Origin of the sequence: Atlantibacter subterraneus (assembly GCF_007570865.1) — a bacterium.
GTDB classification, from domain to species: domain Bacteria; phylum Pseudomonadota; class Gammaproteobacteria; order Enterobacterales; family Enterobacteriaceae; genus Atlantibacter; species Atlantibacter subterraneus.
In genome coordinates, this window is record NZ_VLPS01000002.1 from 1 (window position 1) to 57671 (window position 57671).

The following is a 57671-nucleotide window of genomic DNA, read 5'->3' on the forward strand; positions in this document are numbered from 1 at the left end:
ACCGGGGCAATAAACCGGTGGTTGTGGAAAAATTCGGTGGAGCGGTAGTTCAGTCGGTTAGAATACCTGCCTGTCACGCAGGGGGTCGCGGGTTCGAGTCCCGTCCGTTCCGCCACTTAATTAAACCCTGAGTCTCTGACTCAGGGTTTTTTTTCGTCTTTATTTCCTCTAAAGCTCAAGATCGCTGAGCGGCATGCGCTGGGATTTGCTCGCTAAGAAAATCAATAAACGCCCGAATACGTGTGCTGACGGCACGATCGCTGTAATAGACCGCGCTAAAAGGCATGGCGACGGGTAAACGAATATCGGTCATGATCTCTACCAGAGTACCGTTCTCAATCTCTTTATTAATCATATAGTCAGATAAGCAAGCGATGCCGTTGCCAGCGAGGCAGAGATGTTTTAGCGTCTCACCACTGTTTGATGATAATCCTGGGCTCGCTTCATAAAGCTGTCCATCTGACTGTGCGACAGGCCAGATATTTAATGACGCAGGCTCGGTGAAACCCAGGCATAGATGTTTTGCCAGATCGTCTACCGATTGCGGCATTCCGTGTTTTTCAAGATAGTCCGGCGCGGCGATGATTTTACGGTAGCTGCTGAATAACGCTCGCGCTCGCAAGCTGGAATCGCTTAACGTTCCAACGCGAATCGCCACGTCCACTTTGCGCTCAATAAGATTGATAAAAGTCTCTGAAGAAACGAGAGAAAGTGTGATTTCAGGATACTTTTCCCGAAAGGGCTTTATCAGTGGCATCAGATAATGAAGGATCACTGGCGTTGCGGCATCGATTCTCAGTAAGCCCCGCGGCATCTGCTTTGTTTCCATAATCTCATTTTCTGCTGCGGCGATGTCCTGCAATATCTGTTGCACGCGACGAAAATAACGCTCCCCTTCCTCGGTCAGGCTCAACTGGCGAGTGGTGCGATTAAGCAGGCTTACGCCCAGCTTCATTTCCAGCTTCTTCACGGCCCGGCTTACCGCCGAGTTTGCCAGGGAGAGCTGTTCCGCCGCCCGGCTAAAACTACCGCTCTCCACTACAGCAACAAATATCATTAACTCTTCTGATGTCGCCTTCATTATTGCTCCATACGCAATACCAGTACGCGATTAGCGTCGTTTTTGTTATTTAACCACCTCTCAGCAGCGGCGTCATGCTTATGCATCAGATAACATTGGATTGGATTAACGAAGCGCAGATAACTCGCCAGACTGGTCCTGAAATAGCGGATACGCTTGTTTCTGGCCCTGCACGTTGAAAGTGTGAGCTAAAATCCCTATAACAGATAAGCCGCTTCTGTTTTTGCGGGCATACCTATGAGAGGAATGAAGTCGAAAGTGCGTAAATCTACCTATGCAATGCGATATGTCGCCGGACAGCCTGCAGAGCGCATCCTGGCGCCAGGCTCGTTTGCGACCATAGGTCAGGCATTACCTGCGGGAGAGCCGCTTCCGGGCCACGATCGTCTTCGGGTGCTGGTCTGGAACATCTTTAAGCAGCAGCGTGCTGAATGGCTCTCGGTTCTGAAAAACTTTGGTAAGGATGCGCATCTGGTATTGTTGCAGGAAGCACAAACTACGCCGGAGTTGGTTAACTTTGCTACCACCAATTATCTGGCAGCCGATCAGGTACCTGCGTTTGTGCTGCCCCAGCATCCCTCTGGGGTGATGACGCTGTCGGCAGCGCATCCTGTCTACTGTTGCCCATTGCGCGAGCGAGAGCCTATTCTGCGGCTGTCCAAGTCGGCGCTGGTTACCGTTTATCCTTTGCCCGATACCCGTATGCTGATGGTGATTAACATCCATGCGGTAAATTTCAGTCTCGGTGTAGACGTATATAGCAAGCAATTAGGCCCTATTGGCGATCAAATCGCCCATCACAGCGGCCCCATTATTATGGCCGGGGATTTTAACGCCTGGAGCCGCCCGCGTATGAATGCGCTTTACCGTTTCGCGCGCGAAATGTCGCTGCGCGAAGTGCGATTCACTGACGATCACCGCCGGCGGGCGTTTGGCCGCCCGCTTGATTTTGTTTTCTACCGTGGTTTGGCTGTTCACGAAGCCTCTGTTCTGGTGACGCGTGCCTCCGACCATAACCCGCTACTCGTTGAATTCACACCCGGCAAACCTGCTAAGCGTTAAGGTATGTCAGGTCTGCCGTAGGGCAGATCAGACGTTCTGCCCTGCATTCACTCAAAAAAGGGCAACGTAATGACAACACACTCGCACCACGACAACATCAATAAGCAGTTCGGCTCTCAGGCTTCGGCCTATCTGACCAGCCAGGTCCATGCCAGCGGACGGGATTTGGAACGCTTAAAAACGCGCCTGGCCTCTTTTCCTCATGCACAACTGCTTGATGTAGGCTGTGGAGCAGGGCACGCCAGCTTTATCGCCGCCTCCCAGGTAAAAGAAGTGATTGCCTACGATTTATCCGCCAGCATGCTGGAAACTGTAAACAGCGCCGCGCGTGAGCGGGGGTTAGATAACCTCCAGACTCGCCAGGGCTACGCGGAATCTTTGCCATTCGCTGATGAAAGCTTCGACATCGTTATCAGCCGTTATTCCGCCCATCACTGGCAGGATGTCGGCCAGGCGCTGCGGGAAATTAAGCGCGTTTTGCGTCCGGGCGGGAAGGCAATCGTGATGGATGTGATGTCGCCCGGCAATGCGGTGCTGGATATCTGGTTGCAAACCATTGAAGCGTTGCGCGACACGTCGCACGTCAGAAATTATTCCAGTGGCGAATGGGCGGCGATGTTCAGTGAAGCAGGATTATTGACCACCTCAGTGATTACCGATCGTCTGGTACTGGAGTATGCAAGCTGGATTGCCCGTATGCGCACGCCAGAGTCCTTAGCCGCGGCTATTCGCTTATATCAGAAGAGTGCGTCTGGGGCAGTACAGCGTTACTTTGAACTGAAAGAAGAAGGCTCTTTCACCAGCGATACCATTATGATCGAAGTGTATAAGCCGTAGTAAAAGAAAAAGGCACCGGGGGAATCGGTGCCTTTTTAAGTTTGTAGAGTCTTACGAGTCGCTGTTTACGCTGTTCTTAACAAACAGAGTAATTTGATCGCCCGGCTGCAAATTATCAGTACCGCTGTTCCAGCGCATCACATCTTTGATGTTCACGCCATGACGCTTAGCAATGCTGGAGAGCGAATCGCCTTTGCGAACCTTATAGGTAATGCTGTCGTCATTGCTTGCCAGCCGCGTACCGCTTTCAACTGCCCCAACGGTGAGGGTTTGCCCCACTTTGATATGCGCGCCTTTCAGGTTATTCCAGCGCTGCAAATCTTTGGTCGACACGTTTAAACGTGATGCGATGCCCGATAATGAATCGCCCGAACGCACTTTATAGGAGCGAGCAGAGCTACTGTTGTCGGCAACCAGTGTTGGCTGTACGGCAGCAATTTCACCTGCTGCCAGCGAGCTACGCAGCTGATCGGCATGCTTTTTCGGCACCAGAACATATTGCGGGCCGCTTGCGCCTAACGTCGATCCTTTCACACCGGCATTAAAGGTTTTCAGTTTATTCACTGAAATCCCGGCCATATCAGCCAGTTGCGCCACCTCAACAGGATTGTTGAGTTTGACGCGCGCCAGTGCGCGACTTTCGTCCGAGGTCGGCAACCGTACACCGTACTTTTTGCTGTTTTTGAGAATATCACTCAACGCCAGCATTTTTGGTACGTAGATTTTGGTTTCCTGTGGCAGTGAAAGCGACCAAAAATCCGTGGGTTTACCCCGTGCTTTATTCGCTTTCATTGCCTTCATTACACGACCTTCGCCGCTGTTATAGGCCGCGACAGTCAGGAGCCAGTCGCCGTCAAACATACGGTTTAAGCGCTGCATCATATCGAGTGCCGCAGTGGTGGAAGCCACTACGTCGCGACGTGCATCGTAATTCCTGGTCTGTTTAAGACCATAGTTTCGCCCCGTGCTCGGAATGATTTGCCAGATGCCTGCGGCATTAGCACCACTCGTTGCGTGAGGGTCAAAAGCGCTCTCCACTATGGGTAGTAGTACCAGTTCCATGGGCATGTTACGTTTCTTAACTTGCCCTGCTATCCAGTACATATACGGCTCTGCCCGTAAAGTTACATCGTGGAGATAGCTCTTATTGCTCAAATACTTCTGTTTTTGATCGCGAATCCGGCTGTTTTCCGGAATTCCCATCTTTAGCTCGTCGCCAATGAAAGTCCACAAGTCTTGATCTTCAGCGAAAGACGTCCCATCGTCCATCCATCGCCCTGAACTTGTAAACTTCCCTGCTTCCCCTTGACCAGCTGCAGAAAGGCTCTGTGCGTGCTGTTGGACGGTGGCGTCATGCTTTGACGCCTGGCATCCCACAAGCAGGACAGAGGCGAGTAATATCGCTTTTGCCTTCATGTGTGTGTCAATAGTTGCTTAAAAGACGAGCGATGATAACGGCGAATGTCCTCAATGACAAGCATGAATTATCAGAAGTTGTCTTTCATGGCCCTTAACCATGCAAAACGCTGCTCAGGTTGTTGCAAAGTTGTTTCTTTATTGATTGTGTCAATAATATCAATATCTTGTGTTCTTAAAAAAACATTGATTTTGCGTTCTTCCGCCAGCGTTGTGGGCAAAGTAATTTGGTTTTTTGCGCGTAACTCCTTAACTTTTCGATAGTATTCATTTAAGTCACGATCGTGGGGTAATATGCTCACCGCAAACTTTAAATTACTTAATGTATATTCATGGGCACAACAAACCAGAGTATCTTCTGGTAAGGCATTTAGTTTATTAAATGATTGATACATCTGATTTGGTGTTCCCTCAAATAAGCGCCCACAGCCGCCAGAAAACATTGTATCGCCGCAGAATAAGTAAGGATAACTAAAGTAACAGAGATGTCCTAAAGTGTGACCTGGCGTGGCAATAACCGTGAATTCATGCCCCAGTAGATTGATTTTATCGCCTTCATTGACTACACGGTTTGTGCCCTTATTTGCGGTTTCTTGCGGACCGTAAACCGCCAGAGAAGGAAATTTTTGTAGCAAAGCCGGTACGCCGCCCACGTGGTCGTTATGATGATGGGTGAGTAAAATCGCCTCAGGCTGCCAACCATACTGTTCAATGGCCAGCATAATGGGGTCGGCTTCACCGGGATCGACAATCAGGCATTTGCCATTGTTCTCACTGAGCACCCAGATGTAGTTATCCTGAAAAGCGGGAATACTGATAAGATTCATAAAACACCTCTTAATGCGTGACAGAAGGTAGCGATGAAACCGGCAAGGATACCCAAGACGTACCAGACGCCAGGGCACTGGGCTGAACTCCCCTGGGGCGAATATTATCGCGACGCGCTTGAATATCAGATGCGCCCCTGGCTTGCAAAAATGTTTGGTTTTCACTTGGTTAAGATTGGCAATCTCAGCGCGGAAATCAATACTGAAAGCTGTGCGATTTCCCACCAGGTTAACGTGGCCATCCAGGGTGAGCAACTTCAGGTAAGAGCCGATCCGCTGGCGCTCCCTTTTGCACCCCGGGCCATCGACGCCTGTTTGTTAGCACACACTATCTCATGGAGTTCCGATCCACACGGATTACTGCGCGAAGTTGACCGAGTTTTGGTTGATGACGGGTGGTTAATTATGAGCAGTTTTAACCCCTTCAGTCTGTTAGGTATAGGTAAACTGTTGCCGTTTCGCCGTCAGCGTATCCCTTATAACAGCCGGATGTTTACCTTAGCCCGACAGCTTGACTGGCTTGCCCTGCTTAATTTTGAAGTGCTCTATCAGACCAATTTCCAGGTGCTCCCCTGGAATAAACAGGGTGGTAAGTTACTAAGTACTCACTTACCTGCGTTGGGCTGTATGCAGGTTATCGTGGCGCGTAAGCGTACAATCCCTTTAACGCTGAACCCGATGAAACAGCGCAGCGCCAAAACGCAGTTACGCCCGGCGGTGGGCGCAACGCGGCAATACCGGAAACCTAACTAACCGCGTTTTCCGCCTGATACCCGACATCAACATGTTGAGGATTGTTGGCCGCCGCGCGCGCCAGTTCGTCGCAGCGTTCGTTTTCAGGATGGCCGGCGTGGCCTTTGACCCACTCCCAGTTAATTTTATGCTGGCTTAATGCCTTATCCAGCCGCTGCCACAAATCAACATTTTTGACCGGTTTCTTATCGGCAGTTTTCCAGCCGCGTTTTTTCCAGTTATGGATCCACTGGGTGATGCCTTGCCTGACGTACTGGCTATCGGTACTCAGCGTCACGTCGCAATGCTCACGCAGCGCTTCCAGCGCCACGATGGCTGCCATCAACTCCATACGATTATTGGTGGTCAGCTTATACCCTTCGCTAAAGGTTTTTTCGTGTTGCTTATAGCGTAAAATCGCACCGTAGCCGCCCGGTCCTGGATTGCCCAGACACGAACCATCGGTGAAAATTTCTACCTGTTTGCGCATCTCTGGTAGACTTCCTGTGATCAAAAAACCAAGTCTGACATAAACGAGCCCTATGAGCACAGCAATTACACGACAGATCGTCCTCGATACTGAAACCACCGGTATGAACCAGATTGGCGCCCATTACGAAGGGCATTGCATCATTGAGATTGGTGCTGTCGAGGTGATCAACCGCCGTTTAACGGGCAATGACTTTCACGTTTATATCAAACCCGACCGTCTGATCGACCCAGACGCCTTCAATGTTCACGGTATTGCGGATGAGTTTTTGCTGGATAAACCGGTGTTTGGCGACGTAGCGGATGATTTCATCGACTACATTCGCGGCGCGGAGTTGATCATCCATAACGCATCGTTCGATATCGGCTTTATGGATTATGAATTCAGCAAGCTTAAGCGCGGGATCCCGAAAACCGATACCTTTTGCAAAATAACCGATAGCCTGGCGCTGGCGCGGCGGTTGTTTCCCGGCAAGCGCAATAGCCTGGATGCGCTGTGCTCGCGTTATGAAATCGATAACAGCAAACGTACCTTGCACGGCGCGTTACTTGACTCCCAAATTCTGGCAGATGTCTGGCTGACCATGACCGGCGGGCAGACGTCGATGACGTTTGCGATGGAAGGCGAGGCTCAGAACGTGCAGGACAACACGGGCATTCAGCGTCTGGTGCGCCAGGCATCGCGTTTAAAAGTGATTACCGCTACCGATGAAGAGTGTGCCGCTCATGAATCACGTCTTGATCTGGTGCAAAAGAAGGGCGGTAACTGCCTGTGGCGCGCATAACGTCTGATAATTAGCGCGATTTGTCGTCACTCGGGCGAAATTTGCAGCAAACGATGATAATCCTGAGAAAAAGCGTTGACGCTTAGAGAGGCTCCCCGTAATATTCGCCTCGTTCCCAAGGGAACAACGCGGAGCGGTAGTTCAGTCGGTTAGAATACCTGCCTGTCACGCAGGGGGTCGCGGGTTCGAGTCCCGTCCGTTCCGCCAACATTTATACTCTGTAGCCTTAATGCTGCAAAGTTCAAAAAACCGTATCACCGCAAGGGATACGGTTTTTTTGTTTTCGCTTTAGCCCACTACCGCATAGCCAAACCGGCTCCCATCTGGCACATTGATTTTCTTCAAATTACTTTCTGCTGTGCCCGGAGCGCGTTATGCCCGATTTCGTTTTGCCCGCCCAAATCAACCCGCCTTCTCGTTTATTAATGGGGCCAGGACCGATCAACGCCGATCCGCGCGTGCTGCGCGCTATGGCGAGCCAGCTTATCGGCCAGTACGATCCGGCGATGACGGGCTATATGAACGAAACCATGGCGCTGTACCGCCAGGTGTTCGAGACCCACAACCGCTGGACGCTGTTAATCGACGGTACCTCGCGCGCGGGCATTGAGGCGATTCTGGTGTCGACGATTCGCCCGGGCGATCGGGTGCTGGTGCCGGTGTTTGGTCGCTTCGGCCATCTGCTGGGTGAAATCGCCCGCCGCTGCCGGGCAGAAGTGCATACCATCGAGGTGCCCTGGGGCGAGGTATTTACCCCGGATCGTATTGAAGAGGCGATTAAACGCGTTAAACCCCGCTTGCTATTGACGGTTCATGGCGATACTTCCACCACCCTGCTGCAACCGCTGGCGGAGCTGGGCGAGATTTGCCGTCGCCACAGCGTACTGTTTTACACCGACGCTACCGCATCTCTGGGCGGTAACACCTTAAAAACCGATGACTGGGGTATAGACGCAGTTTCGGCAGGCTTGCAGAAATGCCTCGGCGGCCCGTCAGGCAGCGCGCCGATTACCCTTAGCCCGCAGATGGAAGCGGCGATACGCGCGCGAAAATGCGTCGAAGCCGGCATACGCACTCAGGATCATCAGGACGGCGACGACGAGATGATCTACTCCAATTATTTCGATCTCGGCATGATCATGGACTACTGGGGGCCGGAACGCCTGAATCATCACACCGAAGCCACCAGCATGCTGTTCGCCGCCCGGGAATGCGCCCGCATCATGCTGGAAGAGGGGATGGATAACCGCGTTGCCCGGCACGCCTTACACGGCAAGGCGATGCTGGCGGGCATCCAGGGTATGGGGCTGGAAACCTTTGGCGATCTCCGCCACAAGATGAATAACGTGCTTGGCGTCGTTATCCCGCACGGCATCAACGGTGAAGCAGTGCGCCAGCAGCTGCTGGACGATTTCCACATCGAGATTGGCACTTCGTTTGGCCCGCTGCAGGGCAAGATCTGGCGTATCGGCACTATGGGCTATAACGCGCGCAAAGACTGCGTACTGCAAACGCTCGCGGCGCTGGAAGCGGTATTAAATCGACACGGATTGCGCACGGTACAGGGCGAAGCCATGCAGGCGGCCTGGAAGGTCTATGACTCGGTGCGATCGGCGACCGCACCGGCGAAAGGTTAACCGTTCAGCGTAAAGTCATCGGAATCGCGCCAGGCAGGGAATTTTTCCCGGTACTCCTTCAGCGCGTTTAACGACAGCTCCGCATCCAGACGCGTAGCCTGATGGGCATCGGCACTGGCGAGGATCTCCCCCTGCGGATTGATAATGCGGCTGTCGCCCCGGTAATGGTGCCCGTTGCCGTCGGTCCCGACCCGGTTGCAGCCAGCGACGTAACACTGGTTTTCAATGGCGCGCGCGGTCAGCAGCGCCTGCCAGTGCAGCGAGCGCGGCGCGGGCCAGTTCGCCACATACAGCGCCAGGTCATAATCATTGGCATTGCGCGACCACACCGGGAAGCGCAGGTCATAGCAGACCAGCGGCAGAATGCGCCAGCCGCGCCACTCGACAATCAGCCGCTGCTCGCCCGCCACATAGTGGTGGTGCTCATCGGCCATGCGAAACAGATGGCGTTTATCGTAGTAATGGACTTTGCCTTCCGGCTCGACCAGCAGAAAACGGTTCACCGGGCCGCGTTCGGTTTGCAGCGCGGCGCTGCCGCCGACCATCGCGCCCAACTGGCTGGCTTTAATTTGCATCCAGTTGATGACTTCCTCTTCAGCCATCGACTGTTGAGCGGCTTCCATCGCAAAGCCCGTCGTGAACATTTCAGGTAGCAGGATAAGGTCCCGCCCGGTTAGCTCATCCAGCAACACATCAAAGTGGCGCAGGTTGGCAGGGCCATCCATCCACACCAGCGGTTGTTGTAACAACGATACTTTTAACCCAGGCACAATCTCATTCTCCTCGTTAACGGGGGTTTTCACTCTAGCATGACCTTTTAGCAAATGGCGGAGAAGATTGCAGATCAACGTCGCAAACCCGGCGAGGCTACCATAAGCCAAAAAAAAGACCGGCTATGGCAACCGGTCTTTTGATAGTGAAGCGTTGAGGGTTAGGCCGCTTCAGGTTTTCGCAGTTTTTCCGGCATCTTTACCGGCTGAGTCGCCAGCTCCTCCGGCTCAAACTCATCCACGTTAATGCTGCGCAGACGGCTTTGTTCCGCTTTGACCAGGATATCCGCCTCTTCCTGAGTGATGTGTCCCTGCTCCAGCGCCTGTTTCGCCAGCATGTCGAGACGGGTGAAGGAAAGGTTTTTACCCAGCGCTTTACAGATGCGCTCGTGGATCGGTTCGGCGGCAATCACGTCCTGCAGCGCTTCTTCCAGCAGACCCACCGGATTGTACTCGCTCGGCGTCAGGTACTGGCCACGGCCGATGCGTGAACGGGTGGCAGACGGCGTTTGCAGGATCTTCGCTACTTTATGGTCCAGTTTGTCGGACGGCGCATCGTAACGGCGTCCCAGCGGGAAGATCACCACGCGCAGCAGCCCGGCGACCGCGCCGTTCGGGAAGTTACGCAGCAGATCGTCAATCGCCTGTTCGGCCTGGTGCAGCGCATCCTGAACGCCCCAGTGCAGCAGCGGCAGATCGGCTTCGTTACGGCCTTCGTCGTCATAGCGCTTCAGCACGGCAGACGCCAGGTAGAGCTGGCTCAGCACATCGCCCAGCCGCGCCGAGATACGCTCGCGGCGTTTCAGGCTGCCGCCCAGCACCGCCATCGACACGTCCGACAGCAGGGCCAGGTTGGCGCTCAGGCGGTTCAGGTGCTGATAGTAACGCTTAGTGGCATCGCGGGTCGGCGACCGGCTGGTTAAGCCGTTGGTCAGGCCCAGCCAGAAGCTGCGCACTTTGTTGCTGCCGACGTGGCCGATATGTTTGAACAGCAGCTTATCGAACGCATCCACATCGTTGTTCTGCGCTGCGGCCATTTCTTCCAGCACGTACGGATGGCAGCGAATCGCGCCCTGGCCGAAGATCATCATGCTGCGGGTCAGAATGTTCGCGCCTTCCACCGTAATCGCGATAGGCGCGCCCTGATAGGCACGGGCCAGGAAGTTGCTTTCGCCCAGCATGATGCCTTTACCGCCGGTGATATCCATCGCATCAATGATGGACTGCTGGCCGCGGTGGGTGCAGTGATACTTCACAATTGCCGACAGCACCGCTGGTTTCTCGCCCAGCATAATGCCGTAGGTGATCAGCGACGCCGCCGCATCCATCACGTAAGCATTACCGGCGATACGCGCCAGCGGCTCTTCGATGCCTTCCATCTTACCGATGGAGATTTTGAACTGACGGCGAATATGCGCATAGGCACCGGTTGCCAGCGCGACGGACTTCAGGCCGCCGGTGGAGTTGGACGGCAGAGTGATGCCGCGGCCCACGGAGAGGCATTCCACCAGCATACGCCAGCCCTGGCCGGCCATCGCCGGGCCGCCGATGATGTAATCAATCGGTACGAAAATATCGTTGCCACGGGTCGGGCCATTCTGGAACGGCACGTTCAGCGGGAAGTGGCGTTTGCCGATTTCCACGCCCGGGGTGTTAGTCGGGATCAGCGCACAGGTGATACCCAGTTCTTGCTCACCGCCCAGCAAACGATCCGGGTCAGAGAGTTTAAACGCCAGGCCCAGCACGGTAGCGATAGGGGCCAGGGTGATATAACGCTTGTTCCAGGTCAGGCGCATGCCCAGCACCTGCTCGCCTTTCCACTCGCCCATGCACACCACGCCGGTATCCGGGATAGCGCCCGCATCGGAACCCGCTTCCGGGCTGGTCAGTGCAAAGCAGGGGATTTCCAGGCCACGGGCCAGACGCGGCAGATAGTGGTTCTTCTGCTCATCGGTGCCGTAATGCTGCAACAGCTCGCCCGGACCTAACGAGTTCGGTACCCCGACGGTGATCGCCAGAATGCCCGACACGCCAGAGAGTTTTTGCAGTACGCGCGACTGGGCGTAAGCCGAAAACTCCAGCCCGCCGTACTCTTTCTTGATGATCATCGCGAAGAAGCGATGCTCTTTCAGATACGCCCACAGTTCCGGCGGCAGATCGGCCATTTCATGGGTGATCTGGAAGTCATTGGCCATACGGCACGCTTCTTCAACCGGACCGTCGATAAACGCCTGCTCTTCCGCCGTTAACTGCGGCTTCGGATAGTTGTGCAGCTTCTGCCAGTCAGGATTGCCCTGGAACAGTTCGCCTTCCCACCAGGTGGTCCCGGCGTCGATGGCTTCTTTTTCGGTGCGAGACATCGGCGGCATCACCTTGCGGAAACCTTTAAATACCGGCGCGGAAATCAGTGATTTACGCATCGGTACAAGGTTGAACGGCACAAGGATAATCGCGAGGGGAACCAGCACCCAGATTGACCACAGGCCAGACAGGCCTAAAGCCGCGGTCCAGGCAAGCAGGATCAGGCTGCTGACCAGCAGATTGACCCGGTGATAAAACAGCACCCCGAGCAGAATAACGGTGGCAACAATACTCAACATCATCATAGCTAAAAGCTCCCTGTCTTGTAGGAGGTCTGACCACTTGTGATGATTAGGTTGTAGTGGAAGCGCAGTTTTTTAGCAATGTATTTACAATATAATTACAACCTGGTTCACATTGTTCCTGCCGATCGGCTGAAAACGTCATGAAAGGGGGCCGGGTGATGCTTCTCGCTTTCAACCCTATCCGGTACACTGCGAGGGTTATTTTCATTCATCCTTAAGGAAATCCTCATGTACCAGGATCTGATTCGCAGCGAGCTGAACGAAGCCGCAGAAACGCTGGCTAACTTCCTGAAAGACGACGCTAATATTCACGCCATCCAGCGTGCGGCGGTGCTGCTGGCGGACAGCTTTAAAGCGGGCGGCAAAGTGCTCTCCTGCGGCAACGGCGGTTCCCACTGCGACGCCATGCATTTTGCTGAAGAGCTGACGGGCCGTTACCGCGAGAACCGTCCGGGCTATCCGGCAATCGCTATCTCTGACGTCAGCCACATCTCATGCGTGAGCAACGACTTCGGTTATGACTATATTTTCTCCCGCTACGTTGAGGCGGTTGGCCGCGACGGCGACGTGCTGCTGGGGATTTCCACCTCCGGCAACTCCGCTAACGTTATTAAAGCTATTGAAGCGGCCCGCGCCAAAGGGATGAAAGTGATCACCCTGACCGGCAAAGACGGCGGCAAAATGGCGGGCAGCGCGGATATTGAAATTCGCGTGCCGCACTTCGGCTATGCCGATCGCATTCAGGAGATCCATATCAAAGTGATCCACATCCTGATCCAGCTGATCGAAAAAGAGATGGTAAAAGCGTAATTGCACGACAGGGGCGCAAGCCCCTTTTTTGAAACGGGAGGTGGGTGATGTGTGAACTGCTCGGGATGAGCGCCAATGTGCCAACCGATATCTGCTTTAGCTTTAGCGGGCTGGTTCAGCGCGGCGGCGGCACCGGTCCGCATAAAGATGGCTGGGGTATTACCTTTTATGAAGGTAAAGGCTGTCGCACCTTTAAAGACCCGCAACCCAGCTTTAATTCGCCGATTGCCCGGCTGGTCCAGGAGTATCCGATAAAGTCCTGTTCGGTGGTGGCGCATATTCGCCAGGCGAACCGGGGAAAAGTGGCGCTGGAAAACACCCATCCTTTTACCCGCGAACTGTGGGGCCGTAACTGGACCTACGCGCACAACGGGCAGCTCAAAGGTTATCACGGTCTGGAAACCGGGAACTTCCGTCCGGTGGGGGAAACCGACAGCGAAAAAGCCTTTTGCTGGCTGCTGCATAAACTGACCGCGCGCTACCCGCGTACGCCTGGCAATATGGAAGCGGTGTTCCGCTATGTAGCGTCGCTGGCCGGGGAACTGCGCGAGAAGGGCGTATTCAATATGCTGCTGTCGGACGGGCGCTACGTCATGGCGTTTTGCTCGACCAACTTATTCTGGATAACCCGCCGTGCGCCGTTTGGCGTGGCGAAGCTGTTGGATCAGGATGTAGAAATCGACTTTCAGCAGGAGACCACACCCAACGATGTGGTCACCGTGATTGCCACTCAGCCGCTGACCGGCAATGAAACCTGGCAGAAGATCATGCCAGGCGAGTGGGCATTATTTTGTCTCGGGGAGCGTATAGTTTGAGGCCAACTGCGGCTGCACAGGCTGGCTGCCGATCGGTTTGCTGACCACATAGCGGCCATCCACCACCGAGACCACAGGCGGCTGGTGGGTGGCAGCGAAATAATCGTAACCCGGCTTCAATTGCTTCCAGAAATCGATGTGATACGAGTATTTATGGCGCTGCATATTCGCGTCGGTCATGCGGAACGGATAAATGCTTACCTGCACGTTAGGCTGACCAAACACCAGCGCGCCGGTCACGAACTGGAAGATCTCGTCAATGCCCTGGTCGGTCATGGCGTAGCAGCCAACCGACACGCAGGCACCGTGGATCATCAGGTATTTGCCTTCATAGCCGTGCGCGCGGTCAAACGCGTTCGGGAAGCCAATGTTAATGGCTTTATAGAAGCGGCTATCCGGTTTCAGCTGGCTGCGCTGCACCGAGTAAAACCCTTCCGGGCTTTTGAAATCGCCCTGGCGCTGTTTCGGGCCGAGGCCGCCGGAATAGCTGCAGATGCGATAAGTGTCCAACAGCTGATACTGTTCGCCCATTTTCACATACAGATCGAGGGTGCGTTCTTCCTTAAAGATCTGAATATAAACCGGCGAGCCCATCAGCTGCTGTCTCAATTCTTTTTTGATTGGTGTGGCGCTGTCATTGCTGAGTAGACTGGCGAACGCCAGGCACGGCATCAGAAGCATCGCAAGTAACACTGCGATTTTACGCATACTGCTTGTTTCCTTGATAAATCGATAACAAATGCCGGAACGGCACAACAAAAAGAAACCCTAAATCGGACGATTCTGGATTGAGCGCTCACATTAGCACCGCTGTTATTTTTCGCAAGCGCGCCGAGGTGAGTTTACAATTCAGTTTTGCTACACAGTATTGCCTGGCCCGCCTGCGCGCGGCAAAAACTTTGCGCGCTTGCTCGCAGTTATGATTCCTTTTCATCTATTTCTGACGCTAATCAAACGATTGATGGTACCATTCACGCCGTATGATGACCTGCACAGAAGAAAGGAAATTCTCCTGACGATCATTACCCGAATTCTGCCTTTTCTGGCGTTGTCGGCCGTAGCGCATTCGTAATGTCCCATCCTTCTTTTCTTCCACATTGCAGCGACGTTCAACTCTGGTTTCGGCATTCCATGCCGGGAATTACGTTAACTATTCCGTGCTAACCTTATGATTAAAATTAAAAAAGGGCTAAATCTTCCCATCGCGGGCCTGCCGGAACAGCAGGTGACGGATGGCCCCGTTATCCAGCACGTAGCCTTGCGCGGCGAGGAGTACGTTGGCATGCGCCCCTCCATGCTGGTCAAAGAAGGCGACCGGGTGCTAAAAGGGCAGGCGCTGTTCGAAGATAAAAAAATCCCCGGTGTGCTGTTCACCGCGCCCGCCAGCGGCGAGGTGGTGGCAATCAACCGTGGGGAAAGACGCATTCTACAATCTGTGGTGATCCGCATTGAAGGCGACGAGCAGCGAACCTTCGCCCGCTATGAGCGCGCCTCGCTGGCCTCATTGCCCCGTGAAACGGTGCAGAGCCAACTGCTGGATTCCGGCTTATGGACGGCGTTCCGCACCCGTCCATTCAGTAAAGCGCCGGTACCGGGTAGCATACCCACGGCGATTTTCGTCACCGCCATGGACACCAACCCCCTGAGCGCCAACCCGGAGCCAATTATTCTCAGCCACCGCGCCATGTTTGACGCGGGATTGAGCGTGCTCACGCGGCTGACGCCGGGTAAAGTGCACGTTTGCCAGGCCAGCGGCGGCAAGCTTGGCGGCCATACCAGCGGCCAGGTGACGTTTAATGAATTCGCCGGACCGCATCCGGCGGGCCTGCCGGGCACCCATATTCACTTCCTGGAGCCGGTCAGCCTGCATAAGCAGGTATGGCACCTGAACTATCAGGATGTGATTGCCATCGGCAAGCTGTTTATCGAGGGCGAACTGTGGACCGAGCGCGTCATCGCTCTCGGCGGCCCGCAGGTCAAAAATCCGCGCTTGATCCGCACCCGCCTTGGCGCATCGCTGGACGAGCTCACCGCAGGGGAGTTGCAGGACGGCGATAATCGCATTATTTCCGGTTCGGTGCTCAACGGCGTGCGCGCCCACGGGCCGCATGCCTGGCTCGGGCGCTTTCATTTGCAGGTCAGCGTCCTGCCCGAAGGCGGCGATAAAGAGCTGTTCGGCTGGGTGATGCCCGGCAAAGAGAAGTTCTCGATTACCCGCACCACGCTGGGCCATTTCCTGAAAAACAAACTGTTCAACTTCTCCACCGATACCAACGGTGGGGAACGCGCCATGGTGCCGATCGGCAACTACGAGCGCGTGATGCCGTTAGATATCTTACCCACTCTGCTGCTGCGCGATTTGCTGGCGGGCGATACCGACGCCGCCCAGGCGCTGGGTTGCCTGGAGCTGGATGAAGAGGATTTAGCGCTCTGCACCTATGTTTGCCCCGGAAAGTATGAGTACGGCCCGGTGCTGCGCGACGTGTTAACCCGTATTGAGCAGGAAGGATAAGCATGGGTTTGAAGCACTTTTTTGAAAAGCTGGAGCCGCATTTTATTGAGGGCGGCAAGCTGGCGAAGTATTACCCGCTGTATGAAGCGACGGTCACCATCTTTTACACGCCGGGCATGGTCACGAAGGGCGCGTCCCACGTGCGCGACGCCATCGACTTAAAGCGCATGATGATCCTGGTGTGGTTCGCGGTGTTCCCGGCTATGTTCTGGGGCATGTACAACGTCGGGCTGCAAACCATACCTGCTCTTCACAAGCTCTACGAGCCCGCTCAGCTGGCGCAGGTAATTGCCAACAACTGGCATTACCAGATGGCCCAGTGGCTGGGCGTGAGTTTTGCGCCGGACGCGGGCTGGATCAGCATGATGACGCTGGGAGCCGTTTACTTTCTGCCGCTCTACCTGACGGTATTTCTGGTGGGCGGGTTCTGGGAAGTGCTGTTCGCCATCGTGCGCAAACATGAAATCAATGAAGGCTTTTTCGTTACCTCGATCCTGTTTGCCCTGATTGTTCCACCGACGCTGCCGCTGTGGCAGGCGGCGCTGGGCATCAGCTTCGGCGTGGTGATCGCTAAAGAGCTGTTCGGCGGCACCGGGCGCAACTTCCTCAACCCGGCGCTGGCGGGGCGCGCGTTCCTGTTCTTCGCCTATCCGGCGCAAATTTCCGGCGACCTGGTGTGGACCGCCGCGGACGGATTTTCCGGCGCGACGCCGCTTTCCCAGTGGGCAACGGGCGGCGGCGAATCGCTGGTAGACGTCACCACCGGCCTGCCGGTGAGCTGGATGGACGCTTTCTTAGGCTTCATTCCCGGCTCGATTGGCGAAGTGTCTACCCTGATGATCCTGATTGGCGGCGCGATTATCCTGTTTGGCCGCGTCGCTTCCTGGCGCATCGTGGCGGGCGTGATGGTGGGTATGATTGCTACCGCCACGCTGTTTAACCTTATCGGCTCCGACACCAACCCGTTATTCTCCATGCCCTGGTACTGGCATCTGGTGCTCGGCGGGTTCGCCTTCGGGATGATGTTCATGGCCACCGATCCGGTGTCCGCTTCCTTTACCGAGAAGGGCAAATGGTGTTACGGCGCGTTGATTGGCGTGATGTGCGTGTTGATCCGCGTGGTCAACCCGGCGTATCCGGAAGGGATGATGCTGGCGATCCTGTTCGCCAACCTGTTCGCGCCGCTGTTCGACTACGTGGTGGTGCAGGCCAATATCAAGCGGAGGGCGTCCCGTGGCTGAGGTGAAAAGTTTCGATACCCCAGGCAGAACGCTGCTGGCGGTGCTGGTGCTGTGCCTGGTGTGCTCGGTGATTGTGGCCGGTTCGGCAGTGGGGCTGAAGTCGCGCCAGCAGGAGCAAAAACTGCTCGATAAGCAGCGCAATATTTTGCAGGTTGCCGGGCTGATGGCTCCCAACTTAACCAACGAAGAGGTGAAATCGATTTACGACACGCGTATCAGCGCACGTCTGGTCGATTTAAAAACCGGCGAATTCGTAAATAAAGATCCGGCGCAGTTCGATCAAAGCCTGGCCCTGAAAGACCCGGATCTCAGCATCGCGCTGCCCGCGGAGCAGGACCCGGCTGGCATTAAGCGCCGCAGCAATATTGCGGAAATCTATCTGGTACGCGACGAGCAGCAGCAGACGCAGGAGATCGTGCTGCCGGTGTACGGCAACGGGCTGTGGTCGGTGATGTACGCTTTTGTGGCGCTGGATACCGATGGCCGCACCGTTAAGGGCATTACTTACTATGACCACGGCGAAACGCCGGGGCTGGGCGGCGAAATCGAAAACCCGAACTGGCAGCAGCGCTGGATCGGGAAAAAGCTGCTTGATGAGAGCGGCAAGCCAGCGCTGAAGATGGTTAAAGGCGGCGCGCGTTCAGGCGATGAATACGGCGTGGACGGGCTTTCCGGCGCGACGCTGACCTCCAACGGCGTGCAGCACAGTTTCGATTTCTGGATGGGCGAACTCGGTTTTGGCCCGTTCTTAAAACGTCTTCGTGAAGGAGCGCTCAACAATGGCTGAAATCAGCAACATGAAAGAGATCAAGCGGGTACTGGTCAGCCCGCTGGTGGATAACAACCCGATCTCCTTGCAGGTGCTTGGCGTCTGTTCGGCGCTGGCGGTCACCACCAAACTGGAAACCGCCTTTGTTATGACCCTGGCGGTGACGCTGGTAACGGCGTTCTCCAGCATGTTTATCTCGATGATCCGTCACTACATCCCCAACAGCGTGCGCATCATCGTGCAGATGGCGATCATCGCCTCGCTGGTGATCGTGGTGGATCAGATCCTGCGCGCCTTCGCCTACGAGATCTCCAAACAGCTGTCGGTGTTTGTCGGCCTGATCATCACTAACTGTATTGTGATGGGGCGCGCCGAAGCCTACGCCATGAAATCGCCGCCACTGGCAAGCTTTATGGACGGCATCGGTAACGGCTTGGGCTACGGCGTGATTTTGATTGTGGTCGGCTTCCTGCGCGAGCTTTTCGGCAGCGGCAAACTGTTTGGCGTCACCGTACTGGATACCGTACAAAACGGCGGCTGGTACTTGCCGAACGGCTTATTCCTGCTGGCCCCGAGCGCGTTCTTTATTATCGGGCTGCTGATTTGGGCGCTGCGTACCCTGAAGCCCGAACAGCAGGAAAAGGAGTAATCCATGGCCCATTACATAAGCCTGTTTGTGCGCGCGGTGTTTGTCGAAAACATGGCGCTGGCCTTCTTCCTGGGGATGTGTACCTTCCTGGCGGTGTCGAAAAAGGTCTCGACGGCGTTTGGCCTCGGCGTGGCGGTCACCGTGGTGCTGGGCATTTCGGTGCCGGTCAACAACCTGGTGTATAACCTGGTGCTGCGCGATGGCGCGCTGGTGGACGGCGTTGACCTGAGCTTCCTCAACTTCATCACCTTTATCGGCGTGATTGCCGCACTGGTGCAGATCCTGGAGATGATCCTCGATAAGTACTTCCCGTCGCTGTACAACGCGCTGGGCATCTTCCTGCCGCTGATCGCGGTGAACTGCGCCATCTTCGGCGGCGTCTCGTTTATGGTGCAGCGCGACTATAACTTCAGCGAATCCATCGTTTACGGCTTTGGCTCCGGCATCGGCTGGATGCTGGCGATTGTCGCCATGGCGGGGATCCGGGAAAAGCTGAAGTACGCCAATGTGCCAGCGGGTCTGCGCGGCCTGGGGATTACCTTTATTACCACCGGCCTGATGGCGCTGGGCTTTATGTCCTTCTCCGGTGTGCAGCTTTAAGGGATTGCTATGACAGAAATATTACTTGGCGTGGGGATGTTCACGCTGATTGTTCTGGTGCTTTCAGTGCTGATTTTGTTCGCCAAATCGCTGCTGGTTAACGCCAGCGATGTGGTGATTGAAATCAACGACGACGCCGATAAACAGTTTCGCGCGCCAGCGGGGGACAAGCTGCTCAACACCTTATCGAACCAGGGGATCTTCGTTTCATCCGCCTGCGGCGGCGGTGGCTCCTGCGGCCAGTGCCGCGTGACGGTGAAATCCGGCGGCGGGGACATTCTGCCCACCGAGCGGGCGCATATCTCGAAACGCGAAGCCAAAGAGGGCTGCCGTCTGGCCTGCCAGGTGGCGGTGCGCCAGGATATGAAAATCGAACTGCCGGAAGAGATTTTTGGCATTAAGAAATGGCAGTGCGAAGTGATCTCTAACGATAACAAAGCCACGTTTATCAAAGAGCTGAAACTGCGCATTCCCGAAGGTGAAGACGTGCCGTTCCGTGCGGGTGGCTACATTCAAATCGAATGCCCGCCGCACACGGTGAATTACGCCGATTTCGACGTGCCGCAGGAATATCGCAGCGACTGGGAAAAATTCAATCTGTTCCGCTTCCAGTCAACCGTGACCGAACCCTGCGTGCGCGCCTATTCCATGGCGAACTACCCGGATGAAAAGGGCATCATCATGCTGAACGTGCGTATCGCCACGCCGCCGCCGAACGTGCCTGATGCGCCGCCGGGGATTATGTCCTCCTATATCTGGTCGCTGAAGGCCGGGGACAGCGTGACCATTTCCGGGCCGTTCGGCGAGTTCTTCGCGAAAGAGACCGATGCCGAAATGGTGTTTATCGGCGGTGGGGCAGGGATGGCACCGATGCGCTCGCATATTTTCGACCAGCTGGTACGCCTGAAAACCCAACGTAAAATCAGCTTCTGGTACGGCGCGCGCTCGATGCGTGAAATGTTCTACCAGGAAGAGTTTGAGCAGCTGGCGCGGGATAACCCGAACTTTAGCTTCCATATTGCGTTGTCAGATCCGCTACCGGAGGACAACTGGACCGGCTATACCGGGTTTATCCATAATGTGCTGTATGAAAACTACCTGCGCGACCATCCTGCGCCGGAAGATTGCGAGTTCTATATGTGCGGTCCGCCGATGATGAACGCTGCGGTCATTACCATGCTGAAGAATCTTGGCGTTGAGGATGAAAACATCCTGCTGGATGATTTCGGAGGTTAATGATGCTGACCATTTTTATCGCCACCTTTGCCATCTTCCTGCTGGTGGTTTTCGGCATGTCGCTCGGCGTGCTGATCAAACGCAAAACCCTCCAGGGCAGTTGCGGGGGGATCTCCGCGCTGGGAATGGAAAAGGTGTGCGATTGCCCCGAGCCCTGCGATGCGCGTAAAAAACGCATGGCCCGGGCGGCCCAGCGCCAGAACCGCATTCTCTAATCTGAATCGCCTCCTCTCTGGAGGCGATGTCTTATCCGGCTCTTCTCAATTTGCCAAATCAGGCTGTATACTTATCCAGTGTTATTCCTGAGGTGGGCTATGCGCAAAATTATTCACGTCGATATGGACTGCTTTTTTGCAGCCGTGGAGATGCGCGACAACCCGGCGCTACGCGATATCCCCATCGCCATCGGCGGCAGCCGGGAGCGGCGCGGGGTCATCAGCACGGCGAACTATCCGGCGCGCAAATTCGGCGTGCGCAGCGCCATGCCGACGGGGATGGCCCTGAAACTTTGCCCCCATCTCACGCTGTTGCCTGGCCGCTTCGACGCCTATAAAGAAGCCTCTAACCATATCCGTGAAATCTTCCTGCGCTACACGCCGCTGATTGAACCGCTGTCGCTGGACGAAGCATACCTGGACGTCACTGACAGCCCGCACTGCCACGGTTCGGCAACGCTGATGGCGCGGGAAATCCGCCAGACCATTTTTGATGAACTGCAACTTACCGCTTCCGCAGGCATCGCGCCGATAAAGTTCGTGGCGAAAATCGCCTCAGACCTGAATAAGCCCAACGGCCAGTGCGTGATCACGCCGGAAGAGATGCCCGCGTTTTTGAAAACCCTGCCGCTGTCGAAAATCCCCGGTGTTGGCAAAGTTACCGCCGGCAAGCTGGAACAGCTGGGGCTGGTGACCTGTGAAGACGTGCAGAAATGCGACCTGGCGTCACTGTTAAAGCGTTTTGGTAAATTCGGGCGAGTGCTGTGGGAACGCAGTCAGGGTATTGATGAGCGGGAGGTCAGCAACGACCGGCAGCGTAAATCCATCGGCGTGGAGCGCACCCTGGCCGAGGACATTCACGCCTGGTCTGATTGTGAAGAAATTATTGAACGCCTGTACCCGGAACTTGAACGGCGGCTTGCCAATGTCAAACCCGACCTGTTAATTGCCCGCCAGGGCGTTAAGCTTAAGTTTAATGATTTCCAGCTCACGACTCAGGAGCACGTTTGGCCGCGGCTGAATAAAGAAGACCTGCTTGCCACGGCGCGCAAAACCTGGGACGAGCGGCGCGCCGGGCGCGGCGTTCGGCTGGTGGGCCTGCATGTCACCTTACTCGACCCGCAGCTGGAGCGTCAGCTGGTTCTGGGGCTTTGAATCTTGCTTAAACAGGAGGCTGCAATGGTCAATGACGCGCCTGTTATTCGTCGCTATCATCCACGCGATTTCCCTGATGTGGTGGAAGTGTTTCTCCGTTCGGTCAGCGAAGTGGCGGCTAAAGATTACAACGAGGCGCAAACCCGCGCCTGGGCGCAAATTGATGAACAGCGCTGGATGGTTCGCCTGTCCCACGCCTGGACGTTTGTCGCCTGTTATCAGGATGAACTCGCCGGGTTTATTACCCTCGAGCGCGACGGTCACCTCGATTTATTGTTTGTGCATCCTGATTACCAGCGGCAAAAAACCGCCACCGCGCTGTTGAATCGCCTGGAAAGCCAGGCCCGCGCGCAAAACATCGCCACGCTGTTTACCGAGGCCAGCATCACGGCGCGGCCTTTCTTTGAGCGGCACGGATTTAAAGTCATGGCGAAACAGACCGTGGCGCTGCGCGGCGAAGAATTTGTCAATTACCGGATGCAGAAGTGGCTGGGCGAGGCGCTCACGCTGCTCGAATACCGCGAACTGAGCGAATAAAAAAGGGCAACATCGCGTTGCCCTTAGCCTTAAGCTTATTTCGCCGGAATGGCTTTCAGCAGTTCTGTGAGAAGCGTCCAGTACTGGCCGACGCTTTCGATATGAACCTGCTCATCCGGGGAGTGCGGTCCGGTAATGGTTGGCCCAATCGACACCATATCCATCTCCGGGTACGGTTTTTTGAACAGACCACATTCCAGACCCGCGTGGATCACCTGGATGTTCGGCGTCTTGTTGAACAGCTTCTGATAGGTTTCACGCACCAGCGCCATCACCGGCGAGCTGGCGTCCGGCTGCCAGCCAGGGTAGCTGCCTTTGGCTTCGGTTTGCGCACCCACCAGGCTGCCCAGCGATTCCAGCATGCCGACCACGTAATCTTTACCGCTGTCGATAAGCGAACGGATCAGGCAAATAATCTGCGCGCTGTCCTGCTCCATGGTCACCACGCCAACGTTCAGGGACGTTTCCACCACGCCTTTCGCCACGTCTGAATTACGGATCACGCCGTTCGGGGTGGCGTTCAGCAGGCTGATAAACGCATCGCGGCTTTTTGCAGTCAGGGCGGCTTTATCGGCGGTTGCGCTGTCCAGCAGCACCACCAGATTTTTTTCCACTACCGACAGTTCGTTTTTCAGGATCTCCTGATAGTGGCTGGCGAGATTTTTCAACTCAGCCGCTTTGTCTGCCGGAACGGCAACGGTCGCAAAGCCTTCACGCGGGATGGCGTTACGCAGGGTGCCGCCGTTAAAGTCCACCAGACGCAGGTCCAGCTCTTTGGCGTGACCAGCCAGGAAACGCGCCAGCAGTTTGTTGGCGTTGCCCAGGCCTAAATGAATATCGCCGCCGGAGTGGCCGCCCTTCAGGCCCTTCAGGGTCAGTTTGAAGGTTTCAAAACCTGCCGGAATCGCTTCGCGCTCCAGTTTCAGGGTAGTGATGAAATCGATGCCGCCCGCGCAGCCCATATAGATTTCACCTTCTTCTTCAGAGTCGGTGTTAATCAGAATGTCGGCTTTCAACCAGCCCGGCTGCAAACCAAACGCGCCGTCCATGCCCGCTTCTTCGGTCATGGTCAGCAGCACTTCCAGCGGGCCGTGGGCCACGGAATCATCCGCCAGCACCGCCAGCGCGGACGCCATGCCGATGCCGTTATCCGCGCCCAGCGTCGTGCCGCGCGCTTTCACCCATTCGCCATCGATCCACGGTTGGATCGGGTCTTTGGTGAAGTCATGTTCGGTATCGTTATTTTTCTGCGGCACCATATCAAGGTGCGCCTGCAATACCACCGTTTTACGGTTTTCCATACCGGCGGTCGCCGGTTTGCGGATCAGAATGTTGCCGACGCTGTCGCGCTCCGCTTCCAGTCCTTTCTCGCTGGCCCAGCTTAAAATGTGTTCGGCGAGTTGTTCTTCATGATAAGACGGGTGAGGGATGGAGCAGATTTTGGCAAAAATATCCCACAGCGGCTGTGGGGAGAGTTGAGACAGTTCAGACACGTTAAGTCTCCTTGACGTTGACCCGGCAAAAGATGCTGCCGGTCACAGGTTTACCTGATTACGATGTACCACAAGCCAGGCTTGCGTGATGCCGTGAGCATACCACTTTCTGTTACGTCATGTAGACCGACTCACGTAAAAACCGCAGCGGATGCCGCACAGCACTGGTTTTTAGTGCGTCAGATCTCTATAATCTCGCGCAACCTATTTTCCCCTGAATACTTTTAAGCCGTTAAAAACAGGCCGGGACACTTCACATGAGCGAAAAATACATCGTCACCTGGGACATGTTGCAGATTCACGCCCGCAAACTGGCAAGCCGCTTGCTGCCAGCTGATCAATGGAAAGGCATTATCGCCGTGAGCCGTGGGGGGTTGGTTCCTGGCGGGCTGCTGGCTCGTGAAATGGGGATTCGCTATGTCGATACCGTGTGTATTTCCAGCTACGATCATGACAACCAGCGCGAACTGAAAGTGCTCAAGCGCGCTGAAGGCGACGGTGAAGGCTTTATCGTCATTGACGACCTGGTAGACACCGGCGGCACCGCGGTTGCCATCCGTGAGATGTACCCGAAAGCACATTTCGTGACCATCTTCGCCAAACCTGCCGGTAAACCGCTGGTGGATGACTACGTTGTGGACATCCCGCAGGATACCTGGATTGAGCAACCGTGGGACATGGGTGTGGTGTTCGTACCGCCATTGTCTGGCCGTTAATGCCAAACCGCGTTTTGCCTGACTGATATCAACGCCCGCTTGCCGGGCGTTTGTTTTTTTTAGCCTCTGACACGCTACAATAGGGCCATTGAGCGTTATGGAGGCTGAACGACATGGCAAAAAATCTAAGCGAAACCCTGTTTAAACCCCGCTTTAAACACCCGGAGACGTCAACTCTGGTCCGGCGGGTGCATCACACCGGCCATCCCGCTATTCAGTCCGCCCTCGATGGTAAAAATATTCCCCACTGGTACCGGATGATTAACCGGCTGATGTGGGTATGGCGCGGCATCGACCCGCGTGAAATCCTCGACGTGCAGGCGCGTATCGTGATGAGCGACGCCGAGCGCACCGATCCGGCGCTGTACGACACGGTGATCGGCTATCGCGGCGGCAACTGGATATACGAATGGTCAAAGCAGGCCATGCTCTGGCAGCAGCGGGCAGGGCAGGTGGATGATGAAGCGACCGCCGGTCGCCACTGGTTGAAAGCCTCTAACCTGTACAGCATCGCGGCATATCCGCATTTAAAAGGCGACGAACTGGCGGAACAGGCCCAGGCGCTGGCGAACCGCGCCTATGAAGAAGCAGCGCAGCGCCTGCCGTGCAATATTCGCGAGCTGGAATTCAACGTGCCCGGCGGCAGCCCTGTAAGCGGTTTTTTACACCAGCCGGAGGGCGACGGGCCATTCCCAACCGTACTGATGTGCGGCGGCCTTGACGCGCTGCAAAGCGATTATTTTAACCTGTTCGAGCAATATTTTGCGCCGCTGGGCATCGCCATGTTGACCCTGGATATGCCGTCGGTCGGTTTTTCCACCAAATGGAAACTCACCCAGGACTCCAGCCTGCTGCACCAGCACGTGCTGAAATCCCTGCCGGATTTGCCCTGGATTGACCACACCCGCGTGGCGTTGTTTGGCTTCCGCTTCGGTGCCAACGTCGCGGTGCGCCTGGCCTACCTTGAATCGCCGCGCCTGAGAGCGGTGGCGTGTCTCGGGCCGGTAGTGCACCAGTTGCTGACCGACGCGGCGCTGCAAAACAAAGTGCCGGAAATGTATATGGACGTGCTGGCCAGCCGGCTTGGCATGTACGATGCGGCGGATAGCGCCCTGCGCACCGAGCTTAACCGCTATTCGCTGAAAACCCAGGGGCTGCTGGGCCGCCGTTGCCCGACCCCGATGCTGTCGGGCTACTGGAAGAACGATCCCTTTAGCCCACCTGAAGAGTCGCGATTCATCACCTCGTCATCCTCGGACGGTAAATTGCTGGAGATACCCTTTAATCCGGTGTATCGCAACTTTGATAAAGCGTTAAAAGAAATTGCCGACTGGATTAACAAGCGATTTAGTTAATAGATTGCTAAATTCCATTGATTTGGTAAAACAGTTGCTTCACCAAAGGAGATCGCAATGACGTTACCGAGTGGACACCCGAAGAGCAGGATGATCAAAAAGTTCACGGCCCTGGGCCCGTATATCCGGGAAGGGCAATGTGAAGACAACCGTTTCTTTTTCGATTGCCTGGCAGTTTGCGTCAATGTCAAACCCGCGCCGGAAAAGCGTGAGTTCTGGGGATGGTGGATGGAGCTGGAAGCGGAAGAGAAACGCTTTACCTACACCTGGCATTTTGGTCTTTATGATGAAGAGGGGATCTGGAAAGCGACGCCGATTAAAGATCGCGAGGTGACTGAAAAGCTGGAGCAAACCCTGCGTGATTTTCACGAGCGTCTGCGCGAGCTGCTGGCCTCAATGGATCTTAAGTTAGAGCCGGCAGATGATTTTGCCGAAGCGAATATCAAACTTACCGCCTGATTAATTTCCCCGCTTTACAAAGCAAAACCCCCGCTTGCGCGGGGGGTTTGGTAGCCATTCGTGTTACTGCTTAGAACTGGTAAGTCATACCAACGGCAACGATGTCATCGTTGTTGATGCCGAGCGCATTGTCGCCATCCAATTGGTTAATTTTGTAGTCCACAAAGGCAGACATGTTTTTGTTGAAGTAGTACACCGCGCCTACGTCGATGTATTTCACTAAATCAACGTCGCCGATGCCGTTAATGTCTTTGCCTTCAGACTGGACGTAGCCCAGGGACGGACGCAGGCCGAAGTCGAACTGGTACTGAACAACCGCTTCGAAGTTCTGGGCTTTGTTCGCAAAGCCGCCAGAAATTGGGGTCATGTTGCGGGTTTCAGAGTACATGGTTGCCAGGTACAGGTTGTTCGCGTCATATTTCAGACCGGTCGCCCAGGCTTCCGCTTTTTTACCCTGACCGCGCAGCTGCTGTTCCTGCAGATCGGTGCGATCGGAGTTGGTGTAGGCGCCGCCGATGCTGAATGCGCTGCCGCCGAAGTCATAGGTTACCGCTGTACCAAAACCGTCGCCGTTCTCTTTGTTAGCGGCACGGCCTTCGTTTTTAGCCTGGTATTGCAGCGTGGTGTTCAGACCATCAACCAGACCGAAGAAATCGGTGTTGCGGTAAGTCGCCAGGCTGCTGGAACGCTTGGTCATGAAGTTATCGGTCTGGCCGGAAGAGTCGCCGCCGAATTCCGGGAACATATCGGTCCAGGCTTCAACGTCATACAGCGCGCCCAGGTTACGACCGTAGTCGATAGAACCGAAGTCCTGGAATTTAATACCGGCGAAAGCCAGACGGGTTTTCTGGGCGTTAGCCGCACCTTCTTCTTTGTTACCGGCAAATTCCGCTTCCCAGCGGCCAAAGCCAGTCATGGTGTCGGTGATTTGTGTTTCACCTTTGAAGCCGAAACGAGCATAAGTCATATCGCCATCTTTCGCGGCGTAATCACTCATGTAGTGCATTGCTTTAACGCGGCCGTATACGTCCAGTTTGTTGCCGTTCTTGTTATACACTTCTGCTGCTTGCGCTGCTGACGCTGCTACAACGCCCATCACCACTAATGCCAACGTGCTTTTTTTCATTTTCAATCCCAATTTTTTATACGCGCTAAGTTTCGGACTTCCGCCCATTGAAAATCGGGATGAATCATAACGAGGCTGTATTAAAGATCTGTGACAGAGTGAGAAAAATTATAAAAAAGGATGAAACGATGTTTCTAAAAATGTGATTTTCGGAATTCCTGGTAATATTTTTCCTTTACGCCGCACATTGTCTGGGGATTTAAAACGGCGGAGTTGGCAAGTTGCCTGACTCCTGTTACAACGTCTTTCTGATTGTTCTTTTACTAATTTTTGTTGAAACGGCAGAGAATCATGAGTGATAGCCAGACCCTGGTCGTAAAACTGGGGACCAGCGTCTTAACAGGTGGCTCGCGCCGCCTGAATCGCGCCCATATTGTAGAACTGGTGCGCCAGTGCGCGCAGCAGCATGCCGCAGGGCATCGTATTGTTATTGTCACTTCCGGGGCCATCGCCGCCGGGCGTGAACACCTGGGTTATCCGGAATTGCCTGCAACTATCGCCTCGAAACAGTTGCTTGCTGCCGTGGGACAAAGCCGCCTGATCCAGCTCTGGGAGCAGCTTTTTTCCATCTATGGGATCCACGTTGGGCAGATGTTGCTGACTCGCGCCGATATGGAAGATCGCGAGCGCTTTCTCAACGCGCGCGATACCCTTCGCGCGCTGTTGGATAACAATATTGTCCCGGTTATCAACGAAAACGACGCCGTTGCCACGGCGGAAATCAAGGTTGGCGATAACGACAACCTGTCAGCGCTGGCCGCCATTCTGGCCGGGGCCGATAAATTGTTACTGCTAACCGATCAGCAAGGACTGTTCACCGCCGATCCGCGCAGCAATCCGCAGGCGGAGCTGATCGCCGATGTCCACGGTATTGACGACGCATTGCGCGCCATTGCCGGCGACAGCGTATCCGGGCTGGGCACCGGCGGGATGGGCACTAAACTGCAAGCCGCCGACGTCGCCGGACGCGCCGGGATCGAAACAGTGATTGCCGCAGGCAGCAAGCCGGGCGTGATTGGCGATGTCATCGAAGGGCTGCCGGTGGGCACCCGTTTCCATCCGCAGCAGTCGCCGCTGGAAAACCGTAAGCGCTGGATTTTCGGCGCGCCGCCAGCAGGCGAAATCAGCGTCGATGAAGGTGCGCAGAACGCCATTCTGGCGCGCGGCAGTTCTCTGCTGCCGAAAGGCATCAAAACCGTGACCGGCAATTTCTCGCGTGGCGAAGTGATCCGCATCCGCAACCAGGAAGGGCGCGACATCGCCCACGGCGTCAGCCGCTACAACAGCGACGCGCTGCGCCGTATCGCCGGGCATCACTCCCAACAAATCGACGCCATTCTCGGTTATGAATATGGCCCGGTCGCCGTTCATCGCGACGACCTGATCCTCATCTAAGGAGCCTGCAATGCTTGAACAAATGGGTAAAGCGGCGAAAGCGGCTTCTTATCAGCTGGCGCTGTTATCAAGCCGCGAGAAAAACCGCGTGCTGGAGAAAATCGCCGACTATCTCGAAGCCCAATCCGACGCGATCCTGAGCGCCAACCAGCAGGATCTGGCCGAAGCTAAAGCCAACGGCCTGAGCGATGCGATGCAGGACCGGCTGGCCCTGACGCCGCAGCGTCTGCACGCCATCGCAAACGATGTGCGTCAGGTGTGCAACCTGGCTGACCCGGTCGGGCAGGTGATCGACGGCGGTGTGCTCGACAGCGGCCTGCGTCTGGAGCGCCGCCGGGTGCCGCTCGGCGTGATCGGGGTGATTTATGAAGCGCGCCCCAACGTCACGGTCGATGTGGCATCGCTGTGCCTGAAAACCGGCAACGCGGCGATTTTGCGCGGCGGTAAAGAGACCTGGCGCACCAATGCCGCTACGGTAAACGTCATCCAGCAGGCGCTGGAAGAGTGCGGCTTACCGGCGGGCGCGGTTCAGGCAATTGAAAGCCCGGATCGCGCGCTGGTGTCAGAAATGCTGCGCATGGATAAATACATCGACATGCTGATCCCGCGCGGCGGCGCAGGCCTGCACAAGCTGTGCCGCGAGCAGTCCACTATTCCGGTCATCACCGGCGGGATTGGCGTTTGCCATATTTTCGTCGATGAGAGCGCGGAAATCGACGCGGCGCTGAACGTCATCGTTAACGCCAAAACCCAGCGCCCAAGCACCTGCAACACGGTGGAAACGCTGCTGGTTCATCAGGGGATCGCCGAGCGTTTCCTGCCTGCATTGAGCGAGAAAATGGCCGCCAGCGGCGTGACGCTGCATGCGGACAGCAACGCGTTCGGGCAGTTGAAAAACGGCCCGGCGCAGCTGGTGGCGGTGAAGCCAGAAGAGTATGACGATGAGTTTTTGTCGCTGGACATCAACGTCAAGCTGGTAGCGGACATCGACGGCGCAATCGCCCATATTCGCGAGCACGGCACCCAGCATTCTGATGCGATCCTGACGCGTACCCTGCGCAACGCTGACCGTTTCGTCAACGAGGTGGACTCCTCTGCGGTATACGTTAACGCCTCAACGCGCTTCACCGACGGCGGGCAGTTTGGCCTCGGCGCAGAAGTGGCGGTCAGTACCCAGAAGCTGCACGCGCGCGGGCCGATGGGCCTGGAAGCGCTGACCACCTATAAGTGGATCGGCTACGGCGACGACACCGTTCGCGCCTGATCAGAAAGGGCGATGCTCAGGCATCGCCCTTTTTTTGCTGTGCCCCTTCCAGCTGTTCCTGCTTGCGAAACGCGCTGGGCGACAGGCCAACCGCGCGATGAAAATCCCGCGAGAAGTGCAGCGGATCGTTATATCCCACCTGAACCGCAATCCGGCTGATGCTTTCCTGGGTTTCCACCAATAATCGCCGCGCCTGAGACAGCCGATAATTTTTAAGCCATTTCAATGGGCTCTGGTTAAACGTGGTCTGGAACAAGCGGAACAGTTGCGACTTGCTCACCTGGCAGTAGTGCATAAATTTCTCGATATCCCAGTCATCGTTGTAATGGCTGTGGATCTGATACAGCAGCTTGCCCAGCCCGCGATGGGTAATCACCTGCGACTGCGCGGCGTCGTGGCTGCGGTTTTCCAGCAGGGTAAATATCAGCTGGCTGCACAGCATATCGCAGTGGGCATCGGTCACCAGGGTATAGCTGTTCATCTGGTCAAAAATATGGTGATAAATTTCAACGATCTTCTCCGGCTGCTCAAACTGGAAAACCGGACGTTGAGGAACGTCCATTATCTGCATGATATTGTTGAGTTTTGATCCCTCAATACGCAGCCAGAGGATCTCCCACGGAGATTGTTTATCGGGGTAATGCTCATGCGGCCAGCGCACCGGCAGCCAGGCGAGCTGCCCTTCGCGCACCGGATAAAGCCGGTCTTCAATGCGAATAAACCCCGCGCCGCGCAGGCAAAACAGCAACTCGTGGCCCACCACCGACTGGCGATGAACGTGGAAATCCGCGGCGGTCTCAATATGCCCGGCGCGTAAGATCCGGTAGTTCATCAGCGTGGAAAACTCATCGGAACCCCGATACCAGTTGGCGATCGCCCGGGTGCGTTGTTTTTGCTTTTGCATAGTGGCCTGGTTTGTTATCTGCCCGTTTCGCCCGTCATGGTGGCATTTTTAGCCGCCCTGCATGCAGTTCAACATCAGCGATTTATGACCTGACTCACATTTCCATTGACATGAAAATTTCATCCATGTTCCAGGGAATTCTGCCTATCACGCTAAGCCGCCATCCTGCCTAAAGTAACGACATCTTCACTGCGCACTTACAAGCTTTTTACTTACCAGACAGGAGCTGTCCATGATTGATTTTAACGATCCGCGCCAGATCGCCAAGGCGATTCAGTACACCAACGTCAACCCGGATTTGACGCGCGAAGGGGTGATTAAACATCTGGAAACCTGCATGCAGTATCAGTTTGATGCCGCCATGATTGCACCCTGCTGGGTTTCCCTTGCCAAAGAAATGCTGAAAGGCAGCGGCGTTCGAGTGGCCACCACGGTCAATTTCCCGATGGCCAACGACACCACGGCGATGAAAGTCGCGGTAGTGCGCGAGCTGGCGAAAGAGGGCGCCGATGAGTTCGACTTCCCGCCGAACCCGGGCTATCTGCTGGGCGGCCAGGAAGATCTCTATTTCAACGAGCTGAAAAGCGTAGTCCACGTCGCCCATGACCTGGGGATGAAGGTCAAAGCCATGCTGGAGTTTGGTTTCATCACCGAAGAGGCGCTGAAAATCAAAGCCACCCGCTATGCCTTTGAAGCCGGTATTGATTGGGTGAAACAGTCCAGCGGCTGGGGCAAGGGCGGCTGCGAAGCGACGGTAGAAGATGTCCGGCTTCTCAAAGCCAATATTCAGTTACCGTGCCGGGTAAAAGTATCAGGTAAGGTCAATACCCTGGAAAAAATGAAAGCGATGTTCGAAGCCGGGGCCGAACTGGTCGGCACCAGCTCCGGGCCGGAACTGGTTAAGGGCCTGACCGGGGATATCAACGCCTATTAATACGTTGCCGCCGCAAGCGTCATTGCGGCGGCGCAGCGTTGTGCCACTGTCAGTCGAAAAGGGGAATTACTGATGAGTATTTTTATCCTTGGCAGTTATGCCAAAGCGCTGGTCATGACGGCAGATCGCATTCCCATGGCGGGCGAGACGTTAATCGGTACCGATTTTCGCCAGACCTGGGGCGGAAAAGGCTCGGATATGGCGGTGCAGGCGGCGCGGCTTGGGGCGAACGTGGCCTATGCCGGCGTGGTGGGCGATGACACCTTCGGCCATGAATTTGTGACCCTGATGCGCGACGAAGGCGTCAATATCGATGCGTTGACCTTAACCCCGGAATTACCCACCGGTGCTGGCCTGATTATTAAAGATAATCAGGCCCGTAACGTGATTGTGGTGGATATGGGGGCCAATAAACTGTTCAGCCCGGCGCACGTGGACGAAGCAAAAGCGCTGATCGAGCAGAGCCGCGTGGCGCTGGCGCAATTAGAGATCCCACTGGAGACCGCGCTCTACGGCCTGAATCTTGCTAAGCAGCTCGGCAAAATCACCATTCTCAATCCCGCTCCGGCCAGGGATTTGCGCGGCGTCAACCTCAGCCATATCGATTACCTGACGCCCAACGAAACCGAAGCCCGCGTGGCGCTGGGGCTGGCTCCCGACGATTCCCGCAGCAACCGCGAGATCGCTGACTTACTGCTGGAAACCGGCTGCTGCTATGTGGTGATGACGCTTGGCGAAGCGGGTAGCGCAGTGTTCAGCCGCACCGATACCCTGGAAATCCCGTCCTGCAAAGTGGATGTGGTAGACAGCAACGGCGCGGGAGATAGCTTCAACGCGGGATTAGCGGTCGCGCTCAGTGAAGGGCAGCCCGTCGAAAAAGCGGCGTTATTCGCCAATGCCACCGCTGCATTGTGCTGCTGCGACTGGGAAACCGTGCCCTCCTACAAAACGCGTCAAGAAGTCGAACAATTTCTCGGTTGTTAATTATAAAAACTCAATTCGGAGAGATAACCATGAGACCTGAACGTATCCTACATCCTCAACTCGCAGCGGCGCTGGCCACCCTCGGCCATACCGATATTATCCTGGTGACCGACGCCGGTTTCCCTATCCCGCCAAATGCCAATCGCATTGACCTGGGTTTCTGGCCGGGCATTCCCGACGTCACCGATATCCTGCGCGTGCTGCGCCATGAAGTGTTTGTCGAAGATATTAAATTTGCTCGCGAAGTCCGCGACTGCAATGGTGATTTATACCGTCAGGTGCAGGATATCTTTACCGGCTCCGGAACGGATTTCAGCGAAGCCAGCCATGAAGTGCTGTGCAGTGAACTCGCCTACAAAGCCAAAGTGATTATTCGCTCCGGTTCGTTTAACCCGTGGGCCAATTTCGCGCTGGTGGCCAGTACCGATCCGTTCGCGTGGTTTGCCGACGGCACCAACGTTCAGCCGCTGCCCGCCTATGTGACGCGCCGCCAGCGGATCAAAGAGAATTACGTTCCGGAACTTAACTAATCACTTGGCTGTTGGGTAACCGCAACAGCCGGATCAATAGCGGATTATCGCAGGCACACGACAGGGCGATACGGGCAGCGTTTTATAACGCCCGTATCCCGGTAAGGATTGTGACGATGAAATATCCATTCTATTTGTACTTTAGTTGCTGCGTGGCCATTTTCGGCGGGATCATGTTTGGTTTTGATATCGCGATAATTGCTGGCGCTATTCCTTTTATCCAAAGCTATTTTAGCTGGAATGAACTCCAGCTCGGATGGGGCGTAAGTTCATTACTCGTGGGCTGTATTATCGGCTCATTCGGGTCGGGATACGTTACCAATAAATTTGGCCGCAAACGCGTTCTGATTATCGCCGCGATTATATTTGGTATTTCCTGCGCAGGGACCGGCATCGCCACCAATGAGACCACATTCATTCTTAACCGGCTGTTAGGCGGGATTAGCGTTGGGGCAATTTCCGTGCTTTCACCGATGTATGTGGCGGAGATGGCCCCGGCATCGATGCGCGGGCGGATGACGGCCATTTATCAGCTGTGCATCATGCTGGGTATTTTGCTCTCTTATATGACCAATTATTTTCTTAAGGATCTGGAGAATAACTGGCGGCTGATGTTTATCTCCGGCGTGGTTCCCGCAGCGGTATTTTTTATTGGGCTATTGTTTATTCCGGAAAGCCCGCGCTGGCTGACGATCCGCGGTCAAAAACAAAAAGCGCTGGCAATACTGCAACGCTTTTATTCGCCAGCAGAAGCGCAAAGCATTACCGATGACGTTGAGAAAAATCTCGCTGCCCATCACACTGCCAAAGCCGGTGCGCTGTTTGATAAAGATTCACGCAGCAGCATTGTATTAGGGTTGATTTTGGCGGTGCTGGTGCAGTTAATTGGCTGTAATGCCGCGCTGGATTATGCGCCGAAGATTATGATGGCCGCCGGGTTTTCTATTAGCTCAGCGCTCTATTTCAATATCTTTATGGGCGTCATCAATTTGATCGCAACCGTTATCGGCGTGGTGTTAATTGACCGGGTAGGGCGGCGGCCACTCTATTTCTATGGCTCGTTGATTATGGGCGTGTCGCTGTTTTTCTTGGGCTTCTCGTTCCATCACTCCTTGCCGGTGCTGGTGACGCTATTCTTTTTATTCTCCTATATCGCCTGCTTTTCCGCCTGCATCGGACCGGTATTCTGGACTCTGGTGTCGGAAATGTTTCCCAATGCGATACGCAGTAAAGCCGTGGCGCTGGTTTCCTTTACCCAGTGGATATTCAATTTCCTGGTGGTCTGGCTGTTTCCTTTTACCCTGGCAACGTTCGGCGGTAATAACACTTTCTATTTCTTTGCCGTGATGTGCCTGATCCAACTGGCGATTGCCAAATTTATGTTGCCGGAAACCAAAGGAAAATCGCTGGAAGAGATCGAGCAGTTCTGGCTGCAAAAACAGCGCCATGCTTCACCGCTTGCGGATAATGCGTCGGTGAAAGGCAATGCGCTGCGCTGAATATTTTCGGCGAGACGGGCTCTCGCCGCCAATCATAATCGGGGGCATTATGGATTCGTTAGAGCGCTTATTAGAGCAGGCGACACGTCCGGCGTTACCGCAGCGAAAAGACTATAAAATCGGTATTATCGGCGCGGGTTTTATCGTTGAGCATTGCCATCTGGTGGCGTACCAGAAAGCGGGGTTTACGCCATACGCGATTACCTCGCTGGACGTTAGCCATAGCCAGCGGCTTTCCGAGGCGTTCGGTATCCCAAAAACCTACGCCAGCTGGCAGGAGATGGTGTGCGATCCGCAGATCGAGATTATCGATATCGCCGTACCGCCGCATATTCAGTTAGAGATTGTGCGCTTTATCTGCGGCAAACATTCTCCGGCAAAGAACGTGAAGGCCATTCTGTGCCAGAAACCGCTGGCGATGTCGCTGGAAGCTGGCCGCGAAATCGTCCGCCTGAGTAAAGAGAGCGGCATCCCCATTGCGGTGAATTCTAATATGCGTTACGACCCGTCGATCCGCGCGCTCAAGTACATTCTCGATAACCAGCTGATCGGCACGCCGGTGCTTGCCAGCATCGATATGCGCGCCATTCCCGACTGGCAGCAGTTTCTCCAGCAGTATAAAAAGCTCGAACTGTATGCCATGGCGATCCACCATATCGACGCCTTCCGCTTCCTGTTTGGCAACCCGGTTAAAGTCACCGCGGTATGCCGCACCGATCCGCGTACCGCTTTTGAACATACCGATGGCATTACCCAGTACACCTTCCAGTATGCCAATGGCCTGATCGCCACCAGCCTGGACGACGTCTGGGCCTGGCCGGGTGAACCCTGCGCTAAAAATAATTACATCAACTGGCGGGTGGAGGGCACCGACGGGCTGGCGGAGGGCGATTTTGGCTGGCACCGCCGTCCGCCAGAATACTGCGGCAGCACCCTAAAACTGGCGTCACGCGACTATCCCGATCGCTGGATCGCCCCACAATGGGAGCGCCAGTGGTTCCCGGATGCGTTTATCGGCACCATGGCGAGCCTGCTGTGCGCCCTGGAACAAGGCGTTGAACCGGAAATCAGCGCCGAGGACAATCTCGGCACGCTGGCCTGCATCGAAGCCTGTTATGCCTCTATTCAGGAAGAGCGAACCGTTTATCTCAATGAAATCCTTCAGGAGAACACAAAATGATTAACGTCGGCATCTTTACCGGTTACTACCCCTACACCCTGGAAGAGACCATCGCGAAGATTAAGCAGGCGGGGATGGGCTGCGTGCAGCTTGACCTCGAATTTACCGATGTCGATCTGAGCCGGGGGCATATCACCAAACAGAAAGCGCATCAGGTGCGCGACGCGTTTCGCAAAGCCAATCTGCCCATCGTCGCCATCTCGGCGTATACCAACTTGGTGCATCCGGATCTAACGAAGCGCGCCGAGAATATCGCGGCGGTGAAGGAGATCCTCGCTCACGCGCGGGACTTTGGTACGCCGTATGTGATCAGCGAAACCGGCACTTATAACGTCGACAGCGACTGGCTGTACGATCCAAAAAACAGCACAGAAGAGGCGTATCAGGAGTTTAAAGCCATCGCCCGCGATCTGGCTGCTTTCGCGTATGAGCACGGCGCGGTGTTCCTGGTGGAAAACTACGTGAACAACATTATCGGCTCGGTCAGCCAGGTGGCGCGGCTGATGCGCGATATCGATCATCCCGGCCTGGGGCTGGCACTGGATCCGACCAACTATTTTGATGATAAAAATATCGACGCCATCAATGAAACGCTGCACAGCATCTTCAATGTGCTGGACAGCAAAATCAAAATCGCCCATGCCAAAGATTGTAAGAAAACCGACGTGGTGATTGAGAAATTCGGCGACGGCGCGGCGGAGCATAACAGCTTCCGAGGAGCCGGTTCGGTGGAGCTGCCCGCAGCGGGGTTGGGGTCGCTTAACTATTTGCTGTATGTGGAGCTGCTTGCGAAAAACCACCCGAACATTCCGCTGATCATTGAACACGTCGACGAGTCGGACATTCCACGCGCCAAAAACTTTGTCGATGATGTATTGATGGTGACCGGAGCGTAATTCCTAATCTAAATCAGGCATTCCGCGGAATAAGGCGGAGTGCCTGCGTTAACTGGCGTAAAACTCACCACTTAAATCATAAGGCCATTGACGGCTCTGCCAGATTTCCTTAACCTTTTACCCCGTGTTCGCGCCCATGAGCACTTCTTCTCAGGGCCGATATAGCTCAGTTGGTAGAGCAGCGCATTCGTAATGCGAAGGTCGTAGGTTCGACTCCTATTATCGGCACCACCCCTTAGTTTTCTCAAGTCAACTCACATCAATAAAATCGTTTAAAAACATAGAAGTTACGCTATTTATAGTCATCTGAAATCAACTCCTATCTATTGAAATCAACATGCAGTTGGGGGCACAATCGGGGGTATCTAATGTTCGGTCTAGGAAATGTGCCCCCAATGATGCTTAACGCCCGCAAGGTTGAAGCTGCTAAAGGACAAGAGAAGAGTTACAAGCTCGCTGATGGAGGAGGCCTATATCTTCAGGTCGAACCTAATGGCTCACGCTACTGGCGTATGAAGTACCGTTTCGGCGGTAAAGAAAAACGCCTGTCCTTTGGTGTCTATCCCACCGTCTCTCTTGCTGATGCCAGGCAAAAACGCGAAGATGCAAAGAAGCTACTCGCAGCGGGTGACGATCCCGGTGAAGTAAAGAAAGCAAAGAAGCAGGCTTTAACCGCTTCCACTGAGATACTCAACCCGTTCAGAGAGGTTGCGTTAGAGTGGCACAAGATGAAGTCCCCCAAATGGTCAGAGGGTTACGCTTCCGACATTCTTGAGGCATTTGATAAAGATATTTTCCCGCATATTGGCCACCGTCCTATAGCCGATATTAAGCCTTTGGAGCTACTGGAAGTTCTGAGACTGATAGAAGCAAGAGGGGCGATGGAAAAAGCGAAGAAGGTTCGCCAGCGTTGTGGAGAAGTATTTCGCTATGCCATCGTAACGGGGCGCGCTGTCTACAATCCTGCGCCTGATCTCGCTAGCGCAATGCAAGGGCATGAGGCCGTTCATTATCCTTTCCTTAAAGCAAGCGAACTGCCTGAATTTTTCACGGCACTGAATGCCTACACTGGAAGTCCCATAGTTTTATTGGGGGCACATTTGCTTATTCTGACAGGGTTGAGAACTGGAGAGCTACGTGCAGCTGAATGGCGTGAAGTGGATTTCGATAACGCTGTATGGGAAATCCCTAAAGAACGCATGAAAATGCGTCGTGCCCATATTGTTCCGCTGTCAAAGCAAGCCTTAGTTCACCTTGAAAGGTTGAAAGAATTGACAGGGAATTATCCGCTGATGTTCCCCGGTCGTAATGATCCCAGTAAGTTCATGAGTGAAGCCAGTATCAATCAGGTTTTTAAGCGCATAGGGTATGGGGGGCGGGTTACCGGTCATGGTTTTAGGCATACGATGAGCACAATTTTGCATGAAAAGGGATTTAACAGTTCATGGATTGAAACTCAACTTGCTCATCTTGATAAAAATTCAATCCGTGGAATATACAACCATGCACAGTATCTCGAAGGTCGTAGAGAAATGATGCAATGGTACTCGGATTTATTAGGGGGATGGGAACATGAGTAATCTTCCTCATTTAGACTATTATCGAATTGATCGAGCTGCAAAAAAAATAAGATGCGAAGTCGAAGACCTAATTCATTGGGGGGCAAATAATAAAATCAACCTCTGTATTATGTTAAATATGGCTTATTCTTATTTCTATAGTACAGTAGATGTTCATTCTTTGAATCGGAAATTTGAAAGCCTACAAAATAATTACAATGGATACAAAGAGATTTCAAAGTATTCTCTTATTTACAGTGGAATGTCATCTGATGAATATAATTTTCCATTTTTTAATGAGAATGGTGATGAATTTAGCGTGGCTGATGGTGATGCTTCTGGTTTGTGGGCGATTGATTGTGAATCTTTAAAACGAATAGAATTAAATGGTTATTATGATAAGGGATTGGTAGTAGTTCCGACTGGGAATTCCTGCCTTGAGGGGTTTTTTGGGTGTGCTCTGCCGGAAAGTGCCGGAGTCAAAATTACTGAGGCTGATTTATGGATGACGTGGGAAGATGTGGAGAGAGTTATAACTAATAATTTCTTTTCTGGTACACAACACAATGCCTTGGAGATAAAGGCGAGTAAGTCTCTAAAAATATCTAATGTTGTCTCAGAGCGACATGCTAAAAGAAGAGAGATGGTTCTTATTGCTGCTATTTTTTGCAAGGGAAAATACCCTCACGAATGTGAGGGATCAATACGAGCTTGGGCAAATTGTATTGAGAGATATGCCACAGATATTTTATACGCAAATGGAGGCGAACCCCTTTCTTTAGATCGCATAGAACGTATCTTGGGCAAAGCCATCGCAGGAAAAGCACTCGGTAACTAGAATCTTCTTTACGTTGAGTAGGAATAAGTAATTCTACTCGACGTAAATATCCTTCAAGTTATGTTCAAATTCTCTCCATTGACAAACTTTGATGAACTCATGGAGATAGTATGGATAGTTCAAAGTCCCGCCCATCTTACGATAAATTAATCGATATGAAGTTTATTACTTCAGACTGTTTATTCACTGATAAGTGGATTTATAAACTTATATCGTTAGGTAAATTCCCGAAGCCAATAAAATTAGGACGTATGTCTCGATGGAAAGCGGGTGATTATTATGCATGGCGAGATAGTCATACTGTGTGTAAGTAATTTAATCTGTGACTAAATAAAATTCTTGAGGAGAAATGAAAGCAATGATTTTTAATGAAAGTGTTATCAATGGTATTCCTTCTTTAAAAAATGATTCCGTATCCATAATTTTAGGATACAAAACAATACCTTTCAATGATAAAAGTTCTGATGCAGCTTGTATTGCCCGTATAGTCGAAATATTTACTTTAGGTAAATTACGGGTTCAAGGGGCCAGGTTAACATCACTGACGGGGTTAACAATTCCTGATACAGAAGCTGATACGGAAGAAATTAACCTTCTTCTCATGCGCTGTGAAAAAGTTTGCCGCACTGAAGAAAATGAATTTGCTGTCCGTAATGATGCCGTTGCTATAGCTAAAGCAGCAATGAACAGTATTTCTGGTGTCAGCAAAAGTATTTCGGAGGTCAGGGACCGAAAGTTCAGGGGTGCTGACCGAGCAGAAGCTGAATACCGATATCAGACTGCGCTATCCCGACTCAATCACCAGAAAGAACGTCTGGCATATTTTAAATGTTTGCCGGGTCTGCTCATTCATGAGGCGGAGTTCATCGGGAAAGGAATCAATCTTCCACTGCTTCACTCATTCCACAGTTCCGTGCGCATACCGGTCGAGCCAAAATCTTTACTGGAAAATTTAGATATTTCAAGAGCTGTCCAGTTTATTACAGTTGAGCTTGATAATCTGGTATCTGCTGTAAACAGCATAATTAAATTATGTTCACCCCCCACTGATCGATATGAGTTAAATAACGGTGGGCTTATTCGCGCTGAAGCTTACAGAGAGTATTTTAGCGCGGACAATAATCTGCTGCGGGCAATTATAAGTGGGGACGAGTATGTTTCTTCCGTGCTTGACTGTAAGAAAAATTACGAACAGAAAAAGAAGTTTTTTTCCATTTAGTTAAATAAGGTTGATTTATGTTTGCGTTCAGAAAAGAAGCGCCGGATGCCGCACGCCGTTATCATGAAAAATTTACTTCGCAGGATAAAAATATATGTCTTGTCGGAAGCCGTTTTTCTGTAAAAGGAAAAAAAGAAAATATTGTTCGTGCTTCCATTCTTGAGTCTGGCTGGATGATGGCAAATATTACCCTGCGTGATGTTAATGACATAGAAGGTAACGCTATAAACATTGGTGCAAGTGAACTGCATACCGGGCGCGTGGCTGATGGGCGATTTTCTAAAAAAGTAGCAATTAACGGAACTGAATTCTGGCTCTCTGAAACGGATACCTGCGCCACGATCAGTTACGCCGAAATGTCTGATATTTATCACTTAGGCAATGCCGGTAATTTTGATGACACTATGGACCATTTCTTCAGCCAGGCCTGTTCGCTGGATATGCTGCGTGTCGGTTTTAATGGCACATCCATTGCTGATACAACCAGCCCTGAGATCAATAAAAAAGGGGAGGATGTGAATATTGGCTGGCATGCACTGGCAAAAGAATATCAGGGAGGGAAACAGATCCTGTCAGAGCCTGTTACGCTTGGCGAAACCGGAAACTGGAAAAATATTGATTTACTGGCCAACCATCTCATCACAAATGTTATTGCTGAGCCGTTCCGGGAAGATCCGCGTTTGGTGGTATTAATCGGCGCTGAATTGGCTGCGCAACAACGCCTGCGCCTGTTTAATGCTGCTGATCGGCCAGCAAATGTCAGCGCTGCGCAGATGGCCACAAGTTCTGTGGCCGGGCGCTTCGCCTTTATTCCCCCTTTTATGCCAGGCAAACGGCTTGCTGTGACCACGCTGAGCAATCTTCATATTTATACGCAGGCAAATACGCGTTATTTCCGCGCAGAGTTTGACGAAGATAAGTGTGAATACGTCCGTTCTTATCTGCGTAATGAGGGATACGCCTTGGGCGATGCGGAACTTTACGCCGCTGTTGATGAGCATTCGATTGAGCTGGTTGATTAAATCCGCGCAAACAAAAAGACCCGCATTAAGCGGGTCTGGTTGGCAAATACAGAACATTAATTAGTTAAACTTCAGTGAGTTTTAAGAATGGCAGCTTTATTGTTTTTACTCAATCAGCAAAATTCGGTTATAAATTTCTTGCGCCGTAACATTTCTGCGGGCTATAGTTTCCCCGTTGCCGCAAAATCGGCAACCGGGCGTAGGAACCCGGGTAATCTGAAGGCGACACAACACGCGCCTAGCGTGTTTTTTTATGTCGCAGTTCTGGCACACCTGTATTTAATGGTGTGGTGTTTTCTGGCGTTCTTTCGCCTTACACGCCACATCCTCAGAATTATGGTGGTCCGGGCGGGGCAGCTTTCGGGCTGGCCGGTATCCTTCAGAGCCGGTATTCCTACCCCCGTCCGGGCTACCACCCATGAGCGTAGGAACTCCGGTGGTGGCGTTAACCGCTATCTGAAGGAGGTTGCCGCTATGGCCACTGCCCCTGTATTTGCTCATCCTCAGTTTACTTATCTCTTTCTTGCCCTGCGTCGCGCTGACTGTACCGCGCGTCCCTGTCCCGTGCGTGTTACTGCGACCAGCGAGCGTGACGCCCGTCAGCGGCTGTCAGCGGATTTTATTGTCTGCTTTGCCGGACGCCTGCCCGTCAGAAACAGCCGCGAGGTGAAAGCATGAAAAATACCGGTGCAATTCAACCCGCCTGCACACTGTCTGTTAAAGGAGAGGAGCGCCTGCTGAGAGCCACGCTTGCCAGCGAGTTTCTTGCCGGGGTGTTATCCGTCTGCGGCAGTTACGGGCATAAAACCATTCCCGCTGAGGGCGCTGCGGCCATCCTTGCCTGTCTGGCCGAGCAGCTTGACGGCGTTGTGCGGGAAACCAGCACCATAAAAGGGAATGACCATGATTAATAATGACATTGTGCTTTCCCCGGCATTCCGTGCCGCCCTGCTGCGTCGGTATATAGCTGACGCATTCATTACCATGATGACACGTATTAACGGTGAGCCGGTCTATGCCGAAGATGGCGAGCGCGTACTGCTGACGCCAGAAAAGATGGCCCTGAACATTCTTTTCCATATTGAAGCCCCGTGGATGGATGAATTCGGGATGGAGGACGGCAGCCGTCTTGCTGCTGAAGCGCTCGAAAGAATGCTTACGCTGGGCTTTATGGGAGAAGCGCTGCGCCTGTCCGTGGCGGGCGTGACTGAAATGCGTGAAGTCTACCGGGATATCATTTTCGGTGCCCCGGATGGCGAACTGCCCGCTGGCTTTGAATTTGTACATGGCGCAACAGGGGAGGTATACCGGTGAAACAACAATCAGTCACAGCGGTAACGACTGCTGCCCGTGGCCGCTGGCCGCACATCCTTTCCGCGCTGGGTATCGACGTTCCTGCCGGACGCCGCCACGGCGCATGCCCAAAATGTGGGGGAACAGATCGCTTCCGCCTGGATGATAAGGAAGGGCGGGGGACATGGTTCTGCAACCAGTGCGGAAATGGCGACGGGCTTGATTTGATCCGCCTGGTGACAGGCAGGAATGTACGTGAGGTGTCGGATATGGTTGCCGGAACGCTGGCGATGCCTGAAGTGGCGGGGAAGCCCCTGCTGCCTGCCAGGAATGAAGCTGCACGTAAGCAAAACGGCAGTGCGCGGTTTTATCAGCTGATGAAACATGCCGTAACCGGCGAAAGCCCTTACCTCACCGGGCGTGGACTGTTCGGCCAGGCCTGTAACCTGCTGGGGCATCCCGTAACCGTGGCCGGCGCCACCTTTCCGGCTGGCTCACTGCTGTTTGCACTCAGGGATATGGACGGCAACATCACGGGCGGTCAGCTTATCTGCCCTGAAGGGCATAAAAGCCTGCTTCCGGGAAGCCTGCTGGCCGGGGCGTTTATCTCGCCGGTGGAAATACCCGCAGAGGTGCCGGAACAGGTAACCATCACGGAAGGGCTTGCCACGGCGCTGACGGTCTCCCTGCTTGTACCCGGCTGGGTGATTGCTGCCGTAGCCGCCACCAATCTGCCCAGGGTGGCAGAAAAAATCAGACAGAAATGGCCGGACACCCGGATCGTCATTGCGGGGGATAACGATCTGCTGGACGGGAAAGAAAATACCGGGCGTATCTGGGCAGAAAAAGCGGCAAACGCAGTGAACGGCTGGGTGTCGCTGCCCCCGACACGGCACAAGGCCGACTGGGATGACTTCCGTCAGGAGGCTGGTCAGGAGCGTGCGCGGGAGGCTTTCAGGGAAGAAATGACCCAGCACGGAAAAGGCCTGACGCGCCTGCCGGAAGGGTTCCGGCTGACCAGGGAATATCTCTGGTATGACAAACTGGTGAATAAGTCGGATGGCGATACGGAGATCCGTAATATCAAAATTTGCAGCCCGATCAGGGTGACGGCCATTACCAGTGACGCGGACGGCAGTAACTACGGGCGGTTGCTTGAATGGGACGATACCAACGGCAACAACCGGAAATGGGCCATGCCGATGGAAATGCTGGGCGGCAGTGGCGAGGAGCTGCGTCGCGTACTGCTGGTGAACGGGCTTTCCTATATTAACGTTAACGGCGCGGCACGCGCTCACCTGATGGAATACATCTCACTGTGCAAGCCTGAGAACAAGGTGACGTGCGTGAACAGAACCGGCTGGCATGGCGGGGTCTATGTTCTTCAGGACGAGGTGATAGGCCGCGACGCGCGTTCTGTCATTCTCCAGACGTCCAGCGTACAGGGACGGGATTTCCGGGTTAACGGCACGTCAGAGGAATGGCGCGAGCATATCGCGCGCTTCTGCACGGGAAATGCCCGGCTGGCATTCAGCGTGAGTCTGGCATTTGCGGCTCCGTTACTGCAACTGGTGGGGATGGGAGGAGGCGGGTATCACCTGAAAGGCGAATCCACGGACGGTAAAACCACCACCATGAAAGTGGCCGCGTCGGTCTGTGGCGGCACGGATTTCTGGCATACGTGGCGTGCCACAGGTAACGCGCTGGAGGGAACCGCAAGCCGCCGCAATGATGCCACCCTGATGCTGGATGAAATCCGGGAGGTTGACGGACGCGAGGCCGGTAATATTGCCTATATGCTCGCCAACGGGCAGGGCAAGGCGAGGGCCAGAACGGATGGTTCGGTCAGGGAAACCAACCGCTGGAACCTGCTTTTCCTTTCCACCGGTGAGCTGTCACTGGTTGAGCATGCAGCCAGCGCCGGAGAGCGCACCTATGCAGGTGTGGAAGTGAGGATGATCCAGATCCCCAGCGACTCCGGCAGATATGGCGTGTTTGAGGATCTGCATGGCTTCAGCGGCGGTAAGGCACTGTCTGAGCACCTTGAGCAGGCTGTTTCGCAGTACCACGGTGCGCCGTTCCGTGACTGGTTGCGGCATATCACGGCATCACTGCCGGATGTTACCAGCCAGGCCAAAGCGATGCTGAAGGAGTTCACGCGCAGGCTGACGCCTGAGAATGCCGGTAATCAGGTGGGGCGGGCGGTGACGCGATTTGCACTGGTGGCAATGGCCGGGGAGCTGGCCACGCGGGCAGGTATAACCGGCTGGCCGGAAGGTGAGGCTTACACGGCGGCTGAACGCTGTCTTGCGGCATGGATGGCTGACCGTGGCCACTCAGCGAACCAGGAAGATCGCGCCGCGATGGAGCAGGTCAGGGATTTTATCACGCGTAACCAGTACAGCCGTTTTGCTGACTGGCACGACGAAAAAAACCGTCCTGTGGCCATGATGGGCTTTCGTAAAGTGGACAAGGGAAACACAGGCACAGAGGCGGTGACAACGTTTTATATCCTGCCGTCAGGGTGGAAAGAAATCTGTAAGGGTTTCGATGCCCGTAAGGTGGCGAGACTGTGCGTCAGCGCCGGATGGCTGGACGCCGGTAAGGACGGGCGAACCCAGATAAGTATGCGCCTGCCAGAAATAGGCCTTAAGCGGGTATACCAGTTCAACACTAACGTGCTTGGAGAGCCGGAAGAGGACTAATCTCGCGTGAGTCTTATTTTAATGAGGTAACACTGGTAACAGAGGTAACACCCGTAACCGGTAAGGGGCGGGGGTGTTACCAGTGAAAATTAGCGAAAGGTAACACTGGTAACAAAATAAACGCTGTTACCACCTGTTACCTCGCGATAAAACGCAGTGGTAACTAATTTTCTCTTTATAAATCAATGTGGTTACCAGTGTTGCCACTGTTACACGTCAGGACAGAAAGCAGATAGCCTGCCAGCCTTTTTCCTGGCAGGCCATGAATCAAGGAAACAGCATGCGCATAATGAAAATGACCTGCCCGGCATGCCTTGCAGATGCAAAGATTCGAAAAACGAATCGTAAACACCCGCAGCTGGCAGATGTTTACTGTAGTTGCTCAAACGTTGAATGCGGCCATACGTTTGTGATGAATGTCGCTTTTTCCCATACGATAAGCCCCAGTGCGCTGAAGGGGCAGGGAAGGGTGAAAGAACTGATTGATGCCCTGCCGGAACAGGACCGTGAGAGGGCGCTGGAAATACTGCTTGCGGCAAAAAACCGGCAGTAATGCATCATGCCGGGGTGGCAAATGCCATGCCCGGACCTGCTTTAAATGCGCCAGCATCTTTCAGTTTTGATTGTATTTAATTGATTATCTTTCAATAGCTTAATTTTTGAGTGTGGCGGGCCAGCTTCAGAAAACAGTGACGGAAAAATTTTTATTTATTTCTAATCAATGGCTTAAGTGTTTCAGCCTTTACATGCCAGTCCCCGGAAACTGAAAAAAGCTGAAATTCCTTTCATACTTTTCAGTTCGCTTTCTACCCGGAAAGGCCAGTAGTGGCGCGGCCTGCAGGGATGATTTGTAGAAAATCAAAACTGAAAAAATTCTCTGATATGAAAACGGCAGGCGGGTGCGGTGTAGTGCGATTTTGGTGAGAAGAAGATTTTTTTTGGCGTAAGTTAACAAACTTAGCTTACTGCAAAAGAACTACCTTTACGTAGATGGAGGAGGTGATTAGTATGTTCTCAACACACTAGCAATTGAGCTTATTAGAGAAAGAAAGGTAATTTATTATGGATAACGGTTCTATTACTTTTTTTGATATTAACGCATTTGGTTTTTACCGATTAAAACATAAAGCTAAAGATCTTGATTACAAATTCGGTTCTCTTGAGGAAGTTTTTGGCGAATTTGAAACTTGGTTACGAGGTAAAGCTATTGAAGAAACTATTCCGTGGGATGTTAATACCAACCCAATGCGATCTAAGACATATTGTCGTGGAGTTGCTATTGATCCTCAAACGAAGGATATCGTAGTGGTTTTGCTTCGAGCCGTTGGTGATGGTTCAGGTAATTTACATGGTGTTAGAATGGGTTCAGCAGTTGGCTCCGAGGAAAGTGATACAGTGAAAGCTGGAACGTCGGTGAGAGGAGGCAGGGTAATTTGGGGAGATCCATGTTATTACTGGATTATCCCAGAGCACAAAAAAATAGCTTCCATAATTTTTCCTCATTCTGGCGCTGACACTAATAGGTTTTGCCAATACGTAACTACATTTGTGAATAATCATTCGAATGTAGATGGAAGTAGAAAACAATCAACTACTAGCCATCAGCATAGCCGTGATCCAAACCGAATGGTTAATGTAGTCAAAACAATGTTTGAGCATGGAGAAGGAAAGGATAAGTGTAATTGCTTATTTAAGTTTGATGTTGAACAGACAAAAATAAAAACTGCTGTTGACAACTTGGAAAATATTATACCGAATATAACTCAAACTATAATTCGTGATATTGCGACTTCTCGTGTAGATGATGAGCGTAGCCCTTTTCTTCAGTTAGCAAGTGAATTTATGCCTTCTCTATTTGGAGAGGCGCCACCTTTACAATCCCCTAAACGTATCGAAGTACGCATTGATGGTGCTCCAACTCCTGAGGAAATCGCACAATTATTTGCACAACGAACAGAGGATACTGACTGGGCTGATGTAGGCTTTAAAGTTAAGGATTCTGAAATTCCAATATGGCTTACTAAATATGTTGTGAAGTCTACATTACCGATCGATTCTGATGGGCTTTCACACTATTCTCCGGGAAAATTATTAGAAGAAATTAATAATATCAGAGAGGACATTCTCGAGTCCGTTATGGCTCAGGAGGATGCTATTGATGACGAAGCTCAATTAGATCCTGTTGTCGAAGATTCAAATGACCAACTCATTGCTAATGGTCAAGTTTAAGTGATAGGTGAATAATATGAATCCCAAAGTTAGGAAGGCATTATCAGACCTGATCACTGGCGCCAAATGGGATGTTATTGCTCTGGCTGTTATTGCTATATTGGTATATTTCTTGAAGGACTCGTTGAAATTTTCTGATGTCAAGGATGTAGTCGGGACCTTGCAAAATATTTCAGCTGCAATATTTACTATTATCGGATTATGGGTTGGTTTTTTGTATCCAAATGCAATTCAAGGGATTGTTAGTGATAATGTTGATTATATTAAGAATACGAAGGACGTTCCGAGGATAGAACGATTAATCTATGTGATTATTGTTTCTGCATTAGTTATGCTTGGTACACTTGTTTTTTATGTTGTTAAGGCGTTGATAGGAAATTCAAATTTCTACATTGAATGCAGGGTGAGTATTAAATTTGTAGCATTGGTATTTGTTTTTTGTTTATGTTGGCTGCAAAGTCGTTGTATTTTTAGCGTCATTATTAGCAACTTCCGATTTGCTAACAATCTGTACTCTCGTATAAATGAGTCAAAGTTAAAGCATGATTAAATCTCATTCCCCTCCTGTTGAGGAGGGGGAAAGGAGATTTGCTTTGGGGGCATTTTTGGGGGCATAAAACTAAGTTGTTTTTTAAAATCTCATGTAAATCAGTTGCATAATTATTTTTTCTATTCATATTATCGCACCATTAAAATCAAATAGTTACAAACATACCTCTTCAGTAAAATTCTCTGTTTTTCGTCTCGCGTACTTACTTGCGTACTTGTTTAGCATCCTATAGCTTCTCATTTCCTTTTTATCTCATGAATGCTAACTACTGCATCTACTCGGGATGGTCGTGCTAACGCGTCTCGCTCTGAGTTACCCGTGGGTGTAATGGAAGAGCCCGTTCTGTGTTCTGAAAAGCCTCACCATAGAAAAACTACAATGGGGCAACTAGGTTCAGATGGATTCACTGACATGCATATGTTTAATAGGAAGTGGTAGAAATATACTTTTTTTTATTGCCAGCTGTTTTCTTGGCGTATCAGATTGTTGCTGGTATAAATGTTGCCAGAGCGAAGTGGTCGGTAGATAGCGCGAACTCTACATAATCACATTGCTTACTTTGATTGGTTTATACAGAGAAGAACATTCCCCCTTCAACGCTATTTAGCTCTGTATTGCTATGCCTGTTATTTTGTTTTCGTCAGGGAATATTAAATTTGAAAGTTAACACTACGATTAGTGACAGGGGTTTATTACTTCGTCAGCAGCAACAATTAATCCGTATCAATAAAATGCTGCAATTACTTGATTGCAGTCGTACAACACTTTATCGCTGGGTCAAAGCCGGCATTTTCCCTCAACCTATTATTCGTGGTGGCCGTACTCTAGGTTGGCCTGAGCAGGTTTATCAGGAGTGGTTGAAAGAACAATAAAGATAGCTCTGTACATGAAGGCTGGGGTTCCAGCCTTTTTTTGTACCTGGTAAAAGTGAAACAAGATGAACCGTGAATAGATGATTTATTTAAGCCTGAATAAGTATGAATCGTAGATATGTGCCTGATTAACCAACTAGAGAATACCTCAACCATCTCTGCATCTAATACGGTATTTAATAATATATCGCCAGGCATCATTGCGGGGATCCAATCAAAGGGGATCTTTATCTTTAAGGACGTGCTGTGGCCTGTACTGTATTCTGAAGAAGAGCAAGATATCAGAATCATGGGGAAAGTATTTGATGCCGTGGATAAAGTGGCTACGAAATCCAGGTTTCTAGCTGTCAGGTATGATCTTCATCTTCCGGAGTATACCTCTGGTAACCAGCCTATCAGTGATTTCCATAATTTACTGTTCAAAATGATAAGTGAAAATTATCCCAAGTCTTTTATAAGTTACCTCTGGGTTAGGGAGCAGGGAAATTCCGAATCCCAACATTATCATTATCTGCTAATGCTTGATGCTAATTGCATTAGATACCCAAACCTCTTGAATAAAATAGTTGATCGCTGTTGGCATCTTGCTACCGCTGGGACCGTGTTTTTTCCAAAAAATGGTTATTACACTGTTGCTCGAGATAATCCAGAGTCATACGCAAAACTTATGTTGCGTGTAAGTTATTTCGGGAAAAAATATACTAAAGAACACATTGCTAAAGGCATTCGACGTATTGGTCATGGTTTCAAAAAACCAAAGCCATTCATTCGTAAAACGAGGCAAGCCAGGGCGAAAGTCATACTGAAAGCGTCCGACAACTTGAAAAGTATCTCTCTTCCTTCCTGCTACGAAGGTTCGTTGGACAAATACTTCCAGGGAGAGGCTGAGCTACCCATGTTTTACCGTAGGCGTTCATATTATGAACTAGTCGACGAAGAAAAGTGGTGGATCCGCGATGCTCCACGCTGGTCAGGGCATCGACGCAATTACCTTTTTGAAGCATTAATTACAGGCGTTAGTCTGTCTGGGTATGCAAGAAAGTATCGGCTTAATCCTGAACGTGTGTACGCAAATTGCCGACAGGTAGGTGGGCAGAGCCTTAAAATCATTTACTGGGCTTGGCATCGCTATTGCTTTTTGCAAAGTAAAGGCTCAGTTGAAAGTTACATCAGAAACAATAAGCTACGCTACAAATCTGCGGCCAAACAACTGCGTAGAAAACCAATGAGTGATCGCTGGAAGAAACATTTTGATGATTACTACTTACGTTTTTGGCCAGAAGGGTGGAGCGTTGCAGAATACTGCCGTCATGTTGGGATAGTGCCGAGTACTGCCAGGCGTTACCTGGTAGATTTTCCATATTTTGGCCTGATCAATCCTTTTTTGCTTCGGCCATGGCTATGATGGCTTCGCCCTAACAGGAAAATGCTGAATTAGCAGGAACACTTAATGCCGAAGTTTGAGATGAAATCCCATTAATAACAATCTGTTGGTTTAATTAGTATGAATTACCACGTGATCACTTTTGGAATATGTATTTATAATCAGTGAGTTGTAGTGGGAAGGATATATGATCACCGTTAAAAATAAATAATGATGATGGTGCATTCCGAGCCATCAGATAGCAATGTGTAAAGTGATCGCTCGAGTGATCATGATCAGTGCCGGTATGCCGGTATGCCGGTATGTGGGTATGAGCGAGAGCTTTACAGATTCAAATAGCAAAATTTTATCGATAGTATTCCTTATTACTTATGGCCTGTTTCTGTAGTGGTACACTGAATTTGGTTGTCTAACAGATTGATCTTCATCCTCGAATAATTGATTGAGGGAAAAATGGAGCAGCAACAACAAAGTAGTATCAATTTCCGCCCGTTCATTGGCTCAAAATACGCCGGTAGCCGTTATGGCGTTCGGGTGCTGGTATTGGGTGAGTCACATTACGCGGACGAGCACGACGTAGGCCACGATTACACGCAGTACGTTGTTAAAACGCACGCTTACTGTTCTGGCAATCCGTTTTTCTCTAAGCTCACAACCGTGTTGCGTGGTGATACCTCAAATCCAACGGATGAAGAACGGTATGAAGCCTGGCAGAACATTGCGTTTTATAATTACGTGCAGTCAATCGTTGGTGAAGGCTCGCGAATAGCGCCAACAGCAGAAGCATGGAGGGCCGCAGAAGCCCCATTCTTTGAGGTTGTCGGGGAGCTAGAGCCTGATGTAATTCTGGTGCTGGGTAATCGCCTGTGGGATGAGGTGCCAAATCTTCCGCCAAAATACCCGGTGGAATGGTGCGGCATCACACATCCAAGCGGTGGAATGGCCTATGAACCGTCAATTGCTGCACTGGCTGACTCTATAGCGAAGGCTGGTGGCACGTTTGCCAAGCGAGAAGAACAGTTATGATTAATTTTCGCCCGATTACCCATTCGGAACTCATAAGTAGGGGCAATGAGCCCCTGCATCATGGAGTTTCAAAATGTCACGTACACGAGCGGAGCGCCGCCATCATGAGCGCCGCATAAAGCAGAAGCGTCGCCAGTATTTTCATGTTTTCGCCAGCATGTCGCCACGTATGGTCGGAATCATTGCACGCACCCCAACATCTTGCTCTTGCCCTATGTGTGGAAATCAGCGTGAGCACCACGGTATGAGCTGGCAGGAGATTATCGACCGCTTGCGATATACCGATTAACAGGAGGATGAATGCACCATGACACTACCGGAGAACATTTGTAAGTACCTTAATTGGAGCTTACTTATGTCTACATTTAATACTCGTAAAGACCGTGATCGCCACGGTAAACCATTGCCACACTGGCGCGTGAAGTATGCAACTCGCTGTCGTGTAAAGCATATTCACTATGCCGACCGTTATAGCGACAATGCGCCCCGAGTAAACTACAGCAAGAATCCAGGTTACTGGAATAACTTGTATACGACCCGCCGACGTCGCGCTGATGAACGTGCCCTGGCGCATGCTGTAGTGACTGGCGCAGATCCTGATGGCCTGCTTTGGTTGCCGAACAATCGCCCCCTGGAATATTACTGGTAAATCTCAAACCCGCTGCGGCGGGTTTTTTATCCCTGTACTAACACCACCTCTCATTGAGGTGGTCAGCAGGTATTGGCTTTGAAATGAACCTAAGCACCTTTTTTTTGTAGTGCGAAAATTGAGCGCTTACGCCCCTTTTAAAATGTTTTCAAAATCAGCGCTGCTTAGATCCGATGCAGAGCACAACATATCCCTCGCCAATGCCCGACGACGCTGAAGGAGTTCGTCTAGCGTTTCTTCCAACGTCGTAATTTCAGTGTCCATTACCGTCGGATAATACACATACACATCCTTTGTCTGGCCGATACGGTAAGCGCGGTCAGTTGCCTGGTCTTCTTTCGCTGGATTCCAACAGCGGGTGAAATGAATAACGTGGTTTGCTTTCTGCACGTTAACCCCAAAGCCAACCGCGACGGTGGAGAGAATAATCACGCCAAAGCCGGGTTGGGACTGGAAATCATCAATCAATCGCTGGCGACTATTCTGGCTCTGACTTTTAGTACTGGTGTCGCCGTTGATGATCACCGGACGGAAACCGAATCGCTGTTGAATAGCATGCTGTATCTCGCGCTGGAGATCGCGCAGCTCAGTAAAGATGATTACTTTGTCTTTGCTGGTGTGCTTAATCTCATCCAGCGTTTTCAACATCCAGTTAAGCTTTGGCGACCCTTCCTGATAACGAGGCTCAGGGTTAACGACTGCCGGGTGTGCACAAATGAGTTTAAGACGATGTAATAACCCCAACATCCCCGCGCCTGCTTGTTGCATTCCTTCACTAAGTGCCTGCTGTTGTTGCCAGTTCGCTATTGAAGAAAGATACAGTTGCTTTTGGGGGCCAGAAAGCGGCAGTTGCTTACAGCTGACGACTTCTATTTTTTGCGGCAAATCACGCGCAACCTCTTCTTTAGTCCGGCGTAATGTTTGTGGTTCAATCAACGCTCGTAAGCTTTCAAGCTGCCCTGTATCCCGGCCCGCTTCGTTCTCTATTGGGCGAACATAGTGTTTGCCAAATTCATTGAGTGCGCCTAACAGGCCAGGCTGAGCGAAATCAAAGAGGCTCCACAGGTCTACAAGCGTGTTTTCGACAGGCGTGCCGGTACATGCCACTTTAAATCTGGCTTGTATAGCATTGGCGGCATGAGTGATTAATGCTGCCGGGTTCTTTATTTTTTGTGCCTCGTCGCAGACCATGATGGACCACGGTTGGCGCGCCAGTGAGAACTCCTGATCGCGAAGCGTTTCGTAGGTTGTCAGAATAATTTTCGCTTCACCGCGCCAGCCGGGTTTGAGCAGGTTTTTGATCTCCTGAGACTGCAGATGAGCCGGGATCGCCTGTTTCGGGTATTTCACTGCTTTGATGGTATCGCCATATAGTTTCAACACTGAAATCCCGGCGGTATAGAAGAAATTATCCAGCTCACGTTCCCAGTTATCCAAAAGAGAAACGGGGGCAACGATGAGGCTGGGTGGCTCGTCTGGTAATTTTTCAATGAACCAGACCAGGAAGCTCAGGATCTGCAGCGTTTTCCCCAGACCCATGTCATCCGCCAGCAAGCAACCAGCCGTTTCCTGAGGTGAACGAAGGAAAAGCTGCTGGAGCTAGGCCACGCCTTCACGCTGATGATCTTTGAGCCGGATGTGCTCTTTAAGGCTCAGAGGAATTTCAGGTTCAGCTAGACGTGCATTGAGGAGTGAATCGCGGCGTTGTTTGATATAGGCCGCTTCTTCAATGTTCTGTTCAATTTTGAGTACAGCCCGGGCGGCTTTTTCAACAGCACTGTCCTCTGATTCCTGTGTTGCCTTTTGCTGTTTTTCCCAGTTCTTACTGAAGGTCTTCGCTGCATCCAGCGGCAGTTCAGTCTCATTCCAGGGGGGGATGATATGCGTTTCGCCAGATGCTTCTGCCTGGGTAATTCTCTCCTGCAGTTCATCGAAATGCTGCAGGTTTTCAGGTTGCCAGCCCGTTAGCGTCTCCACCGAAAATGCAGAGCAGTCGATGTCATCAGGGAGCCAGTCTTCACTTTTTGCCTTGGTCAGCCAGGGCGAGGATATTTTTTCGAACTCACCAATGCCGATGACGCGATCGCCATATTTGCCCAGATCCAGGACATCGTTAAACTCTTTACCCTCGACTTCCTGTTGCCAACGCAACAACAGCGACTGGCAATCATGCCATTGCTGTTCAGTGAATTGGCTAAGTTCCAGCTCGTATCCCTGCCAGGAACCTGCCGGCATTTGCGCGGCAACGCTAATCCCTACGGCCTGAACAAATTTTTCCAGTTCCCATGGCGCAGATAAGAGGAATGACACCTCCGGTTGTGGCACCGGTGAGACAGGCTCCAGTACCAGCGTAATACTCTCTATCTTATTCTCATCATTGATTTGGGGTTGAAGCCTGAAGTGATGAAAGAAAATATGGGCATCAAACAGTGCCTGTTCGTGTTCCTCAGGAGCAATAATACTGGCGGCATCTTCACCCAAAAAAGTATAGGGGTTGCGAACAAAGGAGAGCGCTTCACTGCCGGCAACCCTACGGCCAGGGATTGAGTGAATAGAACTCAGGACTTCTTTTACTTCGGGAGGAATGATGACATGGCTGAGTTCGCCGTTCTCCCCGGGTATGCGATAGCTATCGTGAACCTGAGCATTCTTGTCAAAACTGCCGAGCCAGTTAGTGGGCTGGTCCTCGAAGTGTGGCTCAATCTCGATAACGGCAGTATCAGCAACTGTTGCCTTACGCAGACGTAATGACAATGAGGTCGGTTTGATAACGTGCGTTTTTTCTAAGTAGTCATCAAATTTTGCGGCAGCTTGTTTTGCACATTTGCGAATAGCGGCCCATCCTAGCTGGTTAGTGGTTTCGCCAGGCGTCTGAATTTGCTGGGTACTAAGCTGCTCTATTGCTTGTAAAAGTGCCCAGTTATCCCGTGATAACAGGTGCTGTTGATTTTCATAAGTAAAAATAGCGCCGGTACGATTGAAACGAATAGGCTGGCGGGAAGGAATCGCAGACCACTCAGAAATCCAGACACGAAAATCACTATCGTTTAATGCCCCTCGCGAACTCAGGCTTGCACGTAATGGTAATACCTCTGGGACACCAATAAGAGGCAGACTGCTGGAGTGTTCTTCGTCTTCCACCAGGCGATACAAGGCATCCCAGCTCAATAACCAGCGGTCTGTTAGTGATATCAGATAGTCTTCTTCGGCCAGTTGCTCAAGCCAGGATGCCAGAGCCCAAAGCTCTGAGTCATTAACCAACGATTGAGGAAAACTGAGTCCGTTTTCCTCAATCTGGTACTGATACTTCAGGTGGCGTTCTATCTGCTGACGGTTTCCCGTCAGTTTACTTAACAGACGTTTCAGCATTATTTGATCCAGTAACGATGCGGTTCTTTAGTCACAGGGGTGAAACCGAGTCGAAGCAACTCTCTTTCCGTTATATCGTCAGGTGCTTTGAACTGAACGGACAGCACGCCACCTTTTTGTCGGTTATCGCTGACGATGCACGAGGTGTTTTCAACCAGGCGCTGTATTGCTGTATCCCGCAATGGATTGATGATTTTGATGTCAGATACTGTGGCGGGTGAGGGCGCTTTTTTATCAATAAATTTGACGGGCTCTTCAGCCATCCAGCGGATACCCAACTGACGTAATTCATCGTCATATTTCAACATCCAGCCAGTGATTCGGGTCTTGTTATACCCTTCGGCTCGTGGGGTATGTGGAAGGCGAAGAACATTACGGTATTTATCTTTTAATTGGATATTAATATCCAATGAGTGTGACTCTGGGTTAAATGGAGCCTGACCCACCCGGTAGGCATACATCGCGTTCCCCGTCCCGGAAAATTCAACGAAAATGTAGTCGTTAATCTGCATGATCATGGCGTTATCGAAACTACGCCCACCGCGCAAATGACTTAACCGTCCACGATTCTCCTCACGGAATTTCATAAAGTCGCGGCCACGATCGTGCCAGGCATCTGGCCCCATCACGATACGGGTGAACCCCATCTGATTCGCAAAACGTAGCCAATAATGCAGCCTGGCCTGATCGACATCGCCATTGCCGCGTAACAGTTCAAAGAAATGCATCAAATCTTGTTTTGCCAGCCACCCCCGCACCATCGCTGCGACGGGTTCAGAAACATACTGATGCCACTTGTTCTGCTGGCTTTTCAGCTGCGGGTTATCCCAGTATTCCAGCGCAGCCTGTTTCAGGGCGGAATGCGCTTGATCGCGATATGTTGAATGGTAATAGCGGGTCAGCGTTGCCGTCATGATGTCATCGCGAAAACGTACCCACTGCGCCGCCAGGCCTAATAGCCAACTGATTTTGTCCAGATATTGAGGATCGTCCAGAGTATCAAGCTGCGCCAGCAACACCGTGAAAATACGCTTCCACAACCAGCTGCTGTCAGGGATTTGCGCTATTTTTTCCAATGATGATAAGGAGTTATTCTCACCGGAAAGGATCTGCTGGGATATCACACCACCAGCCTGAGGCGTAAAAATATCGTGGTAAAACTCAATGGTTTTCATCCACGACTTTTCTCTGCGAATAGCGGCTTTTACGACAGGGTACCCCCTGGCAATATGACCGCGCAGAACACACCAGTGCGGGTTTATTTCTGGCGGCATATGCATTGATCAAATGCCACCATAGGCCTGATGCAGAATATGAATTTTCTGGTGAGTTTCTCGGGCTTACACATGAGCTTAAGTTTGCAGGGAAAAACTTACGAGAACTGAGAGAAACTGGCTGTTCTATTTATGATATTTATCAGGAAGAGTACGGCATGATCTT

54 protein-coding genes, 3 tRNA genes and 2 pseudogenes (1 of these 59 running past the window's edge) are annotated in these 57671 nt (G+C 52.4%); 47 read left to right on the forward strand and 12 right to left on the reverse strand.

Annotated elements, in window-relative coordinates:
* The first annotated feature begins 38 nt into the window (after positions 1-38).
* Positions 39-115, forward strand: a tRNA-Asp gene (locus FND52_RS05250).
* A 60-nt stretch (positions 116-175) separates the two neighbouring features.
* On the opposite strand, the gene yafC is transcribed toward FND52_RS05250, so the two are convergent.
* Entirely contained in the window at positions 176-1081 is a 906-nt protein-coding gene (yafC, locus tag FND52_RS05255) for a DNA-binding transcriptional regulator YafC (RefSeq protein ID WP_144129875.1), read from the reverse strand.
* Positions 1082-1339: 258 nt separating this feature from the next.
* On the opposite strand from yafC, the gene FND52_RS05260 reads away from it, so the two are divergent.
* Both FND52_RS05260 and FND52_RS05265 read left to right on the forward strand, forming a co-directional pair.
* Positions 1340-2143, forward strand: coding sequence for an endonuclease/exonuclease/phosphatase family protein (locus tag FND52_RS05260; RefSeq protein WP_125295176.1), 804 nt, complete (start codon positions 1340-1342; stop codon positions 2141-2143).
* A gap of 69 nt (positions 2144-2212) precedes the next feature.
* Positions 2213-2980 carry a class I SAM-dependent methyltransferase gene (locus FND52_RS05265; protein ID WP_125295168.1) on the forward strand — a complete coding sequence of 256 codons (768 nt, stop codon included), beginning with the start codon at positions 2213-2215 and terminating at the stop codon, positions 2978-2980.
* Positions 2981-3031: 51 nt separating this feature from the next.
* Here the strand turns inward: FND52_RS05265 and mltD are convergent, their stop codons facing one another.
* Positions 3032-4396, reverse strand: a complete 1365-nt coding sequence (gene mltD, locus FND52_RS05270; protein ID WP_144129877.1) for a murein transglycosylase D — start codon at positions 4394-4396, stop codon at positions 3032-3034.
* A gap of 71 nt (positions 4397-4467) precedes the next feature.
* The gene (gene gloB, locus FND52_RS05275; protein WP_125295166.1) at positions 4468-5223 is read right to left on the reverse strand and encodes a hydroxyacylglutathione hydrolase; all 756 of its coding nucleotides are present in this window, start codon (positions 5221-5223) and stop codon (positions 4468-4470) included.
* A 33-nt stretch (positions 5224-5256) separates the two neighbouring features.
* On the opposite strand from gloB, the gene FND52_RS05280 reads away from it, so the two are divergent.
* On the forward strand, positions 5257-5976 hold the full coding sequence (locus FND52_RS05280; protein ID WP_125295165.1) for a class I SAM-dependent methyltransferase: 720 nt from the start codon (positions 5257-5259) through the stop codon (positions 5974-5976).
* Here FND52_RS05280 and rnhA read toward each other — a convergent pair.
* A complete protein-coding gene (gene rnhA, locus FND52_RS05285; RefSeq protein WP_167509335.1) occupies positions 5969-6544 on the reverse strand; it encodes a ribonuclease HI in 576 nt (191 codons plus the stop codon). The two genes, FND52_RS05280 and rnhA, sit on opposite strands and share 8 nt — an antisense overlap.
* Here rnhA and dnaQ point away from each other — a divergent pair.
* The 3 genes from dnaQ (at position 6498) to FND52_RS05300 (ending at position 8866) form a co-directional block, all read left to right on the forward strand.
* Positions 6498-7229: a DNA polymerase III subunit epsilon gene (gene dnaQ, locus FND52_RS05290; RefSeq protein ID WP_144129879.1), complete on the forward strand. Its 732-nt coding sequence runs from the start codon at positions 6498-6500 to the stop codon at positions 7227-7229. The genes rnhA and dnaQ overlap by 47 nt on opposite strands.
* A 130-nt stretch (positions 7230-7359) precedes the next feature.
* Positions 7360-7436: transfer RNA gene (locus FND52_RS05295), tRNA-Asp, on the forward strand.
* Between the two features lie 167 nt (positions 7437-7603).
* On the forward strand, positions 7604-8866 hold the full coding sequence (locus tag FND52_RS05300) for a pyridoxal-phosphate-dependent aminotransferase family protein (protein ID WP_125295139.1): 1263 nt from the start codon (positions 7604-7606) through the stop codon (positions 8864-8866).
* On the opposite strand, the gene FND52_RS05305 is transcribed toward FND52_RS05300, so the two are convergent.
* Together FND52_RS05305 and fadE are read right to left on the reverse strand one after the other, a co-directional pair.
* Complete coding sequence (locus FND52_RS05305) at positions 8863-9636, reverse strand: amidohydrolase (RefSeq protein ID WP_144129881.1); 774 nt, start codon at positions 9634-9636, stop codon at positions 8863-8865. The genes FND52_RS05300 and FND52_RS05305 overlap by 4 nt on opposite strands.
* Before the next feature lie 161 nt (positions 9637-9797).
* Positions 9798-12242 carry an acyl-CoA dehydrogenase FadE gene (fadE, locus tag FND52_RS05310; RefSeq protein WP_125295138.1) on the reverse strand — a complete coding sequence of 815 codons (2445 nt, stop codon included), beginning with the start codon at positions 12240-12242 and terminating at the stop codon, positions 9798-9800.
* A gap of 228 nt (positions 12243-12470) precedes the next feature.
* On the opposite strand from fadE, the gene lpcA reads away from it, so the two are divergent.
* Both lpcA and FND52_RS05320 read left to right on the forward strand, forming a co-directional pair.
* Positions 12471-13052, forward strand: a complete 582-nt coding sequence (gene lpcA / locus FND52_RS05315) for a D-sedoheptulose 7-phosphate isomerase (RefSeq protein WP_125295137.1) — start codon at positions 12471-12473, stop codon at positions 13050-13052.
* A 47-nt stretch (positions 13053-13099) separates the two neighbouring features.
* The gene (locus FND52_RS05320; RefSeq protein ID WP_125295136.1) at positions 13100-13867 is read left to right on the forward strand and encodes a class II glutamine amidotransferase; all 768 of its coding nucleotides are present in this window, start codon (positions 13100-13102) and stop codon (positions 13865-13867) included.
* On the opposite strand, the gene dpaA is transcribed toward FND52_RS05320, so the two are convergent.
* The gene (dpaA, locus tag FND52_RS05325; RefSeq protein WP_125295135.1) at positions 13838-14575 is read right to left on the reverse strand and encodes a peptidoglycan meso-diaminopimelic acid protein amidase; all 738 of its coding nucleotides are present in this window, start codon (positions 14573-14575) and stop codon (positions 13838-13840) included. The genes FND52_RS05320 and dpaA overlap by 30 nt on opposite strands.
* Positions 14576-15035: 460 nt before the next feature.
* On the opposite strand from dpaA, the gene FND52_RS05330 reads away from it, so the two are divergent.
* The 9 genes from FND52_RS05330 (at position 15036) to FND52_RS05370 (ending at position 22781) form a co-directional block, all read left to right on the forward strand.
* The gene (locus FND52_RS05330) at positions 15036-16379 is read left to right on the forward strand and encodes a Na(+)-translocating NADH-quinone reductase subunit A (RefSeq protein WP_144129883.1); all 1344 of its coding nucleotides are present in this window, start codon (positions 15036-15038) and stop codon (positions 16377-16379) included.
* A 2-nt stretch (positions 16380-16381) separates the two neighbouring features.
* Positions 16382-17620 carry an NADH:ubiquinone reductase (Na(+)-transporting) subunit B gene (locus FND52_RS05335; RefSeq protein WP_144129885.1) on the forward strand — a complete coding sequence of 413 codons (1239 nt, stop codon included), beginning with the start codon at positions 16382-16384 and terminating at the stop codon, positions 17618-17620.
* Entirely contained in the window at positions 17613-18407 is a 795-nt protein-coding gene (locus tag FND52_RS05340) for a Na(+)-translocating NADH-quinone reductase subunit C (RefSeq protein WP_144129886.1), read from the forward strand. The genes FND52_RS05335 and FND52_RS05340 overlap by 8 nt, the downstream gene beginning before the upstream one ends.
* Positions 18400-19038, forward strand: a complete 639-nt coding sequence (locus tag FND52_RS05345) for an NADH:ubiquinone reductase (Na(+)-transporting) subunit D (protein WP_125295131.1) — start codon at positions 18400-18402, stop codon at positions 19036-19038. Before FND52_RS05340 ends, FND52_RS05345 begins: the two co-directional genes overlap by 8 nt.
* A 3-nt stretch (positions 19039-19041) precedes the next feature.
* Positions 19042-19638, forward strand: coding sequence for an NADH:ubiquinone reductase (Na(+)-transporting) subunit E (gene nqrE / locus FND52_RS05350; protein ID WP_144129888.1), 597 nt, complete (start codon positions 19042-19044; stop codon positions 19636-19638).
* A 9-nt stretch (positions 19639-19647) separates the two neighbouring features.
* Positions 19648-20874, forward strand: a complete 1227-nt coding sequence (gene nqrF / locus FND52_RS05355) for an NADH:ubiquinone reductase (Na(+)-transporting) subunit F (RefSeq protein ID WP_125295129.1) — start codon at positions 19648-19650, stop codon at positions 20872-20874.
* A gap of 2 nt (positions 20875-20876) precedes the next feature.
* The gene (gene nqrM / locus FND52_RS05360) at positions 20877-21089 is read left to right on the forward strand and encodes a (Na+)-NQR maturation NqrM (protein WP_144130011.1); all 213 of its coding nucleotides are present in this window, start codon (positions 20877-20879) and stop codon (positions 21087-21089) included.
* A gap of 99 nt (positions 21090-21188) precedes the next feature.
* A complete protein-coding gene (gene dinB, locus FND52_RS05365) occupies positions 21189-22244 on the forward strand; it encodes a DNA polymerase IV (protein ID WP_125295127.1) in 1056 nt (351 codons plus the stop codon).
* 24 nt (positions 22245-22268) lie between these two features.
* On the forward strand, positions 22269-22781 hold the full coding sequence (locus FND52_RS05370) for a GNAT family N-acetyltransferase (RefSeq protein ID WP_125295126.1): 513 nt from the start codon (positions 22269-22271) through the stop codon (positions 22779-22781).
* Positions 22782-22816: 35 nt separating this feature from the next.
* On the opposite strand, the gene pepD is transcribed toward FND52_RS05370, so the two are convergent.
* A complete protein-coding gene (gene pepD, locus FND52_RS05375) occupies positions 22817-24274 on the reverse strand; it encodes a cytosol nonspecific dipeptidase (RefSeq protein ID WP_144129890.1) in 1458 nt (485 codons plus the stop codon).
* A gap of 257 nt (positions 24275-24531) precedes the next feature.
* Between pepD and gpt the strand changes: the two genes are divergently transcribed.
* From gpt to crl, 3 genes are all read left to right on the forward strand, one after another.
* The gene (gene gpt / locus FND52_RS05380; RefSeq protein WP_125295124.1) at positions 24532-24990 is read left to right on the forward strand and encodes a xanthine phosphoribosyltransferase; all 459 of its coding nucleotides are present in this window, start codon (positions 24532-24534) and stop codon (positions 24988-24990) included.
* A 113-nt stretch (positions 24991-25103) separates the two neighbouring features.
* Positions 25104-26345, forward strand: coding sequence for an esterase FrsA (gene frsA / locus FND52_RS05385; RefSeq protein ID WP_125295123.1), 1242 nt, complete (start codon positions 25104-25106; stop codon positions 26343-26345).
* Positions 26346-26402: 57 nt separating this feature from the next.
* The gene (gene crl, locus FND52_RS05390; RefSeq protein WP_125295122.1) at positions 26403-26804 is read left to right on the forward strand and encodes a sigma factor-binding protein Crl; all 402 of its coding nucleotides are present in this window, start codon (positions 26403-26405) and stop codon (positions 26802-26804) included.
* 70 nt (positions 26805-26874) lie between these two features.
* Here crl and phoE read toward each other — a convergent pair whose 3' ends face one another.
* Positions 26875-27930, reverse strand: coding sequence for a phosphoporin PhoE (gene phoE, locus FND52_RS05395; RefSeq protein WP_125295121.1), 1056 nt, complete (start codon positions 27928-27930; stop codon positions 26875-26877).
* 291 nt (positions 27931-28221) lie between these two features.
* Here phoE and proB point away from each other — a divergent pair, with 291 nt between their 5' ends.
* Both proB and proA read left to right on the forward strand, forming a co-directional pair.
* Positions 28222-29325, forward strand: a complete 1104-nt coding sequence (gene proB, locus FND52_RS05400) for a glutamate 5-kinase (protein WP_144129892.1) — start codon at positions 28222-28224, stop codon at positions 29323-29325.
* Between the two features lie 10 nt (positions 29326-29335).
* Entirely contained in the window at positions 29336-30589 is a 1254-nt protein-coding gene (proA, locus tag FND52_RS05405; RefSeq protein WP_144129894.1) for a glutamate-5-semialdehyde dehydrogenase, read from the forward strand.
* A 16-nt stretch (positions 30590-30605) separates the two neighbouring features.
* Here proA and FND52_RS05410 read toward each other — a convergent pair whose 3' ends face one another.
* Entirely contained in the window at positions 30606-31493 is an 888-nt protein-coding gene (locus FND52_RS05410) for an AraC family transcriptional regulator (protein WP_125295118.1), read from the reverse strand.
* A gap of 232 nt (positions 31494-31725) precedes the next feature.
* Here FND52_RS05410 and deoC point away from each other — a divergent pair, with 232 nt between their 5' ends.
* The 23 genes from deoC (at position 31726) to FND52_RS05535 (ending at position 52862) form a co-directional block, all read left to right on the forward strand.
* Complete coding sequence (gene deoC, locus FND52_RS05415) at positions 31726-32427, forward strand: deoxyribose-phosphate aldolase (RefSeq protein ID WP_144129896.1); 702 nt, start codon at positions 31726-31728, stop codon at positions 32425-32427.
* 72 nt (positions 32428-32499) lie between these two features.
* A complete protein-coding gene (locus FND52_RS05420; RefSeq protein WP_167509336.1) occupies positions 32500-33411 on the forward strand; it encodes a ribokinase in 912 nt (303 codons plus the stop codon).
* 29 nt (positions 33412-33440) lie between these two features.
* Positions 33441-33941 (forward strand): D-ribose pyranase, encoded by a 501-nt coding sequence (rbsD, locus tag FND52_RS05425; RefSeq protein WP_144129900.1) that lies wholly within the window; start codon positions 33441-33443, stop codon positions 33939-33941.
* Between the two features lie 116 nt (positions 33942-34057).
* Positions 34058-35440, forward strand: a complete 1383-nt coding sequence (locus FND52_RS05430) for a sugar porter family MFS transporter (protein ID WP_125295114.1) — start codon at positions 34058-34060, stop codon at positions 35438-35440.
* Positions 35441-35489: 49 nt separating this feature from the next.
* Positions 35490-36620 (forward strand): Gfo/Idh/MocA family protein, encoded by a 1131-nt coding sequence (locus FND52_RS05435; protein ID WP_144129902.1) that lies wholly within the window; start codon positions 35490-35492, stop codon positions 36618-36620.
* Entirely contained in the window at positions 36617-37516 is a 900-nt protein-coding gene (locus FND52_RS05440) for a sugar phosphate isomerase/epimerase family protein (RefSeq protein ID WP_144129904.1), read from the forward strand. Before FND52_RS05435 ends, FND52_RS05440 begins: the two co-directional genes overlap by 4 nt.
* A gap of 155 nt (positions 37517-37671) precedes the next feature.
* Positions 37672-37747: transfer RNA gene (locus FND52_RS05445), tRNA-Thr, on the forward strand.
* 164 nt (positions 37748-37911) lie between these two features.
* Positions 37912-39096, forward strand: coding sequence for a tyrosine-type recombinase/integrase (locus FND52_RS05450; RefSeq protein ID WP_144129906.1), 1185 nt, complete (start codon positions 37912-37914; stop codon positions 39094-39096).
* Entirely contained in the window at positions 39089-39913 is an 825-nt protein-coding gene (locus FND52_RS05455; RefSeq protein ID WP_144129908.1) for a hypothetical protein, read from the forward strand. The genes FND52_RS05450 and FND52_RS05455 overlap by 8 nt, the downstream gene beginning before the upstream one ends.
* 110 nt (positions 39914-40023) lie before the next feature.
* Positions 40024-40227, forward strand: a complete 204-nt coding sequence (locus FND52_RS21915) for a helix-turn-helix transcriptional regulator (RefSeq protein ID WP_144129910.1) — start codon at positions 40024-40026, stop codon at positions 40225-40227.
* Positions 40228-40262: 35 nt separating this feature from the next.
* The gene (locus tag FND52_RS05465; RefSeq protein ID WP_244290550.1) at positions 40263-41132 is read left to right on the forward strand and encodes a hypothetical protein; all 870 of its coding nucleotides are present in this window, start codon (positions 40263-40265) and stop codon (positions 41130-41132) included.
* A gap of 17 nt (positions 41133-41149) precedes the next feature.
* Positions 41150-42154: a P2 family phage major capsid protein gene (locus FND52_RS05470; RefSeq protein ID WP_144129912.1), complete on the forward strand. Its 1005-nt coding sequence runs from the start codon at positions 41150-41152 to the stop codon at positions 42152-42154.
* A gap of 87 nt (positions 42155-42241) precedes the next feature.
* On the forward strand, positions 42242-42832 hold the full coding sequence (locus FND52_RS05475; protein WP_144129914.1) for a host cell division inhibitor Icd-like protein: 591 nt from the start codon (positions 42242-42244) through the stop codon (positions 42830-42832).
* Complete coding sequence (locus tag FND52_RS05480; RefSeq protein WP_144129916.1) at positions 42829-43065, forward strand: hypothetical protein; 237 nt, start codon at positions 42829-42831, stop codon at positions 43063-43065. The genes FND52_RS05475 and FND52_RS05480 overlap by 4 nt, the downstream gene beginning before the upstream one ends.
* Positions 43058-43468, forward strand: a complete 411-nt coding sequence (locus FND52_RS05485) for a DUF5375 domain-containing protein (RefSeq protein ID WP_144129918.1) — start codon at positions 43058-43060, stop codon at positions 43466-43468. The genes FND52_RS05480 and FND52_RS05485 overlap by 8 nt, the downstream gene beginning before the upstream one ends.
* The gene (locus FND52_RS05490; RefSeq protein WP_144129920.1) at positions 43465-46152 is read left to right on the forward strand and encodes a DUF927 domain-containing protein; all 2688 of its coding nucleotides are present in this window, start codon (positions 43465-43467) and stop codon (positions 46150-46152) included. The genes FND52_RS05485 and FND52_RS05490 overlap by 4 nt, the downstream gene beginning before the upstream one ends.
* A 280-nt stretch (positions 46153-46432) precedes the next feature.
* Complete coding sequence (locus FND52_RS05495) at positions 46433-46705, forward strand: Ogr/Delta-like zinc finger protein (RefSeq protein WP_144129922.1); 273 nt, start codon at positions 46433-46435, stop codon at positions 46703-46705.
* Positions 46706-47214: 509 nt separating this feature from the next.
* Complete coding sequence (locus FND52_RS05505) at positions 47215-48381, forward strand: hypothetical protein (RefSeq protein WP_144129926.1); 1167 nt, start codon at positions 47215-47217, stop codon at positions 48379-48381.
* Positions 48382-48397: 16 nt separating this feature from the next.
* Positions 48398-48931 (forward strand): hypothetical protein, encoded by a 534-nt coding sequence (locus tag FND52_RS05510; protein WP_144129928.1) that lies wholly within the window; start codon positions 48398-48400, stop codon positions 48929-48931.
* Positions 48932-49587: 656 nt separating this feature from the next.
* A complete protein-coding gene (locus FND52_RS05515) occupies positions 49588-49803 on the forward strand; it encodes a helix-turn-helix transcriptional regulator (protein WP_244290551.1) in 216 nt (71 codons plus the stop codon).
* 118 nt (positions 49804-49921) lie between these two features.
* Complete coding sequence (locus FND52_RS05520) at positions 49922-51208, forward strand: YagK/YfjJ domain-containing protein (protein WP_144129929.1); 1287 nt, start codon at positions 49922-49924, stop codon at positions 51206-51208.
* A 432-nt stretch (positions 51209-51640) separates the two neighbouring features.
* Entirely contained in the window at positions 51641-52213 is a 573-nt protein-coding gene (locus tag FND52_RS05525) for a hypothetical protein (protein WP_144129931.1), read from the forward strand.
* A gap of 355 nt (positions 52214-52568) precedes the next feature.
* On the forward strand, positions 52569-52862 hold the full coding sequence (locus FND52_RS05535; protein ID WP_144129935.1) for a hypothetical protein: 294 nt from the start codon (positions 52569-52571) through the stop codon (positions 52860-52862).
* Positions 52863-52988: 126 nt separating this feature from the next.
* On the opposite strand, the pseudogene zorD reads toward FND52_RS05535, so the two are convergent.
* Positions 52989-56231, reverse strand: a pseudogene (zorD, locus tag FND52_RS05540) (type I Zorya anti-phage system protein ZorD).
* Positions 56231-57499 (reverse strand): annotated as a pseudogene (gene zorC, locus FND52_RS05545) (type I Zorya anti-phage system protein ZorC); the annotation flags it as partial. The pseudogenes zorD and zorC, both read right to left, overlap by 1 nt.
* A gap of 11 nt (positions 57500-57510) precedes the next feature.
* Between zorC and FND52_RS05550 the strand changes: the two are divergent.
* Positions 57511-57671, forward strand: the start of a protein-coding gene (locus FND52_RS05550) for a helix-turn-helix transcriptional regulator (protein WP_244290552.1). 289 nt of this gene lie beyond the right edge of the window; only the first 161 of its 450 coding nucleotides appear in the window; it begins with the start codon at positions 57511-57513; its stop codon lies beyond the right edge, outside the window.

Excerpts from the sequence above, each read along its gene's own strand:
- FND52_RS05430 (WP_125295114.1), top strand. The coding sequence starts at position 34,058 with ATGAAATATCCATTCTATTTGTACTTTAGTTGCTGCGTGGCCATTTTC.
- FND52_RS05465 (WP_244290550.1), top strand. The coding sequence starts at position 40,263 with ATGAAAGCAATGATTTTTAATGAAAGTGTTATCAATGGTATTCCTTCT.
- nqrM (WP_144130011.1), top strand. The coding sequence starts at position 20,877 with ATGCTGACCATTTTTATCGCCACCTTTGCCATCTTCCTGCTGGTGGTT.
- FND52_RS05455 (WP_144129908.1), top strand. The coding sequence starts at position 39,089 with ATGAGTAATCTTCCTCATTTAGACTATTATCGAATTGATCGAGCTGCA.
- FND52_RS05280 (WP_125295165.1), top strand. The coding sequence starts at position 5,257 with ATGAAACCGGCAAGGATACCCAAGACGTACCAGACGCCAGGGCACTGG.
- gloB (WP_125295166.1), bottom strand. The coding sequence starts at position 5,223 with ATGAATCTTATCAGTATTCCCGCTTTTCAGGATAACTACATCTGGGTG.
- FND52_RS05320 (WP_125295136.1), top strand. The coding sequence starts at position 13,100 with ATGTGTGAACTGCTCGGGATGAGCGCCAATGTGCCAACCGATATCTGC.
- FND52_RS05475 (WP_144129914.1), top strand. The coding sequence starts at position 42,242 with ATGGCAGCTTTATTGTTTTTACTCAATCAGCAAAATTCGGTTATAAAT.
- FND52_RS05510 (WP_144129928.1), top strand. The coding sequence starts at position 48,398 with ATGAATCCCAAAGTTAGGAAGGCATTATCAGACCTGATCACTGGCGCC.
- FND52_RS05345 (WP_125295131.1), top strand. The coding sequence starts at position 18,400 with ATGGCTGAAATCAGCAACATGAAAGAGATCAAGCGGGTACTGGTCAGC.
- FND52_RS05535 (WP_144129935.1), top strand. The coding sequence starts at position 52,569 with ATGTCTACATTTAATACTCGTAAAGACCGTGATCGCCACGGTAAACCA.
- rbsD (WP_144129900.1), top strand. The coding sequence starts at position 33,441 with ATGAGACCTGAACGTATCCTACATCCTCAACTCGCAGCGGCGCTGGCC.
- gpt (WP_125295124.1), top strand. The coding sequence starts at position 24,532 with ATGAGCGAAAAATACATCGTCACCTGGGACATGTTGCAGATTCACGCC.
- FND52_RS05435 (WP_144129902.1), top strand. The coding sequence starts at position 35,490 with ATGGATTCGTTAGAGCGCTTATTAGAGCAGGCGACACGTCCGGCGTTA.
- FND52_RS05335 (WP_144129885.1), top strand. The coding sequence starts at position 16,382 with ATGGGTTTGAAGCACTTTTTTGAAAAGCTGGAGCCGCATTTTATTGAG.
- FND52_RS05450 (WP_144129906.1), top strand. The coding sequence starts at position 37,912 with ATGATGCTTAACGCCCGCAAGGTTGAAGCTGCTAAAGGACAAGAGAAG.
- dinB (WP_125295127.1), top strand. The coding sequence starts at position 21,189 with ATGCGCAAAATTATTCACGTCGATATGGACTGCTTTTTTGCAGCCGTG.
- FND52_RS05470 (WP_144129912.1), top strand. The coding sequence starts at position 41,150 with ATGTTTGCGTTCAGAAAAGAAGCGCCGGATGCCGCACGCCGTTATCAT.
- FND52_RS05420 (WP_167509336.1), top strand. The coding sequence starts at position 32,500 with ATGAGTATTTTTATCCTTGGCAGTTATGCCAAAGCGCTGGTCATGACG.
- FND52_RS05300 (WP_125295139.1), top strand. The coding sequence starts at position 7,604 with ATGCCCGATTTCGTTTTGCCCGCCCAAATCAACCCGCCTTCTCGTTTA.
- nqrF (WP_125295129.1), top strand. The coding sequence starts at position 19,648 with ATGACAGAAATATTACTTGGCGTGGGGATGTTCACGCTGATTGTTCTG.
- dnaQ (WP_144129879.1), top strand. The coding sequence starts at position 6,498 with ATGAGCACAGCAATTACACGACAGATCGTCCTCGATACTGAAACCACC.
- FND52_RS05520 (WP_144129929.1), top strand. The coding sequence starts at position 49,922 with ATGTGCCTGATTAACCAACTAGAGAATACCTCAACCATCTCTGCATCT.
- FND52_RS05265 (WP_125295168.1), top strand. The coding sequence starts at position 2,213 with ATGACAACACACTCGCACCACGACAACATCAATAAGCAGTTCGGCTCT.
- FND52_RS21915 (WP_144129910.1), top strand. The coding sequence starts at position 40,024 with ATGGATAGTTCAAAGTCCCGCCCATCTTACGATAAATTAATCGATATG.
- FND52_RS05330 (WP_144129883.1), top strand. The coding sequence starts at position 15,036 with ATGATTAAAATTAAAAAAGGGCTAAATCTTCCCATCGCGGGCCTGCCG.
- phoE (WP_125295121.1), bottom strand. The coding sequence starts at position 27,930 with ATGAAAAAAAGCACGTTGGCATTAGTGGTGATGGGCGTTGTAGCAGCG.
- fadE (WP_125295138.1), bottom strand. The coding sequence starts at position 12,242 with ATGATGATGTTGAGTATTGTTGCCACCGTTATTCTGCTCGGGGTGCTG.
- FND52_RS05410 (WP_125295118.1), bottom strand. The coding sequence starts at position 31,493 with ATGCAAAAGCAAAAACAACGCACCCGGGCGATCGCCAACTGGTATCGG.
- mltD (WP_144129877.1), bottom strand. The coding sequence starts at position 4,396 with ATGAAGGCAAAAGCGATATTACTCGCCTCTGTCCTGCTTGTGGGATGC.
- nqrE (WP_144129888.1), top strand. The coding sequence starts at position 19,042 with ATGGCCCATTACATAAGCCTGTTTGTGCGCGCGGTGTTTGTCGAAAAC.
- FND52_RS05480 (WP_144129916.1), top strand. The coding sequence starts at position 42,829 with ATGAAAAATACCGGTGCAATTCAACCCGCCTGCACACTGTCTGTTAAA.
- proB (WP_144129892.1), top strand. The coding sequence starts at position 28,222 with ATGAGTGATAGCCAGACCCTGGTCGTAAAACTGGGGACCAGCGTCTTA.
- FND52_RS05440 (WP_144129904.1), top strand. The coding sequence starts at position 36,617 with ATGATTAACGTCGGCATCTTTACCGGTTACTACCCCTACACCCTGGAA.
- dpaA (WP_125295135.1), bottom strand. The coding sequence starts at position 14,575 with ATGCGTAAAATCGCAGTGTTACTTGCGATGCTTCTGATGCCGTGCCTG.
- yafC (WP_144129875.1), bottom strand. The coding sequence starts at position 1,081 with ATGAAGGCGACATCAGAAGAGTTAATGATATTTGTTGCTGTAGTGGAG.
- proA (WP_144129894.1), top strand. The coding sequence starts at position 29,336 with ATGCTTGAACAAATGGGTAAAGCGGCGAAAGCGGCTTCTTATCAGCTG.
- FND52_RS05525 (WP_144129931.1), top strand. The coding sequence starts at position 51,641 with ATGGAGCAGCAACAACAAAGTAGTATCAATTTCCGCCCGTTCATTGGC.
- FND52_RS05495 (WP_144129922.1), top strand. The coding sequence starts at position 46,433 with ATGCGCATAATGAAAATGACCTGCCCGGCATGCCTTGCAGATGCAAAG.
- FND52_RS05505 (WP_144129926.1), top strand. The coding sequence starts at position 47,215 with ATGGATAACGGTTCTATTACTTTTTTTGATATTAACGCATTTGGTTTT.
- FND52_RS05485 (WP_144129918.1), top strand. The coding sequence starts at position 43,058 with ATGATTAATAATGACATTGTGCTTTCCCCGGCATTCCGTGCCGCCCTG.
- FND52_RS05370 (WP_125295126.1), top strand. The coding sequence starts at position 22,269 with ATGGTCAATGACGCGCCTGTTATTCGTCGCTATCATCCACGCGATTTC.
- lpcA (WP_125295137.1), top strand. The coding sequence starts at position 12,471 with ATGTACCAGGATCTGATTCGCAGCGAGCTGAACGAAGCCGCAGAAACG.
- crl (WP_125295122.1), top strand. The coding sequence starts at position 26,403 with ATGACGTTACCGAGTGGACACCCGAAGAGCAGGATGATCAAAAAGTTC.
- frsA (WP_125295123.1), top strand. The coding sequence starts at position 25,104 with ATGGCAAAAAATCTAAGCGAAACCCTGTTTAAACCCCGCTTTAAACAC.
- deoC (WP_144129896.1), top strand. The coding sequence starts at position 31,726 with ATGATTGATTTTAACGATCCGCGCCAGATCGCCAAGGCGATTCAGTAC.